At 69.1% G+C, this 55975-nt stretch carries 50 protein-coding genes and 12 pseudogenes (1 of these 62 cut by a window edge); 25 read left to right on the top strand and 37 right to left on the bottom strand.

Annotation, left to right across the window (positions count from 1 at the left end):
- The 5 genes and pseudogenes from MRBLMG1_RS23945 to MRBLMG1_RS23925 form a co-directional block, all read right to left on the bottom strand.
- On the bottom strand, positions 1-1691 hold the 5' portion of the coding sequence (locus MRBLMG1_RS23945) for an AAA family ATPase (protein ID WP_367826154.1). It extends 1009 nt beyond the left edge of the window; 1691 of the gene's 2700 nt are visible here — the first part of the coding sequence; the start codon lies at positions 1689-1691; its stop codon lies off the left edge, out of view.
- 133 nt (positions 1692-1824) lie between these two features.
- Positions 1825-2247 (bottom strand): hypothetical protein, encoded by a 423-nt coding sequence (locus MRBLMG1_RS23940; protein WP_367826153.1) that lies wholly within the window; start codon positions 2245-2247, stop codon positions 1825-1827.
- A 601-nt stretch (positions 2248-2848) separates the two neighbouring features.
- Positions 2849-3676 carry a hypothetical protein gene (locus MRBLMG1_RS23935; protein WP_367826152.1) on the bottom strand — a complete coding sequence of 276 codons (828 nt, stop codon included), beginning with the start codon at positions 3674-3676 and terminating at the stop codon, positions 2849-2851.
- A 525-nt stretch (positions 3677-4201) separates the two neighbouring features.
- Positions 4202-4368, bottom strand: a pseudogene (locus MRBLMG1_RS23930) (AAA family ATPase); the annotation flags it as partial.
- 786 nt (positions 4369-5154) lie between these two features.
- The gene (locus tag MRBLMG1_RS23925; protein ID WP_367826151.1) at positions 5155-5589 is read right to left on the bottom strand and encodes a hypothetical protein; all 435 of its coding nucleotides are present in this window, start codon (positions 5587-5589) and stop codon (positions 5155-5157) included.
- 427 nt (positions 5590-6016) lie between these two features.
- Between MRBLMG1_RS23925 and MRBLMG1_RS23920 the strand changes: the two genes are divergently transcribed.
- A complete protein-coding gene (locus MRBLMG1_RS23920; RefSeq protein WP_367826150.1) occupies positions 6017-6547 on the top strand; it encodes a hypothetical protein in 531 nt (176 codons plus the stop codon).
- A 49-nt stretch (positions 6548-6596) separates the two neighbouring features.
- Here the strand turns inward: MRBLMG1_RS23920 and MRBLMG1_RS23915 are convergent, their stop codons facing one another.
- Positions 6597-7043, bottom strand: a complete 447-nt coding sequence (locus MRBLMG1_RS23915) for an Lrp/AsnC family transcriptional regulator (RefSeq protein WP_367826149.1) — start codon at positions 7041-7043, stop codon at positions 6597-6599.
- Between the two features lie 93 nt (positions 7044-7136).
- Here MRBLMG1_RS23915 and MRBLMG1_RS23910 point away from each other — a divergent pair, with 93 nt between their 5' ends.
- The 6 genes and pseudogenes from MRBLMG1_RS23910 (at position 7137) to MRBLMG1_RS23885 (ending at position 10609) form a co-directional block, all read left to right on the top strand.
- Entirely contained in the window at positions 7137-7955 is an 819-nt protein-coding gene (locus MRBLMG1_RS23910; RefSeq protein WP_367826148.1) for a TIGR03619 family F420-dependent LLM class oxidoreductase, read from the top strand.
- A complete protein-coding gene (locus MRBLMG1_RS23905; RefSeq protein ID WP_367826147.1) occupies positions 7952-8386 on the top strand; it encodes a nucleoside deaminase in 435 nt (144 codons plus the stop codon). Before MRBLMG1_RS23910 ends, MRBLMG1_RS23905 begins: the two co-directional genes overlap by 4 nt.
- Before the next feature lie 245 nt (positions 8387-8631).
- On the top strand, positions 8632-8799 hold the full coding sequence (locus MRBLMG1_RS23900) for a hypothetical protein (RefSeq protein WP_367826146.1): 168 nt from the start codon (positions 8632-8634) through the stop codon (positions 8797-8799).
- Between the two features lie 88 nt (positions 8800-8887).
- Positions 8888-9118 carry an SSI family serine proteinase inhibitor gene (locus MRBLMG1_RS23895; RefSeq protein ID WP_367826163.1) on the top strand — a complete coding sequence of 77 codons (231 nt, stop codon included), beginning with the start codon at positions 8888-8890 and terminating at the stop codon, positions 9116-9118.
- 22 nt (positions 9119-9140) lie between these two features.
- Positions 9141-9260: pseudogene (locus MRBLMG1_RS23890) on the top strand (transposase); the annotation flags it as partial.
- A gap of 689 nt (positions 9261-9949) precedes the next feature.
- A complete protein-coding gene (locus MRBLMG1_RS23885; protein ID WP_367826145.1) occupies positions 9950-10609 on the top strand; it encodes a pentapeptide repeat-containing protein in 660 nt (219 codons plus the stop codon).
- A gap of 541 nt (positions 10610-11150) precedes the next feature.
- Here the strand turns inward: MRBLMG1_RS23885 and MRBLMG1_RS23875 are convergent.
- Entirely contained in the window at positions 11151-11996 is an 846-nt protein-coding gene (locus tag MRBLMG1_RS23875; RefSeq protein ID WP_367826144.1) for a hypothetical protein, read from the bottom strand.
- Between the two features lie 161 nt (positions 11997-12157).
- Between MRBLMG1_RS23875 and MRBLMG1_RS23870 the strand changes: the two genes are divergently transcribed.
- The 3 genes from MRBLMG1_RS23870 (at position 12158) to MRBLMG1_RS23860 (ending at position 13385) form a co-directional block, all read left to right on the top strand.
- The gene (locus MRBLMG1_RS23870; RefSeq protein WP_367826143.1) at positions 12158-12358 is read left to right on the top strand and encodes a hypothetical protein; all 201 of its coding nucleotides are present in this window, start codon (positions 12158-12160) and stop codon (positions 12356-12358) included.
- A gap of 378 nt (positions 12359-12736) precedes the next feature.
- Entirely contained in the window at positions 12737-13108 is a 372-nt protein-coding gene (locus MRBLMG1_RS23865) for a hypothetical protein (protein WP_367826142.1), read from the top strand.
- Positions 13109-13223: 115 nt separating this feature from the next.
- A complete protein-coding gene (locus MRBLMG1_RS23860; RefSeq protein WP_367826141.1) occupies positions 13224-13385 on the top strand; it encodes a hypothetical protein in 162 nt (53 codons plus the stop codon).
- Positions 13386-13706: 321 nt separating this feature from the next.
- On the opposite strand, the gene MRBLMG1_RS23855 is transcribed toward MRBLMG1_RS23860, so the two are convergent.
- The 3 genes from MRBLMG1_RS23855 to MRBLMG1_RS23845 all read right to left on the bottom strand — a co-directional run bounded on the left by MRBLMG1_RS23855 (position 13707) and on the right by MRBLMG1_RS23845 (position 15813).
- Entirely contained in the window at positions 13707-14426 is a 720-nt protein-coding gene (locus MRBLMG1_RS23855) for an SGNH/GDSL hydrolase family protein (protein ID WP_367826140.1), read from the bottom strand.
- Entirely contained in the window at positions 14423-14893 is a 471-nt protein-coding gene (locus MRBLMG1_RS23850) for a cupin domain-containing protein (protein ID WP_367826139.1), read from the bottom strand. The genes MRBLMG1_RS23855 and MRBLMG1_RS23850 overlap by 4 nt, the downstream gene beginning before the upstream one ends.
- 83 nt (positions 14894-14976) lie before the next feature.
- Positions 14977-15813, bottom strand: a complete 837-nt coding sequence (locus tag MRBLMG1_RS23845) for a helix-turn-helix domain-containing protein (protein WP_367826138.1) — start codon at positions 15811-15813, stop codon at positions 14977-14979.
- A 332-nt stretch (positions 15814-16145) separates the two neighbouring features.
- Between MRBLMG1_RS23845 and MRBLMG1_RS23840 the strand changes: the two genes are divergently transcribed.
- The 3 genes from MRBLMG1_RS23840 (at position 16146) to MRBLMG1_RS23830 (ending at position 17257) form a co-directional block, all read left to right on the top strand.
- On the top strand, positions 16146-16307 hold the full coding sequence (locus MRBLMG1_RS23840; RefSeq protein ID WP_367826137.1) for a hypothetical protein: 162 nt from the start codon (positions 16146-16148) through the stop codon (positions 16305-16307).
- A 282-nt stretch (positions 16308-16589) separates the two neighbouring features.
- Entirely contained in the window at positions 16590-17117 is a 528-nt protein-coding gene (locus MRBLMG1_RS23835; RefSeq protein ID WP_367826136.1) for a class I SAM-dependent methyltransferase, read from the top strand.
- Positions 17078-17257: a hypothetical protein gene (locus MRBLMG1_RS23830; RefSeq protein ID WP_367826135.1), complete on the top strand. Its 180-nt coding sequence runs from the start codon at positions 17078-17080 to the stop codon at positions 17255-17257. Before MRBLMG1_RS23835 ends, MRBLMG1_RS23830 begins: the two co-directional genes overlap by 40 nt.
- Positions 17258-18198: 941 nt before the next feature.
- Here MRBLMG1_RS23830 and MRBLMG1_RS23825 read toward each other — a convergent pair.
- From MRBLMG1_RS23825 to MRBLMG1_RS37370, 5 genes are all read right to left on the bottom strand, one after another.
- Positions 18199-18492, bottom strand: coding sequence for a DUF1330 domain-containing protein (locus tag MRBLMG1_RS23825; protein WP_367826134.1), 294 nt, complete (start codon positions 18490-18492; stop codon positions 18199-18201).
- A 112-nt stretch (positions 18493-18604) separates the two neighbouring features.
- Positions 18605-20059, bottom strand: coding sequence for an MFS transporter (locus MRBLMG1_RS23820; RefSeq protein ID WP_367826133.1), 1455 nt, complete (start codon positions 20057-20059; stop codon positions 18605-18607).
- Between the two features lie 26 nt (positions 20060-20085).
- Positions 20086-20544, bottom strand: a complete 459-nt coding sequence (locus tag MRBLMG1_RS23815) for a MarR family winged helix-turn-helix transcriptional regulator (protein WP_367826132.1) — start codon at positions 20542-20544, stop codon at positions 20086-20088.
- Between the two features lie 1020 nt (positions 20545-21564).
- Positions 21565-21993, bottom strand: a complete 429-nt coding sequence (gene arr, locus MRBLMG1_RS23805; RefSeq protein ID WP_367826130.1) for an NAD(+)--rifampin ADP-ribosyltransferase — start codon at positions 21991-21993, stop codon at positions 21565-21567.
- Between the two features lie 876 nt (positions 21994-22869).
- The gene (locus tag MRBLMG1_RS37370) at positions 22870-24225 is read right to left on the bottom strand and encodes a DUF4157 domain-containing protein (RefSeq protein ID WP_414721635.1); all 1356 of its coding nucleotides are present in this window, start codon (positions 24223-24225) and stop codon (positions 22870-22872) included.
- Between the two features lie 1330 nt (positions 24226-25555).
- Here MRBLMG1_RS37370 and MRBLMG1_RS23795 point away from each other — a divergent pair.
- Both MRBLMG1_RS23795 and MRBLMG1_RS23790 read left to right on the top strand, forming a co-directional pair.
- A complete protein-coding gene (locus MRBLMG1_RS23795; protein ID WP_367826129.1) occupies positions 25556-26779 on the top strand; it encodes a hypothetical protein in 1224 nt (407 codons plus the stop codon).
- Positions 26780-27106: 327 nt separating this feature from the next.
- Positions 27107-27439: a hypothetical protein gene (locus tag MRBLMG1_RS23790; RefSeq protein WP_367826128.1), complete on the top strand. Its 333-nt coding sequence runs from the start codon at positions 27107-27109 to the stop codon at positions 27437-27439.
- 251 nt (positions 27440-27690) lie between these two features.
- On the opposite strand, the gene MRBLMG1_RS23785 is transcribed toward MRBLMG1_RS23790, so the two are convergent.
- From MRBLMG1_RS23785 to MRBLMG1_RS23750, 7 genes are all read right to left on the bottom strand, one after another.
- Positions 27691-28611, bottom strand: coding sequence for a hypothetical protein (locus MRBLMG1_RS23785; protein ID WP_367826127.1), 921 nt, complete (start codon positions 28609-28611; stop codon positions 27691-27693).
- A gap of 372 nt (positions 28612-28983) precedes the next feature.
- Entirely contained in the window at positions 28984-29190 is a 207-nt protein-coding gene (locus tag MRBLMG1_RS23780; RefSeq protein WP_367826164.1) for a hypothetical protein, read from the bottom strand.
- On the bottom strand, positions 29183-29659 hold the full coding sequence (locus MRBLMG1_RS37365) for a transposase (protein ID WP_414721634.1): 477 nt from the start codon (positions 29657-29659) through the stop codon (positions 29183-29185). The genes MRBLMG1_RS23780 and MRBLMG1_RS37365 overlap by 8 nt, the downstream gene beginning before the upstream one ends.
- Positions 29660-29830: 171 nt before the next feature.
- Positions 29831-30205 (bottom strand): hypothetical protein, encoded by a 375-nt coding sequence (locus tag MRBLMG1_RS23765; RefSeq protein WP_367826126.1) that lies wholly within the window; start codon positions 30203-30205, stop codon positions 29831-29833.
- Between the two features lie 17 nt (positions 30206-30222).
- A complete protein-coding gene (locus MRBLMG1_RS23760; protein WP_367826125.1) occupies positions 30223-30594 on the bottom strand; it encodes a hypothetical protein in 372 nt (123 codons plus the stop codon).
- A gap of 41 nt (positions 30595-30635) precedes the next feature.
- Positions 30636-30959: a hypothetical protein gene (locus tag MRBLMG1_RS23755; RefSeq protein WP_367826124.1), complete on the bottom strand. Its 324-nt coding sequence runs from the start codon at positions 30957-30959 to the stop codon at positions 30636-30638.
- A gap of 968 nt (positions 30960-31927) precedes the next feature.
- Entirely contained in the window at positions 31928-32329 is a 402-nt protein-coding gene (locus tag MRBLMG1_RS23750) for a hypothetical protein (protein ID WP_367826162.1), read from the bottom strand.
- Positions 32330-32618: 289 nt separating this feature from the next.
- Between MRBLMG1_RS23750 and MRBLMG1_RS23740 the strand changes: the two genes are divergently transcribed.
- The 3 genes from MRBLMG1_RS23740 to MRBLMG1_RS23730 all read left to right on the top strand — a co-directional run bounded on the left by MRBLMG1_RS23740 (position 32619) and on the right by MRBLMG1_RS23730 (position 34713).
- Positions 32619-33611, top strand: a complete 993-nt coding sequence (locus tag MRBLMG1_RS23740) for a phosphotransferase family protein (RefSeq protein WP_367826123.1) — start codon at positions 32619-32621, stop codon at positions 33609-33611.
- Positions 33612-34126: 515 nt separating this feature from the next.
- On the top strand, positions 34127-34447 hold the full coding sequence (locus tag MRBLMG1_RS23735) for an ROK family protein (protein ID WP_367826122.1): 321 nt from the start codon (positions 34127-34129) through the stop codon (positions 34445-34447).
- A complete protein-coding gene (locus MRBLMG1_RS23730; protein WP_367826121.1) occupies positions 34348-34713 on the top strand; it encodes an ROK family protein in 366 nt (121 codons plus the stop codon). Before MRBLMG1_RS23735 ends, MRBLMG1_RS23730 begins: the two co-directional genes overlap by 100 nt.
- Before the next feature lie 470 nt (positions 34714-35183).
- On the opposite strand, the pseudogene MRBLMG1_RS23725 reads toward MRBLMG1_RS23730, so the two are convergent.
- Positions 35184-36554 (bottom strand): annotated as a pseudogene (locus tag MRBLMG1_RS23725) (AMP-binding protein); the annotation flags it as partial.
- Positions 36555-36593: 39 nt separating this feature from the next.
- Here MRBLMG1_RS23725 and MRBLMG1_RS23720 point away from each other — a divergent pair.
- Positions 36594-36863, top strand: a complete 270-nt coding sequence (locus MRBLMG1_RS23720) for a helix-turn-helix domain-containing protein (protein WP_367826120.1) — start codon at positions 36594-36596, stop codon at positions 36861-36863.
- A 210-nt stretch (positions 36864-37073) separates the two neighbouring features.
- Here MRBLMG1_RS23720 and MRBLMG1_RS23715 read toward each other — a convergent pair whose 3' ends face one another.
- Positions 37074-37679 (bottom strand): dihydrofolate reductase family protein, encoded by a 606-nt coding sequence (locus tag MRBLMG1_RS23715; protein WP_367826119.1) that lies wholly within the window; start codon positions 37677-37679, stop codon positions 37074-37076.
- 46 nt (positions 37680-37725) lie between these two features.
- Positions 37726-38121 (bottom strand): glutamate-cysteine ligase family protein, encoded by a 396-nt coding sequence (locus MRBLMG1_RS23710; protein ID WP_367826118.1) that lies wholly within the window; start codon positions 38119-38121, stop codon positions 37726-37728.
- A gap of 416 nt (positions 38122-38537) precedes the next feature.
- Here MRBLMG1_RS23710 and MRBLMG1_RS23705 point away from each other — a divergent pair.
- A pseudogene (locus tag MRBLMG1_RS23705) lies at positions 38538-39263 on the top strand (peptidylprolyl isomerase).
- Between the two features lie 781 nt (positions 39264-40044).
- On the opposite strand, the gene MRBLMG1_RS23700 reads toward MRBLMG1_RS23705, so the two are convergent.
- The 4 genes and pseudogenes from MRBLMG1_RS23700 to MRBLMG1_RS37360 all read right to left on the bottom strand — a co-directional run.
- A complete protein-coding gene (locus MRBLMG1_RS23700) occupies positions 40045-41010 on the bottom strand; it encodes an MASE1 domain-containing protein (protein ID WP_367826117.1) in 966 nt (321 codons plus the stop codon).
- Positions 41011-41180: 170 nt separating this feature from the next.
- Positions 41181-42023: a PP2C family protein-serine/threonine phosphatase gene (locus MRBLMG1_RS23695; protein WP_367826116.1), complete on the bottom strand. Its 843-nt coding sequence runs from the start codon at positions 42021-42023 to the stop codon at positions 41181-41183.
- A 544-nt stretch (positions 42024-42567) separates the two neighbouring features.
- Positions 42568-43036: pseudogene (locus tag MRBLMG1_RS37470) on the bottom strand (winged helix-turn-helix domain-containing protein); the annotation flags it as partial.
- Positions 43035-43136, bottom strand: a pseudogene (locus MRBLMG1_RS37360) (IS5/IS1182 family transposase); the annotation flags it as partial. The pseudogenes MRBLMG1_RS37470 and MRBLMG1_RS37360, both read right to left, overlap by 2 nt.
- A gap of 68 nt (positions 43137-43204) precedes the next feature.
- Between MRBLMG1_RS37360 and MRBLMG1_RS23685 the strand changes: the two are divergent.
- Positions 43205-44021 (top strand): annotated as a pseudogene (locus MRBLMG1_RS23685) (IS5 family transposase).
- 80 nt (positions 44022-44101) lie between these two features.
- Here the strand turns inward: MRBLMG1_RS23685 and MRBLMG1_RS23680 are convergent.
- From MRBLMG1_RS23680 to MRBLMG1_RS23655, 6 genes and pseudogenes are all read right to left on the bottom strand, one after another.
- Positions 44102-45559: an NF041680 family putative transposase gene (locus MRBLMG1_RS23680; RefSeq protein WP_367826114.1), complete on the bottom strand. Its 1458-nt coding sequence runs from the start codon at positions 45557-45559 to the stop codon at positions 44102-44104.
- Positions 45560-45698: 139 nt separating this feature from the next.
- On the bottom strand, positions 45699-47822 hold the full coding sequence (locus MRBLMG1_RS23675; RefSeq protein WP_367826113.1) for a xanthine dehydrogenase family protein molybdopterin-binding subunit: 2124 nt from the start codon (positions 47820-47822) through the stop codon (positions 45699-45701).
- A 141-nt stretch (positions 47823-47963) separates the two neighbouring features.
- Positions 47964-48965, bottom strand: a complete 1002-nt coding sequence (locus MRBLMG1_RS23670; RefSeq protein ID WP_367826112.1) for an FAD binding domain-containing protein — start codon at positions 48963-48965, stop codon at positions 47964-47966.
- Entirely contained in the window at positions 48962-49495 is a 534-nt protein-coding gene (locus MRBLMG1_RS23665) for a 2Fe-2S iron-sulfur cluster-binding protein (RefSeq protein WP_367826111.1), read from the bottom strand. The genes MRBLMG1_RS23670 and MRBLMG1_RS23665 overlap by 4 nt, the downstream gene beginning before the upstream one ends.
- A gap of 243 nt (positions 49496-49738) precedes the next feature.
- Positions 49739-50082 (bottom strand): annotated as a pseudogene (locus tag MRBLMG1_RS23660) (transposase); the annotation flags it as partial.
- A 441-nt stretch (positions 50083-50523) separates the two neighbouring features.
- Positions 50524-51663, bottom strand: a complete 1140-nt coding sequence (locus tag MRBLMG1_RS23655; RefSeq protein WP_367826110.1) for a helix-turn-helix domain-containing protein — start codon at positions 51661-51663, stop codon at positions 50524-50526.
- An 86-nt stretch (positions 51664-51749) separates the two neighbouring features.
- Here MRBLMG1_RS23655 and MRBLMG1_RS23650 point away from each other — a divergent pair, with 86 nt between their 5' ends.
- The 3 genes and pseudogenes from MRBLMG1_RS23650 to MRBLMG1_RS23640 all read left to right on the top strand — a co-directional run.
- Positions 51750-52805 (top strand): ferredoxin reductase, encoded by a 1056-nt coding sequence (locus MRBLMG1_RS23650; RefSeq protein ID WP_367826109.1) that lies wholly within the window; start codon positions 51750-51752, stop codon positions 52803-52805.
- A gap of 7 nt (positions 52806-52812) precedes the next feature.
- The gene (locus MRBLMG1_RS23645; RefSeq protein WP_367826108.1) at positions 52813-53931 is read left to right on the top strand and encodes a fatty acid desaturase family protein; all 1119 of its coding nucleotides are present in this window, start codon (positions 52813-52815) and stop codon (positions 53929-53931) included.
- Between the two features lie 278 nt (positions 53932-54209).
- Positions 54210-54572 (top strand): annotated as a pseudogene (locus tag MRBLMG1_RS23640) (aldo/keto reductase); the annotation flags it as partial.
- Positions 54573-54574: 2 nt separating this feature from the next.
- Here the strand turns inward: MRBLMG1_RS23640 and MRBLMG1_RS23635 are convergent.
- Positions 54575-55321 (bottom strand): annotated as a pseudogene (locus MRBLMG1_RS23635) (transposase family protein).
- 280 nt (positions 55322-55601) lie between these two features.
- Here MRBLMG1_RS23635 and MRBLMG1_RS37355 point away from each other — a divergent pair.
- Positions 55602-55833: pseudogene (locus tag MRBLMG1_RS37355) on the top strand (transposase); the annotation flags it as partial.
- Positions 55834-55849: 16 nt separating this feature from the next.
- Here MRBLMG1_RS37355 and MRBLMG1_RS23625 read toward each other — a convergent pair.
- Positions 55850-55975 (bottom strand): annotated as a pseudogene (locus tag MRBLMG1_RS23625) (IS630 family transposase); the annotation flags it as partial.

Raw genomic sequence — 55975 nt, 5'->3', positions numbered from 1 at the left:
CGCTCGTTTTCTCCGAGTAGACGCCCGCTCTCTGCCACTGCCGCGGCGGCGTGTTGCAGGAGGCGCTGGCAGTCGATGGGATTCTCGGCCTGGGAGGCTGCCTCGATGACTACGTGCTGGAAGCGAAGCAACGTTCGGGCCGCTTCCACTGCCTGGTCTGCGTGGCCTGCGGATTCCAGGGCGAGCATCACCTGGTGCAGTGCCCGGGATCTTCCGGGGTGGTCCTTTGCTTCTCTCGCGAAGCGTACGGCGAGTCGGGCGGCGGCCTCCCATTCGGCGGTCTGACCGCGGTGGGCGTGCACCGCGACCAAGGTCTCCTGGATGCGCAGGGCGCCGTCGTCGTCGCCGAAGGTCGCAGCCATCGAGATCGCGGCCTGGAGGTTGGGGTGCTCACGATCGCACCAGGCCAGTGCGTCCTCCGCGGTACGGAAAGGCGTTGAGGGCCTGTCGGTGTGCAGGGTCGACAAAGCGTTGGCCGCCAGGGCTATGTAGTGCTCGATGAGCCGGTTCGAGGCCGCGCCCTGGTCGTCGCCGTGGCGGCCGAGGAGTTCGATCGCGTACGCGCGCATGAGGTCGTGCTGACGCCAGACGCTGGTGCCCGCCCGCTCGACGACATGGGCGCGGGCCAGCTCTCGGATCAGCCCGACGGCCTGGTCGTCGGTCATGTCGACAAGACGTGCGGCGGCGCCAGTGGCGATGTGCGGGCCGGGGTTGAGGGGCAACAGGCGGAAGAGCAGCGCTTGTTCGGATGTCAGGCGGCGGTAGGAGAGTTCGAACGCGGCGCGCACCGCGCGCTCCCCGTCGTCGAGGATGTCGAGCTTGTTGCGCGTACGGGCGAGTTCGTCCGCGAGGGCGCCCGGGGTCTGGTCCGGATCGCGGGCGAGGAGCGCGGTGGCGATGTGCAGGGCCAGCGGCAGGCGGCCGCACATGCGACAGAGGCGCTCCGTGCCCTCGGCGTCCTGTCGGGTGCGTGTCTCGCCGGGAGAGAGGAACTCGAGCTGTTCCTCGACGAGGCTACGGGCGCCGGCAGGGGACAGGGTGCCGAGTTCGAGGGTGCGGGAGCCGCGCGTGGCCAAGGTGTGCCGCGAGGTGATGAGGGTGCGGTGTGTCCTGGAGCGCGGCATGAGGTCGGCGATCTGAGCAGTGCTGGAGGCGTTGTCGAGAACGAGTAGTACCGGGCGTCGCTCGGCGGCTCGCTCGGCGAGCATCCGGTGGTACTGGGCCGCCTGCCCGCCGGGGGAGTCGGCCAGGCGTCCCTGGAAGCCGAGGGCATGGAGCATCGGGGCGAAGACGTGCTCAGGCATGACCTGATCGGCGGGGTCGCTTGCGTAGCCGTTGAGGTCGACGAACACGGCGCCGCCCGCGTACCACCCCCGTGCCACGGCCTCGGCGGCGCAGGAGCGGGCGAGAGCGGTCTTGCCGATCCCGGCGAGTCCCGCGACGGACGAGGCGACGACCATACCGGTGGCGCCGTGCGCCGGATCGAGAACAGCCAAGACCTCGCGCATCTCAGCGCCACGGCCCACGAAGACCTCAGCAGCCGCCTCGTCGGTGGGCAGCACGGGTTCGACGACGGCCAGAGGGCCTGCCGGTCTGACGGGGTGAGTCTCCGAGACGTACAGGTCCCGGGCGGCCTGGTAGACCCGGCCGCCGGATGCGAAGGCCTCCAGCCGAACGGGCTGCGGTGACACGGCATCTGCTCCCGCAGACGGCGCCGTGCTCGGCCCCCGCCCGGAACCAGCGCCCGAGCCGGCGCCCGTGGTGGGAGCCGTCGAGAGCCATGGATCCTCCGCCGCCTCCGGCATACCCATGGACACCGGCCCTTCAGCCCTCGGTGATGGTCATGTCCCGCGCCGCCTGGTAGACCCGGCCACTGCCGGACGCGTGGGCCTCCAGGTGCTGACTGCCGACGACCTGAGCGTCCGGGGACGTACCCCCTGCGGCGATCTCCTCAGTCAGGCGAGCCAGCTGAGCCGTGAGCTCAGCGGTGAGGGCCGGGTCCGCCAGGAGTAGATCACGCAGTCGCAGCTGCCACAGCTGCGTCATCGCCGCTTCGACCTCGGCGTTCCCTCGCTCATCGACGATCGAGCGGAGCTGCATCAGCTCCTGGCCGACCTCCTGGGCCCGTTCGGGATGCACACGACGCCACAACGAGACGACCCCATCCCGCGTCTGCTGCCAGGCGTCGGTGGCCATGGCCCCCACAAGTGCGGTGCCGGCCAGTCCTGCCACCGTGATCGGATCCATTGCGTCCCCCTCGCCATCCGAACGACCGTCCTGACAATCAGGATAGGGCGCGAACCGATCGTTCGAAGGCTGTTCCCTTCTGACGACGCCGTCCGGGGCGAGCTGCGCGGCGCCCGCCACGACGTTGCCGAGGGGGACGGGGTGGCGGGCGCGGCGATGTAGTGAGGGATCGTGTCGAACCTCGGTCGACGCGGCGCTACCAGTCGCTGCGGCGCGGGCCGCGCACGGACGCACGTGGGCAGGACATACGGTGAGAGAGGACGTGACGGAGACGCTGCCCGCTGATGTGGCCTTCGTACTGAAGGCAGTTCTTGGCGCGGAGGATCCGGTCCACCTCGCCCTTCGCCAGCAGATGCGGCACATCAAAGTGCACAGCCGCTGCCCGTGTGACTGTGGAACCGCGTACTTCGATCTCGACACCCACGCGGTGGAACAAGCGCAACGTTGCTCACGACCAGGCCAGAGGTTCTTTCCCCGCCCCAGTTGAGGACTCAGCTCGCATGCCCTGGATTCCGCAGAAACCAGATGCGTTGAGATCCCGAGGGCACAGTCGCCAGAAGCACTACTTGCGCAGGGCCAAGCCGGCCCGCTTCACCCTGTGTCAGGTTGCCGGATCCCAGACACCGTCAAACAAGGCGAGTTCTAGCAGATCCGGGCTTGCCTCAGGCCACCCGATCCCGGAGGAGGCAAGCTGCCCGGAGGCGGCGTTCATCCACTTCAGGTACACCCCGTAGCGATGCGGCGTCCAGCCGCCGTCCGACCAAATCCAGGTGGCCACATCTGACGCCGATGCCAGTCCGCTCTCAAGCCCGACCCGCGCGGCGTGTGTGCGGAAGACGCACGCGACCCTTTGGTCCAGAACGAGCGCACGAGGGGTAGGCGGAACGTCCATCGCCTGGTCGAGGAAGTAGAGGAGCTTGGTGAAGAATGCCGGTCCCAGCCCTCTCACTGATCCGTACAGCACGCGATACGCCGCAACTGCGCCCTCCTTCCGGAGGACCGAGCCGCACTCGGCCAGCGCATCAGCAACACCCGGCTCGGCCAGGATCCCCATGAGGCGGTGCGGGCCGTAGCCAGTTCTGCCTTGCCCCCACACATACGAGGCGACGAGAGCTTCGGACCACCGACAGCCCTCCACTGCCTCTCGTGCAACCGCCGCCACCTGATCACGGGTGACCCTCGCGACCTCTGCATGCGACCGCTCAAACAGCTGGCCCGGCCACGGCTCGACGCCCGACCAGTGCGCAGGTACGTACTCCACGGCATGGGCGCCTGCGCCGATTGCGTAGCGGGCCCCCGATCCAGCCAGCCAATCGCCCAAGGCGTGCACTGCGGTCGCCGGCAGCAGCCGCTTCATCAGTTCGGCGTCCAACGCGTCCGCGAGTGCCTGCCGTCTCACCCTTGCCCCCGAAGAACTCTTTCCCATCATGCACGGCCCGGTAGCAGGTCGGCTTCGTTCCCTTCAAGCATCAACGTTTGTCTGCCCGTTTGAGGAGCGCTTGGCGATTTTGGGGCTCATGGATGTTGACGAGGAATGACGTCACTGCCGGAGCACGTGGTGGTCGACGGAGTTGATCGGCCGTGATCGGGACCGCTCGATCCGCTGCCATATCCTTCTGCTGCCGTGGTGATCCGGCCACAGTATGAGGCAGGAGGAGGGTGAGGGTGTCACGAAACCCGAGTCGCGATTTCCTTGATGGCCCGGCTTGGATGTGTTTGAGCATCCTGGCCTTTGGGTGGACGGCGGCCAGCAGCGGCACGGAGCCCTGGGTGAGGGCCGCCGCGGCGCTGATGCTGGCGGCCTGGGTGGTGTTGCTGGTGAGGCACCTTATGCGACGTGCCCGAGACCGTAGGCCTTCTGAGTCGGATGAAGCGGCATCCTGAAGGACGCCGAGACCGGGGTTGACCGGCCGCCTGTGAGCGCGGCCGGCCGGCTGGGCGAGATCGGCGGAGATCAGCTGGCCTTGGCGGGTTCCTCGGCTCGGGCCCGGATGCCGGCGAGGCGGTAGGAGTCCGTGCCGGTTTCGATGATGTGCCGCTGAACGTGAGCCGGTCGACGATCGCCGCGCAGCGGCGGGGGACTGTGACGATCTTGGTCCAGCCGCCGAAGGACTCCGTGGAGGGAGTCTCACGCCCGACGGACACTCGCTGACCGATCGGCCGGATCTGAGAGCGCCGCCGCGGCGCCCCGTTTGTCATGTGGTCGAGTGTCAGGGCCTCTGCGGTGAGTCGCCGAGGGATCGCTCGACCTGCCAGCGGGCGCGCACTACTCCATCGCTGTCAGGCATGACAGTAGAGAGAAGGGGAACGCGTTCATCGACGTACATGGGCAGAAGCGCTGCAGCGTCGGCACCGGAGATTCGGGCAAGTAGCTCTGGAAACTCCCCCTCGTCAGCGACGGCGTTGTGGACCTGGCCGTCCTTGTCCTGGCCAGACACCCTCGATGAGGCCCTCGCCAGGCAGGGCATCGAGAACGGCAGGGATGTCAGAGGACAGATCCGGCCACACGGCCAGCCGAGCGCGGGGAACAAGAGCGGCGCGAACCGCGTCGATGGTGTCGCCGGTGAGCCGATGCCATCGCGAGGCGTTCTGGACATAGATCTCTTCCAGAAGTATCGAGCGGCCGTCGGTCACGACTCTGCAAAGGCTGGCCCAGAAGTCGTCATCACCCCGGCCGTAGGACGCCGTCCTCGTCGGGCTCGAATTTGTACGGGGACGCCTCCAGGCGTTCCGGGTACAGGCCGAGCTCGCGGGTGCGGGCCAGTGCTACGCCGCAGGGCCGGCTGCTTCCTATGTAGTACTGGTCCCACCCGACGTGTACTGCGAACGCCCCCTCCGCCTCCAGTCGGCACCAGACGCCACTGCCCCGCAGCATGAGCCGCACGAGTTCCCTCCATCCGCAGAGAATCAGTTCGTGGAGTCCCACTCGTCTGGGGTCATTGGCCTGGTGTCGGGGTAACTCCGTTGGATCTCACTCAGCACCCACGCGTCGGCCGTGCGGACATCCCAGCTGGAACTGTCGAACTCCCTCAGAATCAGTACGAGTTCGTTGCCCATATAGCCCTCGACCTCGCTGTCAACCGCCTGCATGTAGGGCGCGTCCATGGCCAGCAACTCAAGGGTGGGGATTCCGGCGCCTGCTGAAGCCTCCATCATCCGAGCGAACGCCGGGCGCGGCTGCTCGTCGAACATCCGAGCCTTCCATGTCAGCCCGAGTCCGTAACTCCCCAGTCGGACCACAAGCTCAGCCAGGGTGACGTAGCGGCGATCAGCCAGGCGGTACGAAAGCAGGGCATCGTCCCGCCAGGCCGCAAAGGTGACCATCTGCATGGTGGACGGCATTTGAGTCATTGCCCCAGCAACCTGCTTCCATCTCGGATAGTCACTACTTACAGCTCTTCCATTGTCCGAGCTCGCACCAGCCAGAGAAAACGGATTAGGTCTCGACCTAAGAGCTGTCCCGTAAACGATCTCTGCTCAGGGGTGTCTGGGATAGTCAGGGTGATCGGCATACGGTAGGGCGAGGTCGAGCAGGTCGTCGCATGGCCAGGGTTCGCCGTCGTACTGGCAGTCATCGCGGTTGTCCCACGGTAGTTCCGGGTCGCCTATGGCCGGACTGAACGGCCTCTGGGCCCTCATCCGCGACCGACGCCACTGGACGGCTCAGCCACCACAACCGGCCTGACCTGCACCGCACCGCACCGCACCGCGTCGGCCGATGTGTGTAGGTTGACCACCGGTTGGCTGCAGGTCGTGGGAGGGAGCTGCTGTGACAGAGATCGAGATCCCGGGGCCTGAGCCTGACTGGCAGCCTGCGACGCAACCGCCCTACTACACGGGCAAGAACCCCGCCCACCAGTACAGCGTCTGGGAGCACGTCGCCCCGCTCTTCCAGATGATCGGAGTGTTGGCGCTGCCGGTGCAGCCGATAGCTCAGCGGCTACGTCTGCATGTGGAGCGGTCCTGGGACGGGCTGGACGATCTGGACGCCGTTCTGTTCAGGCTGAAAGGTTTCAGCTTCGCGATCAGCAAGCACGACGGCAATCCGCTCGGGGTTTCGTATGTCTGGCTCACCCAGCCGCACGAGCAAGCCGAACAGGCCCTGGACACCCTTCTGGAGGTGGTGGGGATCGGGGAGGACGCTGTCGTGTTGCGCGGAGATGCTCATGAGGAACCAGCTGAGGGGACCGTCACAGCGCGGGATGCGGCCCCTCCTGGTCAGGTCTCGGGAGCTGCCTTGCCGACCTCTCTGTGGGCAAGGTTCCGGCGTGCCATCGGTATGACATCAGCGGCCCAGTAAGCCACTCTCAACGCGTAACAACGGTCATGAGGAATCAGCCAGCTCTCGGTCAGGGCCGGGTGGGTCCGCGGTATGGAAGCGTCTGGCTGTAGACAACGCTGGTGGTCGTGCTGCCGAATCCGGCCAGCTCGTCCATGAGTGTCTCCAGGTGCTGCATGGAGGTCGCGGCCACCTTCAACGTGTAGCAGTCGTCGCCGGTGGTTCGTAGGCACTCAAGGATCTCCCGCCGCTCGGCGAGCAGTTGGCGCAACGGTTGGTGGCGGTTGCCCGGGTACTTCAACCGGACTACGGCAAGAACGGGGTAGCCGACCTTGGCGAGGTCGATCACGGCGTGGTAGCCGGCGATGATGCCCATCGCCTCCAGTTGCCGCACCCGTTCTGTGGTGGCTGAGGAACTGAGGCTCACGCGTCGCCCCAACTCGCTGAGGGAGATGCGAGCCTCCCGTTGCAACTCGTCGATGATCGCCCAGTCGACATCGTCAAGATTCACTGTCATGTCGCGAATCTACCGGCAATTCAACGGCAGAAGACAGGGATGGCCGGGAGAAGCGGCTTCCATGCTGCTTGATCGCCGGGATAGCCTACGATCATGCAACTTGGCGTCAATGTACCGAACTTCGGGCCTGGAACGGATCCCGGAGTGATGCGTGAGTGGGCGCGGATCGTGGAGGGGCTCGGTTTCGACCTCCTCATGGTGTCGGATCACGTGGCCGTCACCCCGGACGTGGCTGTGCGGTACCCGGAGCCGTTCTACGAGCCGTTCACCACACTGTCCTGGCTGGCGGGCATCACCACCACGCTGCGGCTGGGCACGACCGTGCTCGTGTTGCCCTACCGGCATCCGCTGTTGGTGGCGCGTATGGCCGCCAACCTCAACCAGCTCAGCGGCGGCCGACTTGTGCTCGGGGTGGGCGTCGGCGGGGCGCGTCAGGAATTCGAGGCGCTCGGCGTGCCGTTCGCCGCGCGAGGCAGGCTGACCGACGAGCACCTCAACACCCTGCGGAAAGCCTGGCGCGAGGAGGCCGACGACCAAACCAGCGCCATCCCCATCTGGGTCGGTGGCAACAGCGAGGCAGCGATCCGGCGCACCATCAGGTACGGCGACGCTTGGCACCCGCTCCGGGTCACCCTTCCGGAACTGCGCTCGGCCCTGGCGAAACACTCGCTTCCGGCGCTCGCGCCCCGGATCGCCCTGCGGCTGACCACCACACCGATCAACGAACCCAATCGGATCGCCGGCACCGGCACCCTCGAGCAGATCCTGGACGACCTCGACCAGCTGTACCGGCTCGGCGCCGACACCGTCCTGCTCGACCCGTACCACGGAGACCCGGAGGAGACCCGCCGGCCCCACACGGCTTGGCAGGCACTCACAGCCGTGGCCACCCACTGGAGGAACCCCTCGTGATCACCACCGCCGACACGCATCTCCTGCGACGCGCGATCGCCATCGCGGCCCGCGCCACCGCCCTCGGCGACGCCCCGTACGGCTCCCTGCTCGCCGACTCGGACGGCGCGATCCTCGCCGAAGCCCACAACACAGTGCGCCGCGACAACGACATCAGCGCCCACCCGGAACTGAAACTCGCCCGCTGGGCGGCCCGTGAACTCGACCAAGTCACCGCCGCACGCACCACCCTCTACACCAGCTGCCAGCCGTGCTCCATGTGCGCCGGCGGCATCATCCGCTCCGGAATCGGCCGAGTCGTCTACGCGCTCTCCACCGAGCAACTCATCGAACTCAACCCGCAGTCAGGCGCCTGGCCGACGGTAGCGCAGGACGGACCGGCCTTGTTCGACGAGGCACGCGCCCCCATCGACGACTACTACCGGCCATAACAAGGCGTGCCGACCAGCGGCCCGGTCCTCACCACATCGAGACCTGACCACGTTCATCCGTACGAAGCTGGCGCGTTCATGCGTACGCCGGCACGATTGCCGCCAGGGCCGCCAGGGGCCGCCATGGCCGCATTGACAGCAGGACAACGACTCGCGCCGTTCTTCGTGGTCCACTGCATCCAGAGCCTCCTCAAGACCTCGCCAACGACCCGAGAACAGTGATCGCCTGGGGAGACCTCGCATCCGTGCGCGGGGTCACCGACACCGACACCGACACCGACACCGACACCGACACCGACACCGACACCGACACCGACACCGACACCGACACCGACACCGACACCGACACCGACACCGACACCGACACCGACACCGACACCGACGTCGACAGCGCCCAGGTCCAACAGACATGACGCGCCGTTGCTGCCAGGGCCGGCCGCATGACCCCATCGAGCGAGGTAGCCGGACCTAGCCACCTGCGTTGATCCGACCACGAACAAGATCATCCCCGCGCTCACTGCCGCGCTCCTCGCAGCCGGACTCGCCCCCGCCGCGACCGGCGGCGACTTCGACCACCTGCGCGGCGAGCCGGACGGCACCTGCACCATGGAATACGCCCCGGTCACCCTGACCGCGTGCGGCACCTACCGCGGTCGCACCCTCGACTGGACCCGGACCTACGGCAACAACTGCCAGGCCACCATCGCCACCGGACCGGTCTTCTACTTCTGACGAGCAAGCCGGCCGAGACGCCGGCATGGTCCAGGGCATTCTGTTCGCTCTGCATACCGGGATCGCCTGGGAGTACCTGCCGCAGGAACTCGGTTTCGGCTCAGGCATGACCTGCTGGCGCCGCTTGGCCGAGTGGACTCAGCGGGCGACCGCGCGGCTACGACCACGACAAGTACCGCCGCCTCGTGGGGGCACTCGGAGTGATGCCGCAGATCGCCCGCTGGGTCACCGAGCACGGCTCCGGACTTGGTGCCCAGCGCTAGGTGGTCGACCGCCCTTCGCTCACCTCTACTGGTTCCGCCGCCTGCGCATCCGCTGGGAGATCCGTGACGACATCCGCGAAGCCTTCCTGACCCTGGGGTGTGCACTCCTTTGCCGGCGACGACTGAAGCCCTCGCTGCAGGCGCTCTGAGCACCGCTCTTCGCCAGAAGGGCACGAGTGCCCGATCTTCACAGGCAGTAAGTACGACCCGGAGCGCAGAATCGATCTCAGGCAAGCCTCGGGGCATCCGGCAGTCGCTTCCGAAGCGGCCGTCGCTGCGGGCGAATACCCAGGTGGGACAGGGCGTTGGGGCATGGATGCCAGGTGCCGGGCAACTAGCCTCCATCGTCAGGCGTGAGCAGGGTCACATCATAAATGCCTCGTTTTTTCGTTTTGCTAGTTCTGTCTCTCCCCTGGAGACGAGACCGCGCGGTCTCACTCTTGATTCTCCGCCGTCGGCGCGATTGGCCGGGTCCCCTCCGGTGCGGGTAAGCATGCAGCCATACCCGCACCCCTTTGCGTCGCGCTGCGCATCAGTGGTGTCCCCTGACCTCCCCCGAAGGACGCTGATGCACACGCCCACCCCCTGGGGCCTGCCCTCCCTGCCCTTCGCGCACCGCCTCGAACCGTTCACCGACGACCTGGAGCGGGACGAGGTCTACGAGTGGCTCCACTTTGACGGCCGCACCTTCGACGGCATCGACGGCGGCATGACGCGCTTCAACGAATGCGCTCTGTCCTCGGTGACCTTCACCGGCGGCCGATTCCGGCGCGCACGACTGGACACCGTCTGGCTGGACACCATCCGCACCGTGGGCAGCGACCTCGCCGAGACCTCCTTGCTGGACACTGAATGCCGCTCCAGCCTCCTCGCCGGAACCCAGCTCCATGGCAGCCAGATGCGCCGCACCGTCTTCCCGCACTGCAAGTTCGACTCGGTCAACCTGCGCGCGGCCCGACTGCGCGACGTCACCTTCGCCGACTGCCTGCTGCGCGATGTGGACTTCGCCGGCGCGAGCCTGACGGATGTCTCCTTCCCGGGCACGACCCTGGAGCGGGTCGACCTCACCAAAGCCGCCCGCGCTCGGGTCGACCTGCGCGAGGCCACCACATTGGGCATCACCTCCGGTGTCGAGGCCCTCAAAGGCGCCACCATCAGTACCCTCCAGCTCTTCGACCTCGCACCTGCCCTCGCCCAGCACATCGGCCTCACCGTGAAAGACAGCTGACCCCCGCCAGGCCTTCACAGCCCCCGACCTCGGGAGGGCAACCCTTATTCCGTTAGGAGTTCGAAAGGGCGGATGGCGGAGGTGTAGTGCGCGACGGCCGTCTCACACGCCTCGGCGTATACCCCCAGCGTGTCGGCCTAGGCCTGGTCCGCGGTCAGACCCCGGCGGAGCTTCGTCGCTGTCCACTCACTGATGTACCGGCAGCGCGCCGCCGTCATCGGCGGCATCCATTGGGACCGATCCTGGTCCGCCTTGGACCGGTCGGTGCGCGTGGTGACCGCTACGAGCGCAGTGGCCGCGTCCTGGTCGTTGGCGTACGCGTCTCGCCGTGCCGGAGCCCAGGCGCTGGCTGGCACCAGTTGGCAGGGTGCGTCATTCGAACCCTGCCGCTTTCGAGGTTTGCGGCTGGGATCCTCGTAACCGTCCCGGCTGGCGCGCGGAACGCATTTCGGCGGTGAGATGGTCTTGGACCAAAGGGGGCCTGGGGGCCATGAGACGGCGGTGAGCGCGGCTGGCTTCGTTTTCGCCGCTTCAGGGCGGGTCAGGGGCGTTCGTAGTGCTGGAGGATGCCGCCCGCAGAGAAACAGAGGGCACCGGCGAGGGTGCCCCAGTTGGCGATGTCGGCGTTGATCACGCTGCCGGTGGCGGGGCGGGTGTAGGCGGCGAGTGCCGAGATCATGAAGAGTACGGAGCCCAGCTGGTTCACGGCGACGATCCACCAGCCGAGGTTGCGCTGTCGGATGCACGACCGGCCGTGGCAGATCTCGACGAACGCGAGGTGGCCGGAGATCAGGAAGAGCACGCAGCCGATCACGTCGGGTGCCCAGATCAGTCGGTTGATCTGTGGGGTGGTCAGGCCTTGGAGGAAGGAATCAAGCAGGTCCACGGCGAACACCAGGGTGCCTACGAACAACACGAAGGCGCTCAGCCAGTCGACCCGCATGGGTTCATAGCTCCACCACCGCCACCGTCGGGCGACCAGGGCGCCCTCCCCTCCGGGCACATGACGCGGCGCGTTGACGACCTGGAGCAGGGACACGTAGCCGCCCGTGTTGAAGAACAGGCCACCGGCGAAGTAGATGGAGGCGCAAGTGGTGGCGTCACCGGAGCCGAATTGGGCCACGGCGGCGCCGACCGCGAAGAGCGCCCCGCCGATGATGAAGGCGGTGGCGGCCAAGGCGTTGAGCCTCCGCAGCAGACCGAGGGCGGTGGCGTCGGCGCTGACATGACGTGCGACGCCGGCCGCGCCGGGCGAACGGACGGCGATCAGGCCTCGGCGCCGGGCGGGCCGGGACTCCCAGACGGCCGTGCCGCCGCCGGGCGGCTGCCAGGTGAGGCGGGTCGTGAATGGTCCCGCGCCTTCGGCACGCTGATCGGGCTGTCTCACAGGCCGAGACTAGGCGTCCCGCCAGACGTCGAGGGAGCGCAACGCCGTCGATTGGGTGAGTTGAGCTTCGGTCTGACGTTCTGGTCGGCCTCGGAGACTATGCGGGGTGGGATGGTGGCGATGTCGCCCCTCTTCCTCGGGACTGATGCTCCGCACGACGAGTGACCTGCCTCCAGGCGCACCAGCTGCGCGAGTACATCGACGAGAGCGCCATTCGCGACATCACGGTCCTCGGCGCGACCTACACCTGCACCTACGAGCCGGTCGGGGAGATCGCTGCCGAACTCGACCGCATCCACAGAGAGCGCGGCTCGGTGTCGTCTCTCGGATGCTGGTCAGCGACGGCGCGACGGCGGTGGTGACCCGTAGGCGGAGCCGAAAGCGGTGTGGGCGTTGAGGTGCCGTGCGGGGGTTTCCCGTCCGCCGGCCGGGGTGCGGAAACGCACCTTCTCCCGTGCCGTGCCAGCCGGGCGTTCGGGTTGTAGGTGCGGAGCGTCCGAACGCTCGGATTCGCCTGAACCGGGGCGTCCTCGGAAGCCTCTTGCGCGGGTCCCGCGATGAGGCTGTCCACCGCTACTGCGGCAGTCCGTGCAGCTCCGACAGCAGAACGTGTCGAAGTCAAGGGGGCCCGGTGCCACGCCGTTGAGGAGCTGAGTAAATCGGAGGGCTGGGGGTGTCCCATCCCAGGTTCTTCCGGGGCGGTTGTTGAGTTCGGCCGAGACCGCGTCAAGCACTCGCGGTTGTACGAGACCGCTGTCGCCGCCAGCACCGCCCGCCTGGCCCGCGAAGTCCTGCGCGCCCGGCTCCTGGCCGGCGGACGGGCGATCCTGCACGCCTCCGTCGTCACCGACGAGGACGGCGCGACGATCCTCACCCTCGGCGACAAGGGGGCGGGCAAGACCACCACCGCCGTCACCCTGGCCCGCACCGGACTGCGGCTCCTCGCCAGCGGCCGCGTACTCGTGCGCGTGGAAGGCGACGGCACGGTGCGCGTGCTGCCGTGGCCGTCGGCCGCCGCGTTCGGCTTCGGGCTCCCGGACGCGGTCGACCTCTTCGAGACCACCCGCGCCTGCCTCGCCTCCGGCGAGCAGATGCACCCCACTCAGCATTAGAGCGTGACCGACGCCCTCCTCGCCGGCCGCCGCGAGGCGCTGTGGAATGCGAACGGCAAGGAGCTGAAGCCCCAGTACCTCCCCGCCCAGCTCACCAGCTGGCTGTCCATCCCGCTTGATACCCGGACGTCTTCGGGCTCCCGCCCGCCTCCAGGGCTCGTACCGCCGGCGCGAGCACCTCGAAGCGCTGCCCCACCAAGGGCTCGTGATGGGCCACGACGCCACCCAGAACGCGACCGTCCTCAAGGAGGCCATCGACCGGCTCGGCGCTGCCTGACCCTCGAACCGGCCGGTCCGTACCCCCGTAACGGACCACCCACCGAGCCCCACCAAGCCCCTCCTCGCCCCAGCCGCGCGAGGAGGGGCTCAGCCGTGATCGGCCCCGCCTCGGGGTCGTGGCGGACCTCCCACCGGCCCTTGCGGCTGGGGATCCCGCACTTCTCGCGCCGCGGGCCGTCCATCCCTCCCCGTCGCGGGCCGTCCAGCCCTCTCCGTCGGAGAGCCGTTGGTTGATCATGGTGCCGTAGGTGCTGACCGCCTGGATCGGATGCCACCTCCGTGCGATAGATGGCATCTGCTCGCCGGGCGCCGGAACCAGCTACGCGCTCGGGATCAGCAGACCGGCGTCGATGACCTCAGCGATGAGGGTGGCGCCGCGGCTGTTCTGGTGGATGTGGTCAGTCGTGAGCACGAGGCCTCGGCGCCGCGAGATCGTGTCGAGGCTGCGGCGCAGCACCGCGTGCTGGAGGAGGACGCCGACGACCGCTGCGGGCGTCACCTCCCGGTATGCGATCGGCGGTGGGTCCGCTTGGCGTAGTTCCTCGATTTGGCGTTCGTGGAGCGGAAGGTAGGCCACCTCGTTGGTGGCGGCGATCTCGGCGATCATTCGGCTGTACGCCTGCGATGCCTGGGCCGCTGCTCCGTCGAGTTGTTGGCCTAGGACCGGGAGCGACAGCAGACCGATTGTCGCGTCGGTCTCCGTTCGCAGCCGTGCGACGACGGCTGCCAGACACTGTTGGAACCAGTCGGCTGACGGGCGCTCGGGGAGTTGTTTGCGCTTCATGGCCTGCTCGACGGGGTAGTCGGCGAGGCTCGCTCGGGCGTCGTTGGTCCCGATCAACACGGTGATCACATCAGGCGGGTCCGCGACGACGGCATCGAGGCGCTGCAAGAGGTTGTAGGCGAAGTCGCCGTTGGCGCCGAAGCGGGCAAGCTGCACGTCACCGGGAGGGTGGCGTCGTCCGAGAAGATCCAGGTAGTCGACGCTGAACTGCGCGCGGGTGAGGCTGTCCCCGAGGCACGCGATGCGTGTCGTCACGGCGCTTCCTCCGGGCCGGGCGTGCCGACGCGTTCGGTCGGGCGGGTGTCGGTCCGAGGACGGTGCTCGGTGCCGAGGCCCGCGGTGATCGACAGGATGGACGTCGGTCCCTCCATGTCGACCACGTGCCAGATCCCAGCCGGGTTGATGGTGGCCTCGCCCGGTCCGAGCAGAACGCGGTCGAGTACCCCGTCCACGTCGCGGGTGACCGTCACGGACCCGGTGAGGCAAACGACCAGCTCGTCGCCTGCAGGGTGGCTCTCCCAATGGTCGCCGAGGCCCTCGCCGTCGAAGATCATCACCATCCGTCCCTCGGCACCATCTGCGGCGACCGCGGCGCCGTAGGCCTGGAGCACCTCCGGGTCCCAGGCGAAACCCTCGACGGGTTTCGCTCTCGATCCCAGTCCGAGGTGCACGGGGGTGGTCCGCAGGTCCACGGCGTTGCGTTCGTGGTTGACGAGTCTCATGCCGACGATCGTCCACGACAGCGATCGGGCGGTCTTGAAGGAAAGGGAAGAGAAGCCGACGCGACGGGCAAGACGGTTGTCGGCTACCCGGCTCCGAGGAGGACTTCGCCGCGCCGCCAGACCGTTGGCGATCGGCCCGTGAACTCGCGCCAGTCCCGGACGAGATGGGCCTGGTCGGCGTAGCCGGAGACGGTTGCCACATCAGCCCACGGGAGCGGGTCGTGCGCCGTCGCCAGTTCGTGCGCGTGCTCGAAGCGCAGGACTCGGGCGAAGGTCTTCGGCGACAGGCCCATCTCACCGCGGAACCGCTCGGTGAGATACCGACGGCTCCAACCGAGTTCCGCGGCGACCGCACCAACCTGGACGCAACCCCGCGCCGCGACGAGACGGCGCCACGCCTCGGCTACCTCGGGGCGCACCTGGCGCACGTGGTCGCCTCCGGCGCCGCGGCCGACAGCTCGGAGGAGTAATTCGTCCAGCGCGGCGAACCGCGCGGTCCATGTCGTCGCCGCTCGGAGCCGGTCGACCAGCTCGACGGCAGGCGTTCCGAGAAGTTCGTCGAGGGGGACCAGTCGGTCGGCGAGCTCGGCGGCGGGCATGCCGTAGATGGCCCGGGCCCCGAGCGGCGTCAGCGATATCTGCACGCCTTGCAGGCGTCCGTCGTGGTGGATCGCGACGGACCGGCACATCAGACCGCCGGCCACGCTGCTGAATCGGGTGACCGGTGACCCGTCGTCGACGCCCGCCGCCACCTCCAAAGGGTCGGACAGGCTGATCACCGCAGTGAGCGCGCGGCTCGGCGGGCCGCAGTGCACCCCCGCCGGGAGCCCGCGAAGGTTGAAACCGACATACGAGTCGACGTACTGCCGCAAGGCGGGCGCCGGAAGTGCACGGATCCCGGTGGCCGTGTGGTCCTCCATTTTCGTCAGTGTACGAGCCGCCCAGTCCGGCAAGATCACCGTCCAAGGACTGATCGCCGCCGTTTGCGGCCGGTGACACGGTTCTTACCGGCCTCGGGGACCAATCGGGCGGCGGGTAGCGGGCGGCGGTTAGCGGTTAGCGGTTAGCCCGTTCCCGGCTTCGGACATCAGGCGGCGGTCGCCGTTTCTGTGAGGCGGGTGGCGTAGACCCGGTGGGCCTTGCGCTCGGCCGGGGCGGCTGTGTCCGCGACGAGGGCTGCGGCCTGCTGCAGCGCGGTGCGGGGGAGTTCGAGCGGTCCGGCGATGCGGAGTGAGTGGCCTTGCCTCGGCGGATGGTCGCGGCCAGAGGCGAGGCCGCGCGGATGGCCTCGTCGCAGACGGAGGCGAGGTGGTCGGCGAAGCAGCCCGGGCAGGTCGAGGGTGATCTCCGGGGCCGGCTCGGGCTGCTGCTCGGCGGTCTGGTCCGGGAGGATATCCCGGAGGTCGCGTTCTAATACGACGGCTCTGTCGAGCGCACGGCGCAGATCATCGCCGACGGCGGGGTCGAGGTCGACTGGAAGTTGTGGGAGGCGGACTATGCCAACTGCGGCCCGTGCGCCTCGGGCACCGACTGCCATTGACCCGGCCTAACACCGGCACCCTGCCCGGGAGCGCCACGACGCTCCCGGGCAGGGTGCCGTCCTCTTCGGGCGACGGCCCGAAGATTCCCCCGCGGCCCGTGGGAGGAGCCCGGTAGCTTTGCGGCGCGACCGTCCGGCACTGCGGAGGACCCGTTCATGAACAGCGCCGCCCCGACCACCCGGGCCGAGTACTGGGACAAGTACAAGCCCCACCGCGGCCAGGGCGACCAGCCCCGCCCCACGGCCAGGGCTTTCGACTGGACCGGTCTCGCGGACGGCGGGCCGGGCGCCGAAGTGCTGGGCGACCCGGCCACCGCCCTGGACCTCGGGCCGGCAGAGGGCGAGAACGCTGCCGGCCCCTTCGCCGGCGTCGAGGTCACCGCCGTCGACTTCTCCGCCGTGCAGATCGAACGCGCCCGCAGGTTCTGGGCCGACGAACCGCGCCTTACCTCCGTCCACGCCGAGGCATGCGCCTACCTGGACGAAGGGACCAGTCGATTCGAGGCGATCTACTCGACCTGGGGCGCAGTCTGGTTCACCGACCCCGAGGAGCTCTTCCCGCGGATCGACGCACGCCTCTCCCCGGGCGGCGGGTTCGCCTTCTCCCACCGCGAGCCGATCGCCGGCAGTACGGCCCCCAGCGGATGGGCGGGAAATGGCTGGAGGGCCGCGAGAGCGAGCTGACCGTGTGGCGCTGGCAGTACGGCCCCGATCAGTGGGCCGACAACCTCAAGCGACACGGCTTCACCACCATCCACGCGGACGTACTGCCAAACCCCGACCCCACCAACCTCGGCACGCTCCTGGCCACCGCGACCACCTGACGCCAAGTCGGACGCCGAGCCCATGCCTACATCGGCCTCCTCACGTCGACGGGCAGGGGCGTCTCTCAGTCCCAATCAGGCGGCTGGGATACGTCCCAGCCAGAGTCGGGTGCGTTGCCCCAGCCGACGTCACTGCGCCGGCCCCATTCCTGGTGGGTGGTGACTCCCCAGCCAGTTTCGCAGCCGAGTCCGAGGATCCCGGGTCAGGTGAGTGCGTCGAGGTCAGACTGGCCTGCTGCCGCATCACGTACCGACAAGTGAAATCCTCGTGTTAGCCGTGCGCTGCTGAACGAAGTTCAAGCACTTCGGACCCCAGCCGGCAGTCGCACCGGCGCCTATGGTCGGCCTCTCTTGGCAGCCGCCGAGACCGGCGGGCCACGGGGGACAAACGAGGAACTCAGATATGCCTCAGCCTGCTGTCGCTCGCCTGCGTCAGCTGCTCCTCCGCCTCTCTCCGGAGGAGACGCGGTGGACTGGGAAGGGCTCGCCGACGCGGCGTAGCTGGAACTCCCGGCGGACTACCGCGAGTTCGTGGAGTCGCACGGCGGGGGAGAGATCGACGAGTACGTGTCCGTCAGTACGCCTGCTGTCCCGGGATCGCCGTACGGGGATCTCCTCGACAGCGTCAATCCCGCACTCTCGTCCGCACCACCCTGTCCCGCCTGTGCCGCCTCGGAGGCACGTTCTACTTCTCCACCCTCGCGACCCCGACCCCCTAGGCCGCCCTGATGACCCACATAGGCCGCTGGAACCTCGTCGAACGCACCCCCGCCGACATCGAGGCCGACGTCCATCCGGCCGCGCCGCCGTGAACCGTCGCCGGACTGGACATCACCGTCGATGCCACTGACCTGACGCTGTTCGCGACGGTGCGGCGCGCTGACGAGCCGGGGTGATCCCGGCAGTCGGCTTCGTGTTCGTCGCCGACGCAGCCTCGATCGTCAGTCGAGGCCTTCGATGATGCGGAAGTCGCGCTCGACGCCGTCACCAAGGGCGGCCAGCGCCTCCTGGTAGGCCGCACTCGCATGTGCGGCGACCGCCTGTTCGAAGCTGTCGAACTCGATCAGGACAGTACGCTCGGCGATTCCGGCGTCGTGTGCGACGACCCGGCTGCCGCGGGCGAGCAGCCGCCCGCCCGCGGCCTCGACGGCTGGACCAGCCAGCTTGTTGTAGGCAGCCAGCTTCTCGGGGTCCGTAATGGTGCGGTAGGCGCTGACCCAATAGCCCTTGACCACGGTACCTCCCGTGTTCGGAATGGATGTTCAGAAGCATGCTCAGATTCATGGCCGGCGCGCTGTGGGGCCGCGAGCCGACGGAGATGGCGTCGAAGTCGGACGGCTTCGGTCCTCAGCTTCCGGTTCGACTCGACCGGCCCAGGCCCGGCGCACCGACTGGGGTTGTGATCGGATGGTTCTCGGGTGAGCGTCGGAGGGCGAGGGCGAGGCTGGCCATCGTCGTGATCGCCATCGCGGCGATGCCGACCAGCGCCGCGGTCGTGTACGCGTCGTCGTTCGGGAAGAGGCGGCCCGTGGTGGTGCCGGCGGCCAGGACCAGACCGCCGATGGCGCTGCCCAGGGAGTACCCGACGCTGCGGACGACGTAGTTGAAGCTCATGGCGCTCGACGTCTCGCTCTTGGGGGTGACGGCCAGGATGACGTCGGGCATGGCGGCCGAGAAGCTGCCGACGCCGAAGCCCAGCACGCCCATGGCCGCGAGCAGTTCGGCGAGGTTGGACCGGGCGGTGGCGAACAGGACGAACCCGCCTCCGACGATGGCGGCGCTGCCGGCCAGGAGCAGGGGGCCGTCGATCCGTTCGCGGACCCGCGGCGCGAGCTTGCCGGCGACGAACCCCAGCACGGAGAACGGGATGAGGACCAGCCCCGCCACGAAGGTGGTCAGTCCGAAGCCGTAGCCGGCGCTGTGCGGCGTCTGCGCGTAGCGGGTGATGAGCGTGAGCAGCAGGTACATGCCGCTCCCGCCGATGAACATGGCGATGTTCGCCCCGGCGACCGCCGGGTGCCGTACCGCCCGGACGTCGATTAGGGGCGTCTTGGTTCGCAGTTCGAAAACGGTCCAGAGGCAGAGCAGGAGTACGGCGGCGACGGCAAGGATCACCGCCACGGCGAGGTGTCGGCTCCACAGGCTCCTCTCGCCGGCCAGGAACAGGACGAGGAGCAGTCCACCCGCCAGGGCGAGCGCACCGGCCACGTTCACGTGAGCGGAGCGGCCTTCGGGAGCCGCGGGCATGGAGCGCCACGCGGTCACGAAGGCGATGACTGTGACGAGCAGGCCGAGGCCGTAGGCGGCCCGCAGTCCGCCGAACTCGGCGAGCAGCGCGGCCAGCGGGTAGCCGACGCCGGCTCCGATGATGGAGACCACGGAGATCAGGGCGATGGTGGCTGCGCTGCGCTCCTCGGGAAGATGGTCGCGGGCCACGCCCATCATCAGCGCGGTGAGACCGAGTCCGACGCCTTGGGCCGCTCTGCCCACGAGCAGCCAGGCGAACGGCAGCGGCAGCACGGTGAGCGCGCTGCCGACGACGACGATCGCCAGGGTGGCGAGAATCGTGGCCCGCCGGTGCGGACCGGCTCCGAGCCGACCGAGGACGGGTGTGGCGACGGCGCCGCTGAGCAGGGAGATGGTCAGCGTCCACTGCGCGCTGTCGAGGGAGACGTGGAACGTGGTCGCCACGCTGGTGATGAGCGGTGTCCCGAGGCTGGCGACCGCCGCCACGACCAGGGCGATGAACATCAGGGCGGGGACCAGTAGACGTGCCTCGGAACGTATCAGGGCAGTGCTCATGGGCTGGTCATGAGCGTGGGCCGCGGTCACCGGTCCGACTTCTCTCGGGCGCGGCTTTCGAGCTCCGCCAGATGCAGCAGCGCCGGAAGGGCTGCTGCCAAGGCCTCGACCTCGTCACCGGTGAGTTCGTCGATCAACCGGGCGTACGCGTCGACGCCCGCCTGGCGTCGCGCCCGGACGTACGACGCGCCGGCCTCGGTCAGGCACACCAGCGTGACTCGCTTGTCGGAGGGATCACCCTTCCGCTCGACCAGCCCGGATTCCTCCATCACCCGGACCAGGACGGTCATCGCGGGCTGGGTGACACCCTCGGCCACCGCCAGATCGGTGATCCGTCGTGGGCCGGTCTTGTCCAGGGTGGCCAAGGTGGCGGCGGACGTCAGGCTCATGTCGCGGGGAAGGCGTCTCACGGCCCTGGTGGCCATGCCGTAGAGGGCTGACCCGATGGCATCGGAAGCGCCGTGCACGGCGTCTCGGCGACTCATGCCTGAAGCATAGCAACTTTATATGAATCCTTTATACATCTTCCGGCCTAGGTTGTTCGGAGGCGGCGTTGGTTACGCCGCTCGTGGTCGCGGCGACGATCTGCGGCCACCACACGCTGACGTGCGGCAGCGAGGCGCGCACCGCGGCTTCGAATACGGTGTACCTGTCGATCGCGACCACCTCGACCTGGCCCGCCACTGGCGAGCCTGGGTGCCGGTACACGCCGACACACTCGCCGCGGTGCAGCCCTCGACCTGCCCCAGCAGCCCCGGGACCGCCGACCAGGTCAACCAGCCCCACATGCCCCCGGGTCGGCGACGACTTCCCAGATCTCACCGTCGTCGGGCGCCTCGACCAGGCATGCATGCCAGGGAGAGGACCCTGCCCGTCCTGGACACCTGCGGGCAAGGCCGATCGGTCCTGACCGCCCTGAATTTTCCACAAGCCTCTCCGTAAAGCCTCCTCGCAGGCCTCTCCGTAAGATCTCCCGAGGCCCTGATAGTCCTCGCGTATCGGGGTACACGGCTGCGCATGGCACCGAAGACCGAACGTATCCAGTTCCTGCGAGCCGCACGGCAGCTGCACCGTGTCCGTTCTTTCTACGCTGTGGGTGCCCTGCTGTGGGCAGGGTCCTTTGTCTGGACCAGTGGGCAGGCGCCCGGGAGCCGGCAGATGTGGGTGTCCGTTCTCCTCCTGGCTGTTTTCACCGCTCTCCTCGTCACCGCCGACGTGGCCCTGCGACGACTCCCAGCTCCCACGACAGGCCGGCCCGCGCATCACGCCGCCCCGCGCAAGGCAGCCCGCACCCGGCACGCCACTGCCTGAGGACACATCAGCTCATCGGTGAGGGCGCAGCCAGAACCCAGACTCGTGAAGAGATCCGGCGGGACCTGCTCACCAGAACATGGGCGGAGGGGCAATGGGCTCTTCCACAGCTGCATCGGTCAGCGGAACTACCCGAGCATGCCGTCGATCATGTTGCCGTGCCGCGAAACAGCGAGATCTCCGACAGGGGCAAGTCAGTCGAGGATGATGGCGGCGCCGCGGTGGCGGAGATCGGCCAGTCCGTCTTGCATGGCCTTGATCTGCTCGGTGGAATGACCGACCCAGTCTTTGAGTTCCGACACGATGCGTACAGGATCGCTGGTGCGATAGGAGCGCGTCGGGTTTCCGGGGAGCTTCTTGTCGGTGACGTTGGGATCGTCCTCCACGACGCCGGTCGGCTCCACGACGTAGATCCGTCCCGGCCCGTCGCCCCCTGCAAGCTCGGCACCCCAGACGGCGGCATCCAGGGTCTCGGAGAAGTAGACGTTGCGGGACACGCGGCCTTCCTCATAGTTGGATGCGTATCCGGGTACGAGCAGATCTCCCGGAACGAGGTCCGCCTTCGTACCGTGCAGGTACGTTCCGGCCTTATAGACCTCGAAGGGAATAGGGGCGCTGGGCACTGGCTGCTCCTTCGGCCTGGGTGCAGGGCTAACAGGAAATCACAAGGGCCGCCTGTGCATGCGCTGTGCTGCGAATCACGGCTTGATCAGCGCCTATGTCTGATCACTCCGGCCGGTGGACCGGGGTGTGGGTGGGTTCCCGGGGTGGTCGGGTGCCGGGCCCGTAGCCGCTGGGGCGCAGTCTTGCGAGGTTCTTCGAGACATGGCCATGGCGAGGAGTTATTCGAAGGCCGGTTGTAGGGACCGGGCCTTGTTGGTGAGGGTGTACCCCAGGCGCGGGGACTTCTGCGGCGACCCTGCGTTCACCAGGCCGTCGCCTTCGAGTGGAAGCGGGTGGCCCCGCTGCTGCCGCCCGCCCCCGAACGGCGTCATCGCCAAGCGCTTCATCCTGAAACGATCCGCAACCGCGACGGCAGCCACCGTCATTGCGACCGGCGGGGCGACCTCGGTCCGCAGGCATGGTCACGCCGCACGCGGAGCGCCCGCCAGGGGGCGAGGGCGTCGAGCAGGACCCGTAACAGTGCTAGCGGATCGCCCTGATCGCCGCCGCGTCAGCCACGTAATGACCTCGTGCACGATAGGGGTCGTCGCCGCATCAGTGCAGATCAACGACTCGGGCTGGGCGGAGATCAAGCGCTGACCTGCAGCGATGCCTACCGTGCACGAGGTCGTTAGACGGGGAGTGAGTGGCGTGGAGACGGTCGAACCGGTATGCGGCCGCTCATGCCCGTGCCTCTGCGTTCCGAACGAGGTGGCGCCGGTGGGCGGCCCGGCCGCACGGCCGCCCGCTGCGGATCGACGAGGGGCACCGGACCCTCGTGTCCTGTCCGGTCGCCGACCCGGGGCCCTGAACTGGAACCGGTGCGACTCCCGTCCTCAGAGAAGGCCGGACGACGTCTCTTTGCCAAGACGCACGTCCAGGGCTTCTTGGGCGAGCGTGAGTGAGATAAGGCGCGCGTCGGCCAGGCCGTAGACCTCCCCGTGGATCTCGTCGGAGAAGGGCGTCAGGCCGCCGTCATTCCTGTAGTAGCCCGCGTCCATGGCCTTTCCGATGCCGCTGTTCGTCGAGGAGACACCGAAGCGGAGGTTTTTCGGACTGTTCGAGACCGTGGAGACCAACTGGCGGAACACGGCCTGTGTCTGATTGGCCGGCTGGTTCCTCAGGGTCACGAACTGGTTGATGGCGGTCTGTACATCGTTGCCCGGAACGCAGGCCCGGAAGAAGTTCAGCGTGGCCTGTTGGTGGGCCTGGTCCGCGTGGTCGTAGTTCTGGGCGGCACTTTCGAGGATCTTCGCGATGTAGTGATCGGACAGCCGATGGTTCCGGGACATGGAGACGCCGGCAGGGGTCGCTCCCACGCCACCGTTGGGACCGGTGAAGTTGTTGTGGCCCCACTGGTCGTAGGGGTTGAACGTTCCGCCCTGCGCCTGGATCTCCTCCGCCCGGAGCTGTGCTCCCGGTGAGGCGAGCGCTCCGGTCTGGTACGGGAAGATCTGCCGTGTGGCGGCGTCCGGGATGTTCGGCCTGGCATAACCCTGCCCGTAGTTGAAGTTCGGGTTTCCAGCAGCGATGGTCTGTTGGTTGAGGTACTGCAGCTGCTGCTGCATCTGATCGCGCCGCTCCTGTTGCAGCTGGGCCATCTGCTGCGGGGTCAGCCGCGGTGGCCCCATCATGCGTTGGACCGCCGGTCGGGCGGGGGTGGATCGTGCCTGGCCGGTGGAGGTGGACTCGGCGACCGCGACGGCCCGCGGCTCGAGGGCGCGGGCCATCGCCTTGCTCGCGTTCGCTTCCGCCTCCCGTTCGAAACGGTCCGTGGGGTCGCTGATGGACACGCCCGAACCGTTGTCACTGGCGGAGACGGGGCCCCGGCGTTGCTGGATGACGTGGGTGAGTTCGTGGGCCAGGGTGTGCTTGTCGCCGCCGCCCTCGCCGAGGACGACGTTGCTGCCCGAGGTGTAGGCGCGGGCGCCGATCTCGCTCGCAGAGGCGCGAGCGGCGCTTCCGTCGTGGACGCGTACGTCGGAGAAGTCGGCGCCGAGCCGGGCCTCCATCTCGGCGCGCAGCGGTGTTTCCAACGGCCGCCCGGCCCCGAGCAGCACCTCGTGCACGGCCGACCGCTGCACGGCGGGTCCTTCCACGGCCCCCTGGTGGCCGCAGCCCGCACCGTGCTGGTGCTGCTCCGCCGCCTGGGGCTGGGCGTAAGGATGGCCGGCGACCTGGAGCGCGCGCACCAGGGCCCCGTTCCCGGCGGCACGCTGGAGGGCCAAAAGCCCCGCGGGACCCCTGGGCTCGGGCCCCCTGGGGCCGGGCGGACTCTTCGCGGGGGCATGACGTACTTCGTGCTGGTGTGACATCGGTGAGCTCCCGGCGTAGGTCTAGCGGATAGTCGCAACATCGCCTGACCCGGACGACGAGCGGAAGGCGCGGGAAGGCAGTGTGAAGGGCACCCTTCGTTGCCCTGCCGCCCCTGCCGCCCCTGCGCCCGCGGCCACCGCCCCGCCCTTCGGTGAACCGCAGGCACGGGCGCCCCTGCAGCCCGGCCTTCGTGGCTGAGGCAGGGCTGCAACCCGTCCCACAAACAGGTCCGAGCCCCGGCCAATCACGTGTTTGCTTGCATGAAGACCTCCAAGACCCCCTGCTGCTGTCTCCGGATAGTCAACGGGCTTCACTGCAGTAGGCGGCCATGCCCGAGGCGACTCCGGGCCGTTTACGGCACAGCCCTTAACGAGCTCGTACACGATTGGCGGAGACGTCGAGCTCTGGACCAACAATCCCCACCACGGTGCCTACGAGAAGGTTCTCGCAGAGGACCGCCGTGTCATGTGGGAGCCGTTCCATGTGACGGCGGTGCCCACGCCGGGCTCGTCATAACGGCCTTCATCATGGTCTTGGTTGCAGCCATTGGGGGCACCGTGTGGGCTTTGACCGTTGGCGGAGAGGTTGCGTTCTGGTTCACCGTCGCCCTTGTCGCGGCTGTCGGTGGCGGTCGCCGCAGGTGGGCCGCGGCCAAGCGCGCTTACCTCTTGACCTTCGGCTGGGTCGGCCGGCTGTGAGCGCTGGCGAGGGTATGGCCGACGCGAGCAGGAAGCATCGGCAACTCCGTCTGGCACAGCCATTCTCCGATTGCGGCGACAAGGACACTAGCTTCGAAACGGACGGCGAGTTTGTCGAGTCGGGTGGCGACCGCCCGGTGCCTTTGCCTGCGGCCCCGGCCGTGCAAGCAGTGCGGCGACAAGGTCGCGGAGTACAGCCGGCTCCGCTGCTTCAGCTGTCTGCATCCCGAACTTCCGCCGCCGACCTGCAAAGCATGCGGCAGCGACGCCTACTACGTCGGTCGGCGGCTACTGCCGTCGCTGTCATCCCCGCGTGCCGTACGCGGACGGCTGTAGCGACTGCCTCGCCTGGGGCACCCCGCCCGGACCTCACCACCGCGGCCACCACCTGGCAGCAGCTGTTCATTGCCGATCTGGTTCGGCGGGTCCACCTTGCAGCCCGGACGCGGGAGCGCGGCTCATCCGAAGCGCACCAGCTCGATGGCGGCTCATTCTGGGCGATGCCCCGGTGGCGTCACAGGAGCCGCTGATCGTCGCCGAGCGGGACATCTCGCGCGTCACCGTTCCCGGTGTCGAGCCCATCGATCCCGCCTTCAGCGCCTACGTCTCCGCGCGGGCCGAGGCAAGCGCCGAGGCCCAAGGCTGGTCACCGGCCTTGCGCGAGCGGGTGCTGCGAAGCCTGTACCTGCTGACCGCCGTCCACGGTCCGCACGAACGCATCAAGGCCAGCACCGTCGCCACTCTGCCGCGTCAGCGAGCCGCACGCACCGTTACCCGGGTTACCGAGGTCCTCGCTCACCTCGACCTCCTCGACGGCGACCGCATCGACCCCCTAGACGCGTGGATCCACCGCCGGCTCAGCGACGTGCACCCGGAGATCCGTGCAGAAGCCCTCGTGTGGGTGCGCATCGTGCGACACGGCGGACCCCGCCGCCGTTCCCGCTCGACCGCCACCGTCCGCAACCAGGTCGACGCCTCGATCCCGTTCCTCCTCGACTGCTCGAAGCGCTACCGCACCCTTCGCCAGGTCACCCGCGCCGACCTCACGGAGTGGCTGTCCCACTGCGCGGCACCGCACAATGAAGCCGTCGCGCTGCGCAACATGTTCAAGACGCTCAGGAGCCAACGGCTGCTGTTAGCCAATCCCGCACGTGGCCTGAGTCTGGGGGCCAGGCCCGCCTCGGTGCCCACGCCGCTGAGCCCCGAGGCGATCCAGACATTGGCCGCGGCCGCCGAGGGCGACCCCGCCCTGAAGCTGCTGGTCGCCCTCATCGGCATTCACGCGCTCTACCCCCGCCAGGCCCGTGAGTTGCCCTTGGCTGCCGTCGACTTCACCGGCGGTCGGCTCGTGCACGGCAACATCGACCACCCCCTCGACGCCTTCACCCGTCAGGCCGCCGCCGACTGCATCCAACTCCGCCACTCACACTGGCCGCACACCCGCAACCCCCACCTGTTCCTCAGCTCGCAGACCGCGCACTCTCGCACGCCGGTCACCATCGGCTGGATGCAGCCCCTGCTCAAAGACCTTCCGGTCACCGCCCAACGACTCCGCGAGGACCGGATCCTCGAAGAGGCCGCCGTCACCGGCGCCGACCCGCAACACCTGTGCGCGGTATTCAACATCACCCCCGACATCGGACTGCGCTACACCCGGACATTCCACCCCGACCCCTTGTCCGACCGAGACCAGGAGGACACGCCTGCAGTACGTGTGACTGATTCCCAGTGACCTTCGTCAAGCGGCGGGGGCGCCTACTGGGTCATGCCGAGGGCCCGCCGGAATCGCCCCCACAGAGAGGTCGGCGAGGTGATGCCAGAAGCGTTGTCTGGACAGCCACGGTCCTGTGCGGTGGGTACCCGCCCGGCTCGGAAATCGTGAGCGTCCCCACGGAACGCGACGACGTTGCAGTTCCTCCCCATGGCCCCAGCCGACTGACGATCAACCTACCTTCACCTGGGTGGGTGGCGTCATGCGGCTCTGGTCAGGCCTGGTTGTGGTGGCTGAGGTGTGTATGGCGGGTGCCTGAGCCCGCGGTCCGTCAGGTTGGATGACACCGTGGCGAGACGACCCAAGACGAAGAAGAAGCGGCCCCCCTTCGGCATACCGAAGGAGATCATCCTGCTGACTGGGCAAGACGTGTGGCCCTACAGGTTCATCGCCGACGACTCGGGTGGCGGATGCGGCAAGGTCCCGATGCCCGCCGACGCGGCCCCTGAGGAGGTACAGACGGCGGTCTTCACACAGCTTGCGGACCTCACCCGCATAGTCCACGGCGTTGAGATCGACGTTGAGTGGTCCTCCCTGACGCCGGACTCGTGGGTAGGCCACATCCGGCGTGTCACCGTGGAGAAGCCTGCTCCGCCTGGCGCGGTACCTGAAGTCGGCTGATCACCGATCGGCTCACCGGGTACCGGAAACGTCATGCGCTTCGACACCAAATCAGTCGGAACCGAGCCGTACACAGCCGAGGATCCCGGTCGGCAGGGCCAAGTTCGTGGTGCCAGCGCCTCAGAAATCGCGAACTCAGGCGCTTTCGTGTTTTCCGTGTGTCCTCACCAGCGGGCTGAGGCGGGATATGACAGGCCGAAAAGGCGGGAATCAGCGCAGGCCGGGCTGTTCCCTGCCGCGTCATGGCACGGTCAGCACCAGCGTGTGTGGCGGCAGACGCGCCAGCCGTCGCCGGAGCCGCCCGAGCCCCCGGAGCCGCTCGTGCCGCCGGGGATTCCGTTCGGGTAGAGCCTCGTGCGGTTCCGGTCGCGGGGGTACGGGTCGAGGTAGTCGGGGTCGCCGTCGTCGTCGTGGTCCGGCAGGTAGGCGTCCCTGCCGCGGTCCGGGGCGGGGCAGCCGTGGTCGGGCGAGGAGAGCGCGAGGCTCACGAGGTACACGTCGTCGGTGAGGGGACCGCCGCTCGCCGGGTCCTGCCGGCACACGCGCCAGTCGTCGTACTCGCCCTCACGGGGGAGCGAGTCGTTGAGGTACGCGGCCTCGGCGTGCACGTCGTTCTCGGGTACGCCCGCGGACGTCACCTTCGGGATGGCGGCGCGCCATGTCAGCCCCAGGACGTCGGGCATCTTCTTCCACGGCACCGATTTGCCCTCGGCCTCCGGGCACGGTTCCTCGCTGCGTACAACACCGAAGTCCACGATCGGCTCCTCGGACGATCCGCCGGTCATCTGGAAGCAGACCTTCCACAGCGAACGCGCCGTCACCTCCCGCTTCTGATCCGAGGCGTCGTGATAGGTGACCGTGAAGCCCCTCCTCCGCGACTTCGGGAAGGCCACGTCCAGCGAGTCGCCCGTGAAGTCGGGCACCGTGGGCATCGTCGCCTCGGGCGTCGCCCGCGAGGCGGTGGGAAAGCGGCTCGGGCGCGTGAGCGGCTTCGCGGCCTCGGCGTTCGCCGCCCGGGCCGGGGTGTCGGCGGGCTGCTCAGGCAGCACTGCTCCGAAGAGGGCCATCGCCGCGACCGAGGCGACGACCCTGCCCGGTCGGGGCCAGGGGTTGCGCCACCACAAGAGGATCAGAGCGACGAGGAGCGCCACCCCGCCGAGCCGGTCGTTCACCAGTCCCAGCAGGGGGACTGCGGCGATGGCTCCTACGCGTGCAGCACTCGTCTGCCACCAGGGGCCGGGTGCGGAAGAAGGAGAAGGCGAGGACTCGTACCTCTGGGAGCCGGACATGGTGACGCTGGGCCCTATCCATACGTGCGAAAGCTGACTGCCGCATCGTACGCAGAGGGTGGAAGCCGCTCTTCCGGGTGGTGCCCTTGATATGCGGTGGTGAGCAGGGCTCGTGACGGGTCTGCTGCGGCGATCGCGGGGCGGAGACGGGGCTGGCCGAAGGGCGGCTCACCTACCTGCGGCCGGGCGGGCACACCCGGCACTGCGGAGCCACCGTTTCGATGGCATCGAGGGTGGACCGCTACGCCGGCTACTTCATGGGAAGACAGAGCCAGTGGTGTGGACGGTCAACGGATGGCCACCCACTCTGCGAGGCGCCATCCCCTCGGTATTGATCGCGTGCGTCAGCAGCGTCATATTGCTGAAGACCTCATCGGGATCAGAAAGGTTGGCGAGCAAGCGGGCCAGGGCTTCTGCACCCTCGTGCTCGACCGCGTGATGGGCTGTCGAGTAGTCACTCACCCTCTGAGTAGCCCGTGTCGGCGGCCACGTGGTCGCCGGGTGCGGGGTCTGCCCGGGCCCTGGGCCGGCCACGGGGATGTAGGTGATGACGCCGTTGGCCTGGGTGCAGTCGTTGCGGTTGCCAGCGGTGACCAGGAAGGCCAGGGGCCTGGCTCGTCCGTCGCGGGCGAGGTGGATTTTGCCGGTCAGCTTCCGCGGGAGCGTCCCGGGCCGCGTTCTTCGAGCCCCCTTTGGCGGCCGCGTGCTGGTGGGCTCGCACGATGGCGGAGTCGATCGCGACCAGCCAGTCCACCTCCGCCCGTGTCTGGGCCGCTGCCAGGAGAGAGTTTGCAAAGTACCGTCGGCGGCCCAGCGCGCGAACCTCCGCTGCGGTCTGCCACGGTCCGAACCGCTCGGGCAGTTCTCTCCAGAGCAGCCCGGTGCGGAACTTGAACACGATGCCCTCAAGCACCTGGCGGTGACCCGCCACTTGCCACGAGCCCGACCCACGGGCGGTAGCAACGGCGCGATCACCGCCCACGTTGCGTCAGGAATCCCCCATCCGTCCCCCGCTACGAGGCCGACGATCCGATGATCGGAAAGGCGCCCCGGAGACTGCGGAGGTGTGCGGGATTTCATCGCTGGAGTGATTCGACTCCGGTCAGTCGCTGATGGTGTACCAGTCGGAGTTGGCCTGGTACTCGGGGACCGGGCCGGCGGCCGGGTTGGTCAGGATGAGACGCCCGCCGCTCTTGCCACAGTTCCCGTCGGTGTACCCGCCCACCGCGACGTAGCCCTTCCACCACCAGCCGGACAGGTAGTTGTCGATGTTAGGGGTGGAGAAGCAGCCCTCGACGTACTGGCCGTTCTGGTTGGACCCGGCGATCGACACGGAATACACGGTGCCGAGCCGGTCGTGGAAGTTGATCTGCTGGCCGTTGCCGCCGGCGAAGGCCGAGCCGGAGCCGAGGCCGAGGGCGGCGGCGCCGAACAGGGTGATCGCGCCGGCCTTGGCAAGGCGTGAGGTGATGCTCATGGAAAGAAATCTCCCGGTCAGTTGCTGAAGGTGGTCCAGTCGCTGGACTGGCTGAGGGGAACCCAGACGGAGCTGGAGAAGGTGACGTTGCCGGTGGGCCTGCCATCGCCGCCGCAGCCGCCGCTGTAACCGGTGACCTCGACGTTGCTCGTCCACCACCAGCCGCTCCAGTAGTTGTCCCGGCTCGGGCTGTCGAAGCATCGGGCCACGGCCTGACTGCTCTGGTTGTGGCCGTCCACCCACACGGAGTAGGTGTTGCCGACCCGGTCGTGAAAAGCGAGCTGCTGGCCGCTGCTCCCGGCGAGCGCGGACCCGGAGCCGAGCAACACGAGCGAGGCGACCGTGGCGAGCATGCCGACGGCAGCCCCCGTCTTCTTGCGGAGGTTCATACGTGTTCCTCAGTCGGCGACGCGAAGCCCTGAAGGCCCGGTCACAGGTCGTAGATCGTGTACCAGTCGGATGCCTGGGACACAGGGATGGTGAAGGTCTCCGGGCTGGGCTCGATGGCGGTGCCGCCGCACCCGCTCTGCGGGTACCACGTGATACGCACATCGCCCTTCCACCACCAGCCGGACAGGTAGTTGGCGGTGTTGGGGGTGTTGAAGCAGCCCGCGACGGTCTGCCCGTTCTGATTGGTCCCGTACAGGTAGACGGAGTAGACGTCGCCGCGCTGGTCGTAGAACTCGATCTGCTGGCCGTTGGTCCCGGCCGAGGCAACTCCGGCGAAGCCGAACACGCCGCCGGCTGCCAGCACGGTGGCAGCCACACCTCGTGCGACTCGGGCAGGCAGAGACATACGGACATCCTTTGCGAGTGGGAGAGGACGGATAAACGAAGTCCCCGACCAGTCACTCACCACCCGACCGGCCCCACGCGGACTTCGTAAGGGAATCTATGCACCCCCAGCCCTCCACCCTTGACCGTGCGCGCGGCCTTCCTTGACGATCCGTGCGGCCCCACCTCCTGGCAGTCCTACCGCCCCTGGCCCCGATGCCCACCGGGCACCGGTTCGCCGACCGCACCCGCTCCCAGCACGCCGCCTCCACGCGCTGCTGGCCGCCGGCCGCAGCCGACGCTGATCCAGCGACAGCACGGCATGACCTATCGCACCGTCCAACGGTTGGCCGACGCCGCGAGGGCGGAAGACCTGTTCCAGGGGCAGGGGCAGGGGCAGGGGCAGGGGCAGGGGCAGGGGCGGAACTGCGGACCAGGTTCGACGCTTTCGGCCCTACCTGCACGAACGATGGGCCGAGGGCTGCACGAACGCCTGGGCGTTCTGGGACGCCATCATGACGCACGGCTACACGGCGGCCTCCGTCCACGACAACGCCGGCGGCAAGCACAGGCCCTGACCGAGTTGGCCGCGGCCATCCGACTGTGACCAAGGTGTGGGCCGACGGCGGCTACCAGACCAGCGTTATCCGGCACGGCGCCCACCTCGGCATCGACGTAGAAGTGGCGCGACGAGCGAAGGAGAGAGGTTTCCATCCGCGCAGCATGAACGCTGATCAGATGCCCTCTAATACTCCAGCCGTAGATCGTGATCTTCACGGCTGGATGGCCGCTTGTCCCCGGTAGTGGCAGTCGCGGGAACGACTTTGGTCAGCTCCTACCGCACGATGACCAACCCACAACCCATCGGCCAGCAGCAGCGATTGGCAGCGCTGCGCCGCGTCCTCGGCAACGATGCCGTCCCGCTGCAAATCCGCGTGGCCGCCAGTCTCACCCTGAGTCGGCTGAGCCACGCTTGTCCTCAATGTGGACGACGTGAAGTTCTGTGCCATCCCGATGGCGCTTGGAGCGTCCGAACAGCCCGACAGCGATCTCCGACTGATCTTGAGGCTCATCAGGGCCGACAAAGGTAAGGACGTCGTTGTGCTGCCCGGTGACGACCCATCCCTCGGCGTCCTTGAGGTCGATCACCCCGAAATCTCCTGCCGAAGATCCGGCATGTACCGGGCCGAACTCCTTCAGGAGAGTGGTGGCCTGTTCATCCAGCTTCCCCTCCGGAGCGGTCAGCACGACACAAGTGCCGTGCTCGAACAGCACCCACGACTTGCGAGGGTCGGCAAGAAGCTGCTGCCAGACATCTATCAGCATCTCGGTGTTCACGCCGGTCATCATGCCGCAGAGCACCGACACAGGGTGACGATCGACCGACGGCTACGGCGAATACGCGACTCCTGAACATGCGGGCCTACCAGTCTCGACCCCGTCCACCGACTTTCGTCTCTGCGTAGGCGCCGTCGACCGCCTTACCTTCAACGGCATCCTCATCGAAACCGGCACCGACTCCTAACTCCTACCGTCTTCCCAGCATCCGAGCACGAGCCGAAGAACCTGCCAAGGCCTGCTGATTCGTCGCAAGCCGACGCGGCTCAACGGTGCATCCGGCCGGGGATAGGGTCGGCGGATGCGCCAGTTCACGGATGGTGAAGCCTTGTCAGGGATCGTGCAGGAGGCACTGGGGGAGGAGGTCCGTGTTGTCGGAGTGGACCGGTTGCGCGGCGGGAGCAAGAAGGGGGTCTATCGGGTTCACACGAGCGGATCACGTGCAGCGAGTGTGATCGTCTACAGCTGGGCCGAGGCTGAGAACTTCTGGCCGGCTGCGGAAGCCATCGCCCCGGCACATCCGTTCGCTCCCGCCTCCGGGCTGGCCCCCTTCCTAGCGGCCCAGCGGAGACTGGACGGCCTTGGAGTCCGGGTTCCAGGGGTGCTTCTCGCTGACGGTAGCCGACGCCGTTACCCGGCGGACGTGGCAGTTGTCGAGGACGTTGCGGGCGGCACTCTGGAAGCGCTCCTGACGACGGATCCCGCCCGCGCATCCCATGCCGTGAGCGAGCTGGCCGCGATGCTCGACGTGATGCACCAGCAGCGCAGTCAGCTCTACGGCAGGGTGGACGTGCTCGAACGGGGGGACAAAGCGAGTGGCGATTCATGCGAGCAGCTGGTGCTCGAGCGTGCCATCGAGGATCTCGCCGAGGCGGCCGAACGCGACCCCGGCATCGGATCAGCCGCAGCTTCTCTGCATGATCGCTTGCGGGAGCTGGCCACACGCGTGGCTCGGCGCACGCAGCACGGGCTGATCCACGGCGAGCTCGGGCCCGACCATGTCCTGGTCGATGCCTCCGGTCGCCCCGTTCTCATCGACATCGAGGGCCTGATGTTCTTCGATGTCGAGTGGGAGCACGTGTTCCTGCAGCTTCGTTTCGGTGACCAGTACCCGGCCTTGTCCCGCCCCGGGCTCGATCCGGCACGGTGCGACCTCTACATGCTCGCGATGCGTCTCTCACTGGTGGCTGGCCCCCTTCGCCTGCTCGATGGCGATTTCCCGCACCGCGCGCTGATGCAGGAAATCGCCGAGCACAACGCGAAGGAAGCACTGGCTCTGCTGGCCGCCCTGTGATGTCAAGCGCCGTGAGGCGCACGCCAACGACCAGGACGCCGCCACGAGCCTGGTGGCGGTGACGGCGGGCTCGAACCGGCAGGAGGCCGACCGGGACCCCGACAGTTGGTGCCGCCGGCGCCGGAAGAATCCTGCCGAGCAGCGCGGGAAACAGGTGGGTGGCGCGGGGCGGGGTCAGTACGGAGCTTGGTTCGGCTCCGCCCGCACGGCCGAGACGATCACCGCGATCCTCCCGGGCAGCAGCGCCAGCCACCTCGACCTCGGCGCATCCATGGGCCATCATCAGCCCTGCCCTGCCCTGCCCTGCGCTGTCCTGCCCGCCGGGCCGGATCCGGGCGGCGCAGTCTGCCGCGCAGCCGCCCGGAAGTGGAAGGTACTTCACCGCGGGCCCACGCGAGCCGAACGGGGGCCGGAAGCGGTCCTGGAGACCGTGCTCGGCTGCGCTGCGGCACTCGTCCGGCGCAATCCCACGGCGAGGGTGGCCGGAAACGTCGTCCCGGGGATCGTCGACGAGCGTGGGGGGCCTGGCGATCCTCGCGGCGAACCTCCGCTGGCAGGGTGTACCCGTCCAGGACTGGCTGGCCGAACACCTCGACCTGCCCGCCGCCTTCGGACACGACGTCCGCGCGGGCGGCCTCGCCGAAGCACGTGCGGGCGCCGACCGGAGCTGCGCCGACTTCCTTCACGTACCCGTCGGGACGGGGATCACCGCCGCCGCGTTCACCGGCCGGCGGCCGTGCGCTCACCGGGGGGCCACGGCGGGGCCGGCGAACTGGGCCACATCGTCGTACGGCCCGGGGGTGACCGCTTCCACTGCGGCGGACAGGGATGCCTGAAGACCGTGGCGTCCGAGCCCGCCATCGCCCGCCGCTACGCCCGCGCCACCGGCTGGCGGGGCGTCACCACCCGGGAGATCCTGCATCGTGCCGACGCGGGTGACCCGACGGCCGCCTCCATCTGTACCGAAGCCGCCGAGGCCCTCGCGGACGCCCTGGCCACGGCAGTCACCCTGTACGACCCCCAGCGCGTCGTCATCGGCGGCGGCCTCGCCGGCTTCGGCGTGCTGCGTTCCTGGCCCGCGACCTCCTCGAGCACGGGGTGATCCGGTGACCCCTGCACCCTCACGGTGTGTCCGGCGGGGGGCGTCGTCATGGGGGTCAGCGCGTGCCGTGCGCGTTCCAGTAGCGGGTGTGGGGGAGGTCGTCGTCGAGCCAGTAGGCGTCGTCCTCGGTGACGACGAGAATCTCTTCCCACTTGACACCGAAGTCGCCCGCTCCGATGTGTGGTTCGACCGCCCACAGCCCGGGCTCGCAGGGCTGGTCGGCCTCCTTGTTCCACAGCGGTGTCCGGTGCAGGCGGGGCCGCAGGGTGGAGGAGAGCAGGTGGCCGCTGAGGTACGTGAGCGCCTGTGGGCTGAAGCCTTTGATCCGGAAGGGGGGGGCAGCCGAGTGCCCGGGACGCGCCCGATTCTGTGGGCGATGACGGAGCCGGGGTAGTAGCTGTGGATGTTCTCGTGCCCTGCTCGGTGATCAGTTCATCGACCCTGTGGTAGATCTCGGACTGTGGCGCGCCCTGCCGAACGAGCTGGGGGATGAGGTCGCGGTACGGTTCGAGGGCCATGCGTGCCTCATGGAACTCCTCGTTGTCCTGGTCGCCGAGGGTGCACGAGTAGCCCATGTCGCATGCGACGTCGCCGACGACCGGGCCCACGTCCAGGATGACGGCTTCGTCGTGTCGCAGCGGGCGGTCGGTGGGAAGGAACTGGTTGCCGAAGTGGGACAGCCGGGGGTTGAGGAAGGTGCCCAGTGCTCCGCCGCTGGGCCGGGCGAAGTCCCGGCAGCGCGTCCGCTCGCCGAACCAGGCGAATCCGTAGTGGAAGAACCGGCGGACACCGTGGTCGCGCAGCCAGTCCTCGACGGCCTGTGCGGCCTGCTTTTCGGTGATGCCTTCGTACAACTGCGCCTCGACGGCGGCCACTGCGTCGTAGGCGAGCCGCTGTGCCGCCTTGAACTCGGCGAGTTCCTGCTCGGTGAAGTGTTCCTCGGACATGGGTTCGTGCCTCTCGGGAAATGCCTGCGGGTGGTCGCGCTGGACGTTGGGCGCCCAGGGACGTTCGGCGCCCGGGGGCGCTGGGCCCCGGGGTGCCTGCGGCGGGTGCGTCAGGAGGGGGTGTGCGCGGCCCGGAGTTCGCGCTTCAGGATCTTGCCGGTGCCGGTGCCGGTGCCGGTGCCGGTGGCGTTGGTCGGCAGGGGGCAGGATTTCCACCAGGCGCGGGTACTTGTAGCCGGCCATCGTGGTGCGACACCAGGCGATGAGTTCGTCCTCGGTGAGGGTCGCTCCCGGCGAGCGGACGACGCAGGCCTTGATCTCCGCGCCGTGGCATTCGTGCGGGATGCCGATGACGGCGGCGGTGTTCACCGCGGGATGAGTGTGCAGGACTTCCTCGATCTCGCGCGGGTAGATGTTGAACCCCCCGCGGATGATCATGTCCTTGGCGCGGTCGACGATGTAATACCAGCCGTCCTCGTCCCGGCGGGCGAGGTCGCCGGTGCGGAACCAGCCGTCGCGCATCACTTCGGCGGTGGCCTCCGGGCGCCGGTGGTAGCCCTTCATGACGTTGTGGCCGCGAACGGCGATCTCTCCGACGGCCTCAGGGCCTTCGACTGGGCTCCAGTCCTCCGCGACGAGCATCACCTCCACACCGCGGACGGGGCGGCCGATGGAGCCGGGGCGGACCTCCTGTCCGGCGGGTGCGAACGTGGCGACGGGGCTGGTCTCCGAGAGGCCGTATCCCTCGCGGACGCTCACGCCGAACCGGGTCGTGAAGCGACGGTGGATCTCCACCGGCAGGGCCGCGCCGCCGGTGACGGCGATGCGCAGGTGCTCGGCGATCCGGGTGAGGCAGTCGGCGGGGGTGTCCTGTCCGAGCAGGGCCCAGTACATGGGGGGACCCCGGCGAAGAAGGTCACGGCGTGACGTCGCATGAGGTCGAGTGAGGAGGCGGCGTCGAAGCGGGGCAGGAGCACCAGGGTGGAGCGGGCGGCGAGGGCGGCGTTCATGTGCACCTTCACCGACATCGCCGGCCTCCTGGGATTCTCGTCCCTGGGCACCTTCTCCCGCTGGTTCCGCGGCTGCTTCGGCACCAGCCCCAGCACCTGGCGCCACCAGCACACCCGTCCCCGACCCGGAGCAGCGCCCCTTGCAGCGCCCGGGAGCGGGGGGCCGCCGTCACGGGGCAACAGGGCGTCGTGACGGCCGCGGCGCAGGCCAGCCGGTTCTTGGTCTGCGGCCTCGGCAGCGCAGGATGACGGACTAGTGAAGCTCGCGGTCGGAGCGCTGGCCTCTCCACCACGTCGGGTGATCACGTTCACGGAGAGACGACGCGGCGCTCTTTTCCGCGGTCTCTGCTGCATCGCGTATGTCCGCCAGTGGTCGTCGGCGGAGAAGCCGCAGCGACCACCCTCAGTAGCTGTCGTAGCTGGGTTGGCCGGTCGGCCGATAGACACCGACCACGGTGCCGCCCTTCGTCGTCGAGACGCTAACCGGCTCCAGCGCCGTCGGGATCGCACCATCGGCGAACAGCCGCTTGCCTGTACCGATGATCACCGGGTGAATGGTCAGCCTGTACTCGTCGACCAGGCCGTGCCGCATGAGGGTCTGGGCAAGGTCGCCGCTGCCGACAACGTTGATGTCGCCGCCGTCGGACGCCTTCAGCGCCCGTACGGCATCGACGGTGTCGCCCTCCAAGAGCGTCGAGTTCTGCCACTGGACGGACGTCAGGGTCCGAGACGCCACGTACTTGTGCATGCCGTTCATCCGCTCGGTGAACGGGTTGTCAGGATCGGCCGTCGGCCAGTACGACGCGAAGATCTCGTACGTCTTGCGCCCGAGCAACATCGCGTCGGAGTGCTCGTACCAATCGGCGATGGCCGCGCCGACCTCCTCGTCGTCCACCGGCTTCTGCCAGCCGCCGTGCCGGAAGCCGCTCTCCGCGTCCTCGTCCGGACCGCCCGGTGCCTGCATGACGCCGTCGAGCGTCAGGAACGTGCAGACGATGATCTTGCGCATGGTGTGCTCCCTTCGTCTACGGGTAGACCACACAACCGCCGGAAACTCATCGCGCCACTTCCGCGGCACAGCACCACGGGGTCGCACCGCGACATCGGATCCGGTATCCGTGCGACATCGACCGTGACATTCGGACACGACATCCGAGACCCTGCAACTCGTAGTCACGCCCTCGCGGCGTAGTGAGGCCGGTGGCGATCAGTTCGTCGACCGCGGTCCGCAGGGTGGGCCGGCGCGGCCAGAAAATGCTGCGCCGGCTCGCGTGACCCGTGCCGGATCCGAGCCGGTACGGGGAGCTCGCGGACAGCGCCGGAAGAGGCGGAAGCCCGGGGTTGATCACGCAAAGTGCCCGTACGACGCTGTTCGGGTTGGGGACGTCCACATGCATCTGCGCGCCGCGGATCAGCCGCTCGTCGGCGACATGCCGGTATGTCTCGCTCATGGCGTGCTACCGGGGGTCATCGGTCGCCGGTACGGCTCCGAGTCGTGCGGGGGAGCCGCCCCCGCAAGGGAGCGTCTGTGCCTGCGGCGGGATGAGTCGGCTGCGCCATGGCTCCGGCGGGGACGGGTCTGGAGCGCGGAGCGGCTTGGCGAACGCATGTGCCGGCCCAGCTCGACGGCAGCGCCTTCCCGGCCTCTTCGACAGGGCACCGTTGTTCCCCTCACTCGCGGGGTGTTCCTCCACGTTGCCATCGATTCGGTACGGGCCCCAGCGGGGTCGGCAAGGCCAAGGACGTGCCGCCTGAATGACAGGGCTCTGGTCACGCTGATCGGCCGGAAATCCTACTCCCGCAGGCCACACCACGCCCTAGACTGCGACCGCTCCAAGACCTGGAGATCATCGGGAGGGCGTGCAAGATGAGACGAGCACTGATCAGTGCATTCGCGGCCGCGGCGTTAGTGGTGTCCGGGGGGAGTGTCGCCACCGCTTCCGACAGTGCTCCGCCGCGCACCACGCACGGTCCTTGCCAGTACAGCCAGACCCCGGACGAGCCGCCGGCGCGCCGTGTTCCGCTGCCGCCCGACCCACGGCGCACCCCTGATCGTGGCACGGTCGACTTGGCTGTTCCGACCAGTCAGGGCCCGATACCGCTGCGCTTGGACCGGGCCAAGGCGCCGTGCACGGTCCAGAGTTTCCTGCACCTGGCACGGCACGGTTTCTACGACCGCACGGTGTGCCACCGCCTGACGGCGTACCCGACGCTGAAGGTCTTGCAGTGCGGTGACCCGACCGGCACCGGTGAGGGCGGGCCCGGGTACAAGTACAAGGACGAACTACCGGTGGACCTGCCGCCCGCAGCCACCGATCCCACGGGCACGCGCCGGCTCTAGGGACGCGGCCTGCTGGCGATGGCCAACGCGGGCCCGAACACGAACGGCTCACAGTTCTTCGTCGTCTACGGCGACTCCGCACTGCGACCGAACTACACGGTGTTCGGCACGGTCGGCCCCGCCGGTCTGGCGACACTCGACAAGGTCGCCGCCGGAGGCATCGAGCCGACCGCGGAGAACCCGGCACCGGTCGACGGCACACCCGCACTGCGGACCGAGCTGCTCCACGTCGGGCTGTCCTGCCGGCACTGACGCACCGCGATGTCGCCGCGTCCACGACGAACATGCCTGGCGGCGTGCGGGGTCGGCTTGCGGCGACACTCGAAGGCCCAGTGGGTCCCCCGGCCCTCCGCGGAGTCGGATCGATCGCGTCGCCTTCGCGTCACATCCGGGTCGACAGCAGGCCCTGGTCCCTGATCCGGTTCGGTTGCGTCTGCCGTTCGGTTCCGTGCCCGCCTCCGTGGTCCGCGAAGGGCCACGAGGCGTGTCCTTTGTCCCGCGGTATCGGTTGTAGGCCGCGAACAGCATGGACGGGGGACAGGTCGGGTCCCCCTGGCATCGGAGCCAGAGCAGCCACCAGGCGGGCGCCGAGGTCGCGGCGAGCGGCCTCGGTGTCCGGGTGGGCGTCGTCGAAGCCCGTCCAGTCGACCTCACGAACGGCGTCCTCGAACATCGCCAGGTTCAGCGACTGCAGGCGGCTGGTCCGCGTATGGCCGGATCTTGGTCGGCTTCGGCGGGTGTTCGCCCTCGCGGCCGCCAAGCGGCAGGCGGCGGCCGCGTGGGCGGCGGGGGAGCGGCAGGCCGCTGCCGCCTGGGAGGCCGGCCGGCAACAGGCGGCCGCCGCCTGGGACGCGGGTCAGCTCCAGGCCAGGGCCCAGCTCGACCTGTCCCGCCGGACGCTCACGGAACAGGCCGCCAGCTCAGGACCGTGCATCTCCAAGCCATCACGCACCAGTTTGTTAGCGCCGGACAGTTCCCGTGCCGGGCAGTCGTCGTACGGCTCCTGATCCGTGCGCCGGAGCCGGCGCGGGGCTCACGGATTCCGGTGCCCGCCGGGTGGGGCTGCCCGGCTCTCGGCGGTGTCGGGTGGACCCGGTGAGGGCTCGCCCGCCGCGAGGTGCTCCAAGACCTCCGCTAGTTCCTCGCAGGCGCGGCGCACCGACCGTCTGGTCGCAAGCTGCTCGGTGATGACGGAGGCGAGAAGCAGGGCGGTCAGGGCGGCGGAACCGTTGAACGCCTGGAGCTTCGCCATGATTTGGACATCCGTGAGTTGGAGGAACGCGCCCCGTCCGGAGGTCGCCGCGAAAGTGGTGAGCACGGAGGCGAAGAGCGCGCACAGCATGCTTCCGGCGAGCTGGAAGCGGAGCGCTGCCCAGATCAGCAGGGGGAAGACGAGGAAGAGCATGCTCATCGAGCTGAGCACGGCCATGGGCATGAGGATGAGGGTCGTCAGTCCCAGAAAGGACGCCTCCTTCCAGCGCCGTACCCGGAACCGTCCGGCCGGCCCCGCGAGGACGAGCAGGAGCGGGGCGACCAGCAGCACCCCCATCGTGTCGCCCACCCACCAGGCCAGCCAGACGGGCCAGAACTCGCTCTTGTCCAGGGAGCCCTTCGCCACCTGCAGTCCGACCCCCGCGGTCGCGCTGATCAGCATCGCACCGAATCCGCCGAGGAAGACCAGGGAGAGTCCGTCCCGCAGCCGCGCCATGTCGCGCCGGAAGCCGGCCCGTCTCAGCAGCAGGAAGGCGCAGAGCGGCGCGACGGTGTTGCTCACCACGGTGACCACTGTGGTGGGCCCCGGAGTGGTGAGCGAGGCGATGACGAGGAAGGAGCCGAGGGCGATCCCAGGCCAGACCCGCGCGCCGAACAGCAGCAGGGCGGCGACGGCGACGCCGGTGGGCGGCCAGATGGGGGTGGCCACCACGCCTTCGACGACGAGGCGGCCCATCAGGCCCAGTCGTCCGGCCGCGTAGTAGCAGACCGCCACGGCCAGCGACATCAGAGCCGCTGCCGTAGAGGGCGGGAACTGCCGAGTATCCAACACGTCACCCATCAGACACCGGCCGGGCCGCCACGACCGGGCAAGGCCCCTGCGTGTCGGGCGCCGCTGTCCGGCACGGGCCCGGGCGGGCCCCGAGAACCGACCCGGCCCGAGGCGAGCCCCTCCCCTCACTCCTCGGCCGTCGGCCGGGCCGGACCGCCGTCATGGCCGACGACCAGGACGGCCGCGTCGTCCTCGTGCCCCACCGTGGCCGCCAGCTTCATGACGGCGGTGGCGAGCGCGTCGACGTCCAGTCCGGCGACGGCGGTGATCCCGGCGAGCCGCGTCACCCGGTCCAGACCCTCGTCGATGTGGAGCGAGGGCCCCTCCACCACCCCGTCGGTCAGGAGGACGAAGACACCGTCGGCGGTGAGCCGGTGGCGCGTGGCCGGGTAGTCGACGCCGCGGAGCACACCGAGGGGAGGCCCGCCCTCGCTGTCGTCGATGCCTGAGCGGCCGTCGGTGGTGGCCCAGATGTAGGGGATGTGACCGGCACGGGCGCACTCCAGGGTGCCGGCAGCGGGGTCGAGCCGCAGGAAGGTGCAGGTGGCGAAGAGGTCGGCGCCCAGAGAGATCAGCAGGTCGTTGGTGCGACCGAGCAGCTCTCCCGGGTCTCCGGTGACGGAGGCCAGCGCGCGCAGTGCCACGCGGACCTGTCCCATGAAGGCGGCGGCCTCGATGTTGTGTCCCTGCACGTCACCGATGGACATGCCGATCCGCCCGCCGGGCAGGGAGAAGGCGTCGTACCAGTCACCGCCGACGTTGAGCCCGTGGTTGGCGGGCTCATAGCGGACGGCCAGCCGGGCGCCCGGAAAACTGGGCAGCTCCGAGGGCAGCATGTCGCGTTGCAGTGCCACGGCGAACTCGACACGGGAACGCTGCGTCTCAGCCAACTCCCGCGCCCTGGCGGTCAGCGACCCGAGCCGGACCAGAAGGTCCTCGCTGTTGTCGTCCGGCCGTCTGCGGAACATCGATCACTCCGACGTCACGACAATCCTCGCATCATTCCGTCCCCGTCTCCAGCACGCGGGACCGCAGGGGACCACCTCGGTACGAACAGGTCCTTCCCCACTCTGCCCGGAGGGGACGGCGTCCGCATCTCATCGGCGGAGAACGCGGGGGATCCCAGGGGGGCCACCCCTACACCGCCGGAAACGAACAGCGGCTCGGCGAGATCCAAGGCATCGCCCCGCCCCTGACCTCCGTCCGGACCGAGCAGGCCGACGCCGTACGACTCGCAAGACACCAGCGGCCCCAAGGACGCCAGGCATGAACACGAACCACACCCTCGTCCCCCGGCGCGAAGCGTTCTGCGCCGGTCCTCCTCGCCGCCGGGTGATGCCGGTGCCGTCCGCCCGGCAGAACCTGCTGCCGACGGGGTGGGGCGCAGACGGTGCCGGCGGAGGGCATCGGGTTGTTCCAGCCGGAAAGCCCCTACGACGTCGATATCGAGATCGTCTTCGGGCACGAGTACGGGAACCTGTTCAGCTTTGTAGTAGCAGGTCATGCCCGCCAGCGACACGCACCCCGACCGCGTACCCGCACCCCTGGGGTTCGGACCATCCGCCCCCAGGTCCTGGAGCGCGGCGGAGTCATCGATTGCCCAGGCCTCGTCCTCGCCTCGAAGACGAGGTAGGCGCCGTGCTCTTCCGCGATGCTCTTACCCGCGAGCAGGTCTTCTTTCCAGACCACCACCGCCACGTCGTCACGCTCGATCGCCCGCCGGGCGGGCTGCCACGACCAGCCGTGCCGCTTCAGCAGTTGCCAGGTGCCCTCCATCGTCTGGCTCACGTGGCACAGTCGGCCGATCAGCGTCTTGATCCGGGCCGGTATCCACCGCTGGTCGGCCCAGCCGTGGACCAGCGGCCCACGCTCCAGCTCCGTTCCAGTCTCGCGATCTGCGCCTCGCTGCGCCTCGGCCGCCCCGGCGATCCCTTCGACAGGACCCCCGCTTCACACGCTCGCGCCACTGACGGCGCAAGCGGACGGCCGCCACCAGGCCCGTTCCCGCCCCGTTCACGCACGACCTTCAGCACCCGCTCGGACTGCCGCATCCGCAGTCCCGTAGACGTCTCCGCCCGCAACGGCTTAGAGGTCCTAACAGAAGCTGTTGATCATGTGACTGTCGGCTCGGTTGCTCGTTGGTCCGTTCGTGGCGAAGAGGAACTCCAGGCCGTGGATCGTCTCGGACGAACTGTGGTCACTGGTCGAACCGTTGTTGCCCCTCCCGGCGCCGAAGCTGGTGTCGGGGCGTCCGCGGGTGCCCGACCGGCAAGCTCTGTGCGGGATCCTGTTCGTGCTGCACACCGGCATCCAGTGGGAGTATCTGCCCCAGGAGCTCGGCTTCGGATCCGGCATGACGTGCTGGCGACGGCTCGCCGCCTGGAACGAGGCCGGCGTGTGGGACCAGCTCCACCTGGTCCTGCTCAAGAAGCTGCGCTCGGCCAAGCAGCTCGACTGGTCGCGGGCGGTGATCGACTCCAGCCACGTCCGGGCCGCTCGACGCGGCCCAAAAGCGGACCCAGCCCGGTCGACCGCGCACGTCCGGGCAGCAAACACCACGTCCTCGTCGACGGGCAGGGCATCCCACTTGCCGTGTCGCTGACCGGCGGAAACCGCAACGACGTCACCCAGCTGATGCACTGCCCGCCAAGATCCCGTCCGTTGCCGGCCTTGTCGGCCGGCCACGGCGCCGACCGGACATGCTGCTGGCCGAGCGGGGCTATGACCACGACAAGTACCGCCGTCTGGTCTGGGCCCTGGGCATTAAGCCGGTCATCGCCCGCCGTGGCGTCCCGCATGGCTCCGGCCTCGGCATCCATCGCTGGATCGTCGAACGCACCATCGCCTGGTTTCACGGCTTCCGGCGTCTCCGCGTCCGATGGGAACGACGCGACGACATCCACGAAGCCTTCCTCGGCCTCGCCACCTGCCTCATCACCCACCGGCACGTCCAACGCCTTTGTTAGGACCTCTTAGCCCTCAACACCCGCCCATACAGGTAAAATGTCCGCACCGAAGCCTTCTGTAACACCCTTTAGCTTGATCTTTAACCTGTGCGGTGAGGTCGTGGGCTGGTCGACTTTTTGATTCGGGACGTGGTGGTGCCCGTCTTGCGGGGTGTGTGGACGTCGTGCCGTGGGGTGGGCCGGGTGTTCCTTTGGCCGGGAGGCCGTACCGGTCCGGGGCGGGTGGGTTTCGGTGCGCTGGCAGGACAGGCGGCTGTTGGGCGGATGTGCCGAAAGTCGCGGCGGACGCGTCCGGGCGTCAGCTTGTCGGCGGGAACGGGCCTGTCCCATGGGCGACGTCGGTCGGCTGCCAGTGGCCGGGCCAGTCGCAGTTGGGTGTAGGCGGCGAGGATCAGCCAGGTCCAGCGGTCGGCCGCTTCGGGGGTGCGGATCTTCGGGCAGGTCCAGCCGAGGGTCTGTTTGAACAGGCGGAAGGTGTGCTCGATGTCGAAGCGTCGCAGGTATGCCCGCCAGAGCCGGTCGGTGTCCGCTGCGTCTGCGTCGGTGCCCGACCACCACAGCCAGACCGGCTTCGGGGTGGCTCCGCTGGGCAGGTGATCAATGTCCAGGCGGATCACGGTCCCCTCGACGACCGGGAGTGAGTCGTCGGCTGCGGCCCACGATGAGCGGTGGGTGAGTTTGGGGTGGAGCCGGTCCCAGGAACGGGCCAGGGCGGTGCCGTAGAGGCGTGTGCTGGTGACGGTTTCGGTGTCCGGGGTGCCCCAGGTGTCGGGCTGTCCGAAGACGAACTCGCCGCCGTGCCGGGGCGGCAGGCCCTTGGCGTGAGGCTCCCGCGGCGGGGCCGGCCGGCGCAGGACGCGGTCCGAGCGCATCCGGGCCAGGACCTGGACCGGCAGATCCTTCAGTAGGAAGGCGAGGCGGGGTGCGTCGTATCCGGCGTCCGCGATGATGAGGACATCTGGGTCGCCGGTCTGCCACTGGCCTGCGGTGATCAGCCGCTCGACCAGGTCGCGCAGCTGCCGGGAGGTGACGGTGGCCGTGTCGTCCCCAGGGGCCAGACGCCGGGCGTCCAGCGGGGCGGTCCACGAGCTGCGGCCGGGCTCGAGCGCGCAGACGATCGAGTAGGGCCAGCCGGGGACGGGGATGTGCTGGTCCTTGCCCCGGCCGTAGGTGTGGCAGAGGATCCGCTGTGGTGAGGTGTGGGCGTCCGGCCGCAGCCAGCACGTGACATCGACGGCCAGGACCAGCCGGCCGTCCGCCGATCGGGGCAGCGGCACCGAGGCCAAGGTCCGCCGCATCCGTTCGGCGTCGATTCGGCCCTGGGCGAGCGCGGCGTAGAGGCCGCCGTGTCCGCGGCGGTGTTCGCCCACCAGTGACAGCTCGGCCAGCGATCTCACCGGGCCATCCCCGCACAGAACCGCATCCGCCAGCTCGAACAGGGCATCCGAACGAGCGGTCATGCAGGAGTAGAACTCACCCCGGAAGCGTGACAGTTCAGCCAACGGCCCTTGCCGGGCATCGTGATGCAGCAGACTCATCCTCACGGCCTTCGTGCTGGACGTGTGTGTTCCTTGGTCGGAGCACATGTTCAGACGAAGGCCGCTTCCGTGTACGGCGGACACCAGACCGAGTGATCAAGTACGACGCACCGTTCGACGATGCACGTTAAAGATCAAGTTAGGGCGTGGGCGCCCGGGCGGTGAGCAGCGGGAGGAGGTGGTCGGGGGTCAGGGGGAGGGCTCGGAGGCGGACGCCGCATGCGTGGTGGACGGCGTTGGCGATCGCCGCCGCCGTGCCGACGATGCCGATCTCTCCGATGCCCTTGCTGCCCATCGGGTTGAGGTGGGGGTCGTGCTCGTCCACCCAGTGGACCTCGATGTCCGGCACGTCGGCGCAGACAGGGACGTGGTAGGAGGCCAGGTCGTGTTCGCGGAAGTCGCCGAAGACGAGGTCCATGGTGCTGTGTTCGGTGAGCGCCATCCCGAGCCCCATCGTCATGCCGCCGATGAACTGGGAGCGGGCGGTGCGCGCGTTGAGGACCCGGCCCACGGCATAGACGCCGAGCAGCCGGCTCACCCGGACCTCGCCGGTGACGGTGTCGACGCGGACCTCCGCGAAGTGGGCGCCGAAGGCGTGACGGGCGTACGGGGACGTCCGCCTCGCCTCCTCATCCGTGTCGGCCTCGACCGTGACGCCCTCGGGCGGCAGTGGACGACCGGGGGCGGCGGCCAGGGTCGCGCGTAGCGCGGCACAGGCCTTGTGCACGGCCCAGCCCCAGGACGCGGTCCCGGAGGAGCCGCCGGCGACGGGGGCGTCGGGCAGTCGGCTGCTGCCGAGTTCGACGCCTACGGACTCCAGCGGGGCGCCGAGGGCGTCGGCGGCGATCCGGGCGAGGACGGTCCGCGCCCCGGTGCCGATGTCGGTGGCATTGACGCGGACGACGAAGCGGCCGTCCGGGGCGGCGTGGGCGGAGGCGCGGGACGGGCTGAGGAGTACGGGGTAGGTGGCGGCGGCTACACCCGTACCGGCCAGCACGTCCCCGTCCCGCCGGACGCCGGGGCGCGGGTCCCGGTCCGCCCAGCAGAACCGGCGCGCGCCGTCCCGCAGGCAGGCGGCGAGGCCCCGGCTGCTGAACGGTTTGCCGCTGTCGGGCTCGGTGTCGGGTTCGTTGCGCAGCCGGAGCTCCACCGGGTCGACGCCGACCGCCTCGGCGAGTTCGTCCATGGCCGCTTCGAGGGCGTACATCCCGGACGCCTCGCCGGGGGCGCGCATCCACGACGGGGTGGGCACGTCCAGGGCGACCACCCGGTGGGTGGTGCGGCTGTGAGGAGAGGTGTACATGGTGCGGGCCGGGACGGCGGCCTGTTCGACGAACTCCTTCACCGTGGACGTCTGGGTGACCACGTCGTGGGCGAGGGCCGCGATCGTTCCGTCGGCGGCGGCGCCGATGCGGACGCGCTGGATGGTGGGCGCGCGGTGCCCCACGGTGGCGGGCAGGTCGCGGCGGGGCAGGGCGAGCCGGACGGGCCGGCCGGTGTGCCGGGCGGCCATCGCCGCGAGGACGGCCGGTGGCCGGGGGGTGCCCTTGGAGCCGAAGCCGCCGCCCACGTAGGCGGAGACGACGGTGACCTCCTTCTGGGGCAGCCGGAACAGGCGCGCGAGGACGTCCCGTACGGTCGTCGCGCCCTGGCTGGAGTCGTACACGGTCAGGCCGTCGTCGTCCCACCAGGCTGTGGCGGCGTGCGGCTCCATCGGATGGTTGTGCAGGGCGCCCATGGTGTAGGTGGCGTCGACGCGGACCGGGGACGCGGCGAAGGCGGTGTCGAAGTCGCCCCGCTCGCGTACGGCCGGGTGGCCGCCATTGGCCTTCTCGGGCGTGTAGAGACGCGGGTGGTCGGCGCTCAGCCGGACGTCGTGCTCGCTCGGCGCGTAGTCGATCCGCAGCACGTCAGCGGCGGCGCGGGCGTTCTCGGGCGTGTCGGCGACCACGACGGCGACGAACCAGCCCCGGTGGGGGACCCGGTCCTCCTGGAGCAGCGCGAGCGTCGGGTCGTCGGCGTCGCCGAGGCGCGGGGCGTTCTCGTGGGTGAGGACGGCGTGTACGCCCGGGCGCTGCAGGATCTCGTCGGCGTGGACGGCGGTGACCCGCCCGCGGGCGACGGCGGCGGGCACCGGGCAGGCGTGGAGGCAGCCGGGCGGCGTCCGGTCGACGGCGTAGCGTGCCTCGCCCGTCACCTTCTGGCGGGCGTCACGCCTGACGGCCGTCGAAGGCTGCGCGGTCGCGGGTTCATGGCGGGTCATGGCGTGGTGCCTCCTCCGGTCGGCGTACGGCGGGGTGTGCGCGGTCGGACGTTCGGCGGGCAGACGGATGCCGGGCGGGCGGGGCGACGCCGGGCAGGACGTCAGGCGGCTTGGCAGACGGGTGCGGGCGCGTCGTGGTCGTCACGGGGCGGCCGCGGCGGCGCGGGACGCGAGGTCACCCAGGAGGCTCACGGCGAGGTTGCGGGCCAGCCGCACCTTGAAGCCGTTGTCGCGGAGGGGCTCGGCGGCGGCGAGTTCGGCATCGGCGGCCCGCCGGAAGGTCTCGGTGGTGGCCGGAGCGCCCCGCAACACCTCCTCCGCCGCCTGCGCCCGCCAGGGCTTGTGGGCGAGACCGCCGAAAGCGAGGGCGGCGTGCCCCACCTGGCCGTCCTCGACGGTCAGGACGAGGGCTACAGAGGCGAGCGCGAAGGCGTACGAGCTGCGGTCGCGGGCCTTGCGGTAGGCGCTGAGCGAGCCGGGCGGCGGCGCGGGGAGCGTCACGCCCGTGATGAGTTCGCCGGGCGCGAGGACGGTGTCCAGGTCCGGACGGTCGCCGGGCAGCCGGTGGAACGCGGCGACGGGCACCGTCCGCTCGCCGTCCGCCCCGCGCAGCCGGACCTCTGCGTCGAGGGCGGCGAGGGCGACGGCCATGTCTGAGGGGTGTGTGGCGACACAGTGGGTGGAGTGGCCGAGGACCGCGAGGTCCCGGTGGACGCCCTCCCGGGCGGGGCAGCCGGAACCGGGCCGACGCTTGTTGCACGGCGTGGACGTGTCCTGGAAGTAGGGGCAGCGGGTGCGCTGAAGGAGGTTGCCTCCGGTGGTGGCCGCATTGCGGAGCTGGGGCGAGGCGCCGGCCAGCAGGGCCTGGGACAGCACGGGGTAGCGCGTGCGCACGTCGGGGTGGGCGGCGACGTCGCTGTTGCGCGCGGTCGCCCCGATCAGCAGGCCGCCGTCGGGGGTCTCCGCGACGCCGTCGAGGGGCAAGGCGCCGAGGTCGACGAGCAGCGGCGGGCCGGTGACGCCCAGTTTCATCAGGTCCACGAGGTTGGTGCCGCCCGCCAGGAAGCGGGCGCCGGGGTGGGCCGCGAGGTGCGCGATGGCCTCCTCGGTGCGTTCTGGGCGCACGTACGCGAAGGGCTTCACCGTGCGACGTCCTCGATCGCGGCCACGATGTTCGGGTAGGCGCCGCAGCGGCAGATGTTCCCGCTCATGCGTTCCCGGATCTCGTCCGGTGTGAGGGCGACGGGCTCACCCGGCAGGCGCCCCGGCGGTGTCACGTGCGAGGGTTCGCCGCGCGCCGCCTCGTCCAGCAGGGCCACGGCCGAGCAGATCTGGCCCGGTGTGCAGTAGCCGCACTGCAGGGCGTCCCGGGCGACGAACGCCTCCTGGACCGGATGGAGGCGCTCGCCGTCCGTGAGGCCCTCGACGGTGGTGACGGAACGGCCCGCGCACGCGACGGCGAAGAGCAGACAACTGTTCACGCGCCGGTCGTCGAGGAGGACGGTGCAGGCACCGCACTGCCCGTGGTCGCAGCCCTTCTTGGTGCCGGTGAGGTCGAGGTGGTCGCGCAGCGCGTCAAGCAGGGTCGTGCGGTTATCCAGGGTGAGCGAGCGGTCCGTTCCGTTGACGCGCAGCGCCACCGTGGACGCGCGCTCCGGCAGGGTCTGCTCCACCGGGCTTCCTCCTCACCTCGGGTCTTTGCCGACGCGTGCCCGAACGTCCGCCGCATGGCGGTACGTGGCCGGGCCCGACCGACCGGGTCGCCGCTCGACACGCCCGCCGGCCTGTCAGCACGCCGGTGCGGACTCGTGTCCGTCGGCGTGTCCATCCGTACGCGCCTGCGTCGACGCTATGCGACCACCGCCTCCCCCGCCTCCCGCGAGCCAAGCGTCCGGCCCTGGGGGGTGTCCGCAATGTCATTGCGGGAGCCAGAGTCGTGGCAGGCGAGGGTGACCGCGGCTTTGTAGTGGCGGGCTCGTTTGTCGTAGCGGGTGGCCAGGGCTTTGTTCTGCTTGAGCCGGTTGAAGCAGCGTTCGACGACGTTGCGGCGGCGGTAGATAGCGCGGTCGAGACGGCACAGGCTCTCGCCGCGTCGCAGGCGTCCGTTGATCTGGTCGGTGCGTTCGGGAATCGTGCAGGCGATACCGCGCTTGCGGAGGTAGGCGCGGATCTTGCGGGAGCTGTAGCCCTTGTCGCCGACCACGCGGTCCGGTCGGGTGCGTGGCCGGCCCGGCCCGCACCGCGTGATGCGGGTGCGGGCCGCGGCGACCGCGGGGTCCATGCGTCCGGTCGCGGTGAGCCACCCGGAGCGCCGCGGCGCAGGTCGCGGCGAGCATCGGCCCCGCTGGCCGCCAGGCCGACCAGGGTCACCCGCACCACTGGCGGCCGACGCCGCCCACCTGTCGGTGGCCTCGGTACAGATCGGTGATCTCCCGGAGCCAGGCCATAGGAAGCCGGACATGGCGCCGGCGCGGACCTTGGCGGCGGAGCGGCGGTCGGTGGAGTGGTACCGCACCAGGTAGCGCAGCGGGCGGCGCAGGTGGTAGTCGGAGATATTCGGGAAGTCCGCGCGGCGGTGGATGCGTGCGGTGGTCACCGCGCCGGCGCGTTTGGGGGCACCCAGCCGGGAGAAGCAGGGGCAGCAGCACGACGGCCATACTGGACCGTTCGCGGACTCGGTCGTGGACGGTTGAAGTGCGCGTCAGCTCACCCGAAGACCGACCGCCAGCGTCAGCTCAAGGACCCGGTGTGGCGATGCGAGATCCGGGAACAGCTCCCGCAGCTGCGACATCCGGTACCGGACCGTCTGGGGATGGACGAACAACGCCGCCGCCACCTCGTCCCGCCTGCCCTGGTGCAGCAGCCACTCCCGCAACGTCTCCTCCAGCCGCCGTGCGGTCGCGACAGGCAAGGTTCGCAATGGTGCGAGGGCTCGGGCACGCAGGTCTGCGAACGCGTCCACGTCGGCGCTCAGCACCAGCTCGGGCAGGTGGTCCTCGGTGTCGCGGATATCGGAGGAGAGGGAGCGCGCGCGGGCGGCTCGTGCGTACGAGGCGGACGCACGAGTCCATGGCCGGGCCGGGCCGACCACGGCGGTGCGGTCGGTCAGCTGCCGCAAGAGGTGTGATCGGTCGGCATCGGGGACGAGTAGCACACCGGTGGCGTCCGGCAGATCGTCGAGGACGAGGGTGCTCGGGTCGAGCGCGCGGTAGGCAGGCCGGGCCTGGGCGGCGGGCAGCAGGACGGCGGTCAGCGAAACCGGAGGCTGCCACCCGGCCCGTTGAACAGAGGCCAGCAGCACGTCCGGGCTCGCGCCGGCGAGGAGGTCGCGGGCCAGGTGTTCCAGGTGGCGCTCGTGGTCCCGGCCCCGGGCGGCCAGTTCGTCGGCGTGGCCCGCGGCGCTCGCGGCGGAGAGCTCGTCGATGTAGGCGAAGGTCAGCTCGGCGAACTTGGCGACCTCGGCGGCGGGCAGACCTGCGGGTACGGCACCCGCTGCCAGGCATCGCCAGGCCACGCGGGCGCCGACGCGGTATGCGCTGAGCAGGGCGTCCATCGAACGGCCGGATTGCACCTCGCCGCGGCCCAGCTCGTACGCTGCGTCACCGGCGTCGCCGCCTGTGGCGTTCCCGCTCGCGAGGTCCAGGTAGTGCCCCAGGGCGGTGCGGACGGCTCGGCGGATGGTGCCGCCCATGCGGCCCGAAAGGGCGTTGGCGTAGGGAGGGACCTCGTTGATGATCGCCTGGACGACCTCGTCGGCGGTGGTCTTCAGCGTGGCCCGAAGAGCGGTGACCGTCGTCTCATCCAGGGCCAGTTCGGTGACCCGCCGGATTGGATGGCTCATGTTTTATTCCCTGCGAACAATTCAGCCGACCAGATTTACGTCCTGCGGTCAGGACTTTACGCCCTGAGGCGCATCAAGCTGGAGTCATGACGAGTGCAGCCCTCCGCAGCAGGGCGTGGAAACTACTGGAGATGGTCACGACGCCGCTGCTGCCGTCGGACTATCTCGACCTGGTCAGCCCGCTGCGCGCGGGCGCTGACCTGCGTGGGCGCATCGAGGCCCTGCACCCCGAGACGGGCGACGCCGCGACCATCGTGATCAGGCCGGGACGGGGCTGGCGCGGCCACACGGCCGGTCAGTTCGTGCGGATCGGGGTCGACGTCGACGGGGTACGCCTGTGGCGTGCCTACTCCATCACCTCGCCGACCAACCGCCAGGACGGCCGCGTCACGATCACCGTGAAGGCGATCCCGGACGGCAAGGTCAGCAACCACCTGGTCCGCAGGGCGAAACCCGGCACGCTGGTCCAGCTCGACCAGGCGACCGGTGACTTCGTGCTGCCGGAGGCCAAGCCCGCCAAGGTGCTCTACCTGACGGCCGGCAGCGGCATCACGCCTGTGATGGGCATGCTGCGTGACATCGAGCTCGACGACGTCGTCATGGTCCACTGCGCGCCCCAGCCGCAAGACGTGATCTTCCGCAACGAACTGCACGAACTGGTCGCGGACAAGAAGCTGCGGCTCACCGAGGTGCACACTGACACAGACGGCGTGCTCGACATCGCCCGTCTCGACGAACTGGTGCCCGACTGGACCGAGCGCGAGACCTGGGCCTGCGGGCCCGCGGGCCTGCTCGACGCCGCCGAAGAGCACTGGACCGATCACGGCGTACAAGAGCGCCTGCACACCGAACGCTTCCGCCCCGGCATCGTCGTCACCGGTGACGGCGGCGAGGTCACGTTCAGCGCCACCGGCAAGACCGTCGACGCGGACGGCGCCACGCCGTTGCTGGACGTCGGCGAGGAGGCCGGCGTGCTCATGCCGTCCGGGTGCCGCATGGGAATCTGCTTCGGCTGCGTCACGCCACTCAAGGCGGGCGCCGTCCGCGACCTGCGCACCGGCGAGATCACCGAGGCCGAGCCGGGCGTCCTCATCCAGACCTGCGTGTCCGCCGCGGCGGGCCCCTGCGACATCGAACGGTAGGAGCACCTTGACCGCCATCGACCCCACCGCTCACCTGACCGCGGAGCAGATCGAGGAGCTCGGCCGCGAGCTGGACGCGATCCGCGATGAGGTGATCGCCAACCGCGGCGAGAGAGACGCCGCCTACATCCGTAAGGTCATCTCGGCGCAGCGCAAGCTCGAGCTGGTCAGCAGGGGCGTGCTGCTGTTCTCGATCTTCCCGCCCGCATGGCTGATCGGCACCGCCGGGCTTTCCGTGGCGAAGATCATGGACAGCATGGAGATCGGCCACAACGTCCTGCACGGCCAGTGGGACTGGATGCGGGACCCGAAGATCCACTCCACCACCTGGGAGTGGGATCACGTCTCGCCGTCCGATCAGTGGAAGCACTCGCACAACGAGCTGCACCACACGTACACCAACGTGATCGGCAAGGACAACGACCTCGGCTACGGCATCATGCGCGTCGACGAGGACCAAAGGTGGCACCCGTTCCACCTCGGCCAGCCGCTGTGGAACTTCATCAACGCCTGCTTCTTCGAGTACGGCATCGCAGCGTACGACCTGGAGCTCGGCAAGAACCTGCACAAGCGCCGCCGCAAGAACCCGGAGTTCCGCGCGCAGGCCAAGGCCGTGGGCCGCAAGATCCGCAAGCAGGTGCTCAAGGACTACGTGATCCACCCGCTGCTGTCGGGCCCGTCGTTCCTCCCCACGCTCGCCGCCACGTTCACCGCGAACCTGGTCCGCAACATCTGGTCCCACTCGGTGATCATGTGCGGGCACTTCCCCGAGGGCGTGCAGGTCTTCGAGCGCCGGTCGATCAAGGGCGAGACCCGCGGCCAGTGGTACCTGCGCCAGATGATGGGCTCGGCGAACATCAGCGGCAGCAGGGCCATGCACTTCATGACCGGCAACCTGTCGCACCAGATCGAGCACCACCTGTTCCCGGACCTGCCGAGCAACCGGTACGCCGAGGTCGCGGTGAAGGTGCGCGCGCTTTTCGAAAAGTACGAGCTGCAGTACGTCACCGGGCCGCTGCCCAAGCAGGTGTTCTCCGCGTGGCACAAGGTCTTCCGACTCTCGCTGCCGAACAAGAAGCCCAAGGTCAAGACGCCGGACCGCGAGCAGGAGCTCGTAGCGGCCTGATGCCCGATGTTGCTTCAGATCTTTCGGCCGTACCGGCCGTATCGGCGGCACCGCCGGGTCCGGTGAGATCCGTTGCGGACGGTGGGCGGCCGCGATTCAGACCGTACGACACGGGATCCGGGGCGGCCCGGTGTCCGGCTGCGCTGCCTGGACGTGCACCAGGAACTCAGCAGACAGCCCCCGGCGAGGTGTCGTAGTGCACTGACCTGCCGTGGTCGGGCCGGTAGTCAGGTGGGTACGCGCACTCGGTTTGCCGACGGGCGGGTCGGGTGGAAGGCATGGGCTGTGACGTGGACACTGCCGGAACTCCACCTGCACCGGCGTGCACCGCCGTGCACCGGCGTGACCCCGCCGTGCCGATCGAGGACACGAACGGCGCCATGGCCGAACTGGTCGCCGAGGGCAAGGCGCGCCACATCGGCCTGTCCGAGGTCAGCGCCGCACCCCTGCGCCGCTGCCCCGTTCGCCGCGCTGCAGCGCGAGTGCTCGCCGTGGACCCGCGGCCCGGAGCGGGAGATCCTCCCCACCGCCGCGCACTCGGCGTCGCACTCGTGGCGTACTCGCCCCTCGGCCGTTGCCTCCTCGCCGGCCCCCTCACATCCCCCGACTCCCTGGCCGCCGACGACATCCGCCGCGACCAGCCCTACTTCCGCGCGGAGAATCTCCCGGCCAACCTCCGCCTCGTCTCGCGCGTACGCGAAGCTCGATCGCCAGGCGCTCGGAGTCCGGCGTGGTCGCGGTTGAACTGCTCACTGTTCGGGTTGTTCGCGGGGACGGTAGCAGGGGGTGCGAGCGGTGGCGCCGGCGCCTTGGTAGGCGCGGTCCGCGAGGAAGAGGATCTGCCGGGTGAGGCAGGCCTGGACAATGCCATGGGCCCGGGCTGCGGTCAGGTCGTTGGTGCGTCCAGGTGTGGCCCGGGAGAACCAGAGCGGGGTGCCGTCCGGCCGGGCGATGGCCTGGACGTTCATCCCGTGCCGCTTGTGCTTGTGGGAGCAGTACGGCTCGTCCGCTGCGATGCGGTCGGTGAGGATCAGGGTGCCGTCAACGATGGCGAAGTCGCCTTCGCCCAGCCCGGTCAGGGCCTCGTGGAGGCCCGGCGCCCACGCCGCGAGGACGTCCAAGGTCTCGTCGACGTAGCGCCAAGCCGTTGCGGTCGAGAGGCCGAACCCGGCCGCGAGCTGGGCAAGCGCTTCAATCTTCCGAGAGTGGGCCAGGACGAGCAGTGCCTGCTTGAAGCAGCCGAGCCGTCGCCAGGGCGAGTTCAGTTCACGCTTTCGGCCGTAGTTGCGCCAGGAGTCATGCTCCACGAGCTCGTACGGGACGTCGAGCATGGAGGAACACGGAACCGCCAGGGCCCCTCCGTCACTGGTGTGATGAGTGAGATCACCACCCCAACGACCCGGGGCCCTGCTCAGTCACACCCTCGCCTGCCAGGCCATTTCACCCTCCCAGCACTGGATGAAAGAGGTCCACTCACCGTGATGCCTCTATTCAGTTACTTGGTCAATCACCCTCGCCATGCTCTGCGAGAGTGGCGGAGATGACCTGCTCGTAAATACGGGGGTGCCCCGGACCGGACCGGGAGGACCCCGCGTCCGACCCGGTCACGTCCTGGGCGACAAGGGCTACAGCTCAAGAGAGCGATCCGCACCTGGCTCTGCCGCCACGGCATCCCGCACACAATTCCCGAGCGGGCCGACCAGACCCGCAACCGGACCCGGCGAGGCAGCAGCGGTGGCCGGCCCGCCGGCCTTCGACCGGGAGGTCTACAAGCACCGCAACGTCGTGGAACGGTGCTTCAACCGCCTCAAGCAGTGGCGCGGCATCGCCACCCGCTACGACAAGACTGCCCAGTCCTACGAAGTAGCCGTCGCCCTCGTATCACTCCTGACGTGGTCGTGACATTTGACGACACAACCTAGTCTTCTGAGTCAGGAATTCTATTCAGATATGAGGCGAGGCGTTCGAGGATCTCGTTCGCGGTCTTGGTCCAGACGTAGGGCCTGGGTTCGGTGTTCCAGGCGGCGATCCAGGTCCGGATGTC

It is taken from the genome of Streptomyces sp. LMG1-1-1.1 (genome assembly GCF_040815545.1).
Taxonomy (GTDB): domain Bacteria; phylum Actinomycetota; class Actinomycetes; order Streptomycetales; family Streptomycetaceae; genus Streptomyces.
The sequence above is the reverse complement of the archived record's forward strand: the minus strand, read 5'-3'. Positions and strand labels throughout refer to the sequence as shown.

What these genes read in the sequence shown, in the direction of transcription:
- MRBLMG1_RS23830 (WP_367826135.1), top strand. Translation starts at nt 17,078, where the DNA reads ATGGGCGGGAAATGGCTGGAGGGCCGCGAGAGCGAGCTGACCGTGTGG.
- MRBLMG1_RS23910 (WP_367826148.1), top strand. Translation starts at nt 7,137, where the DNA reads ATGCAACTTGGCGTCAATGTACCGAACTTCGGGCCTGGAACGGATCCC.
- MRBLMG1_RS23695 (WP_367826116.1), bottom strand. Translation starts at nt 42,023, where the DNA reads ATGTTCCGCAGACGGCCGGACGACAACAGCGAGGACCTTCTGGTCCGG.
- MRBLMG1_RS23675 (WP_367826113.1), bottom strand. Translation starts at nt 47,822, where the DNA reads ATGACCCGCCATGAACCCGCGACCGCGCAGCCTTCGACGGCCGTCAGG.
- MRBLMG1_RS23710 (WP_367826118.1), bottom strand. Translation starts at nt 38,121, where the DNA reads ATGAGCGAGACATACCGGCATGTCGCCGACGAGCGGCTGATCCGCGGC.
- MRBLMG1_RS23835 (WP_367826136.1), top strand. Translation starts at nt 16,590, where the DNA reads ATGAACAGCGCCGCCCCGACCACCCGGGCCGAGTACTGGGACAAGTAC.
- MRBLMG1_RS23700 (WP_367826117.1), bottom strand. Translation starts at nt 41,010, where the DNA reads ATGTCGCTGGCCGTGGCGGTCTGCTACTACGCGGCCGGACGACTGGGC.
- MRBLMG1_RS23840 (WP_367826137.1), top strand. Translation starts at nt 16,146, where the DNA reads ATGGTCGCGGCCAGAGGCGAGGCCGCGCGGATGGCCTCGTCGCAGACG.
- MRBLMG1_RS23655 (WP_367826110.1), bottom strand. Translation starts at nt 51,663, where the DNA reads ATGAGCCATCCAATCCGGCGGGTCACCGAACTGGCCCTGGATGAGACG.
- MRBLMG1_RS23650 (WP_367826109.1), top strand. Translation starts at nt 51,750, where the DNA reads ATGACGAGTGCAGCCCTCCGCAGCAGGGCGTGGAAACTACTGGAGATG.
- MRBLMG1_RS23935 (WP_367826152.1), bottom strand. Translation starts at nt 3,676, where the DNA reads ATGATGGGAAAGAGTTCTTCGGGGGCAAGGGTGAGACGGCAGGCACTC.
- MRBLMG1_RS23885 (WP_367826145.1), top strand. Translation starts at nt 9,950, where the DNA reads ATGCACACGCCCACCCCCTGGGGCCTGCCCTCCCTGCCCTTCGCGCAC.
- MRBLMG1_RS23720 (WP_367826120.1), top strand. Translation starts at nt 36,594, where the DNA reads ATGAGGTCGAGTGAGGAGGCGGCGTCGAAGCGGGGCAGGAGCACCAGG.
- MRBLMG1_RS23820 (WP_367826133.1), bottom strand. Translation starts at nt 20,059, where the DNA reads ATGAGCACTGCCCTGATACGTTCCGAGGCACGTCTACTGGTCCCCGCC.
- MRBLMG1_RS23680 (WP_367826114.1), bottom strand. Translation starts at nt 45,559, where the DNA reads ATGAGTCTGCTGCATCACGATGCCCGGCAAGGGCCGTTGGCTGAACTG.
- MRBLMG1_RS23940 (WP_367826153.1), bottom strand. Translation starts at nt 2,247, where the DNA reads ATGGATCCGATCACGGTGGCAGGACTGGCCGGCACCGCACTTGTGGGG.
- MRBLMG1_RS23915 (WP_367826149.1), bottom strand. Translation starts at nt 7,043, where the DNA reads ATGACAGTGAATCTTGACGATGTCGACTGGGCGATCATCGACGAGTTG.
- MRBLMG1_RS23715 (WP_367826119.1), bottom strand. Translation starts at nt 37,679, where the DNA reads ATGCGCAAGATCATCGTCTGCACGTTCCTGACGCTCGACGGCGTCATG.
- MRBLMG1_RS23925 (WP_367826151.1), bottom strand. Translation starts at nt 5,589, where the DNA reads ATGCCGTCCACCATGCAGATGGTCACCTTTGCGGCCTGGCGGGACGAT.
- MRBLMG1_RS23740 (WP_367826123.1), top strand. Translation starts at nt 32,619, where the DNA reads ATGCGCCAGTTCACGGATGGTGAAGCCTTGTCAGGGATCGTGCAGGAG.
- MRBLMG1_RS23760 (WP_367826125.1), bottom strand. Translation starts at nt 30,594, where the DNA reads ATGAACCTCCGCAAGAAGACGGGGGCTGCCGTCGGCATGCTCGCCACG.
- MRBLMG1_RS23845 (WP_367826138.1), bottom strand. Translation starts at nt 15,813, where the DNA reads ATGGAGGACCACACGGCCACCGGGATCCGTGCACTTCCGGCGCCCGCC.
- MRBLMG1_RS23850 (WP_367826139.1), bottom strand. Translation starts at nt 14,893, where the DNA reads ATGAGACTCGTCAACCACGAACGCAACGCCGTGGACCTGCGGACCACC.
- MRBLMG1_RS23765 (WP_367826126.1), bottom strand. Translation starts at nt 30,205, where the DNA reads ATGAGCATCACCTCACGCCTTGCCAAGGCCGGCGCGATCACCCTGTTC.
- MRBLMG1_RS23750 (WP_367826162.1), bottom strand. Translation starts at nt 32,329, where the DNA reads ATGATGACCGGCGTGAACACCGAGATGCTGATAGATGTCTGGCAGCAG.
- MRBLMG1_RS23815 (WP_367826132.1), bottom strand. Translation starts at nt 20,544, where the DNA reads ATGAGTCGCCGAGACGCCGTGCACGGCGCTTCCGATGCCATCGGGTCA.